This window comes from Roseovarius ramblicola (assembly GCF_042430665.1).
Classification (GTDB): Bacteria; Pseudomonadota; Alphaproteobacteria; order Rhodobacterales; family Rhodobacteraceae; genus Roseovarius; species Roseovarius ramblicola.
Window position 1 is genome coordinate 55,979 of the sequence record NZ_JBHMEC010000002.1, and the last position, 56,603, is coordinate 112,581.

48 protein-coding genes (1 of these 48 cut by a window edge) are annotated in these 56,603 nt (G+C 67.8%); 19 read left to right on the forward strand and 29 right to left on the reverse strand.

Features of this window, described 5'->3' with window-relative positions:
• Window positions 1–351 precede the first annotated feature (351 nt).
• Both ACFFU4_RS00895 and ACFFU4_RS00900 read right to left on the reverse strand, forming a co-directional pair.
• Window positions 352–3,120: a [protein-PII] uridylyltransferase gene (locus ACFFU4_RS00895; protein WP_377066092.1), complete on the reverse strand. Its 2,769-nt coding sequence runs from the start codon at window positions 3,118–3,120 to the stop codon at window positions 352–354.
• Window positions 3,121–3,137: 17 nt separating this feature from the next.
• A complete protein-coding gene (locus ACFFU4_RS00900; RefSeq protein WP_377066094.1) occupies window positions 3,138–4,307 on the reverse strand; it encodes a penicillin-binding protein activator in 1,170 nt (389 codons plus the stop codon).
• 83 nt (window positions 4,308–4,390) lie between these two features.
• On the opposite strand from ACFFU4_RS00900, the gene rsmI reads away from it, so the two are divergent.
• Genes rsmI through ACFFU4_RS00920 form a run of 4 tightly spaced genes read left to right on the forward strand, consistent with a single transcriptional unit; the run spans window position 4,391 to window position 7,613 of the window.
• Window positions 4,391–5,269 (forward strand): 16S rRNA (cytidine(1402)-2'-O)-methyltransferase, encoded by an 879-nt coding sequence (gene rsmI / locus ACFFU4_RS00905; protein ID WP_377066096.1) that lies wholly within the window; start codon window positions 4,391–4,393, stop codon window positions 5,267–5,269.
• Window positions 5,270–5,289: 20 nt separating this feature from the next.
• Complete coding sequence (locus ACFFU4_RS00910; RefSeq protein WP_377066098.1) at window positions 5,290–5,742, forward strand: YraN family protein; 453 nt, start codon at window positions 5,290–5,292, stop codon at window positions 5,740–5,742.
• Window positions 5,743–5,802: 60 nt separating this feature from the next.
• Window positions 5,803–6,738 carry a glutathione synthase gene (gene gshB, locus ACFFU4_RS00915; RefSeq protein WP_377066100.1) on the forward strand — a complete coding sequence of 312 codons (936 nt, stop codon included), beginning with the start codon at window positions 5,803–5,805 and terminating at the stop codon, window positions 6,736–6,738.
• Complete coding sequence (locus ACFFU4_RS00920) at window positions 6,735–7,613, forward strand: alpha/beta hydrolase (RefSeq protein ID WP_377066102.1); 879 nt, start codon at window positions 6,735–6,737, stop codon at window positions 7,611–7,613. The genes gshB and ACFFU4_RS00920 overlap by 4 nt, the downstream gene beginning before the upstream one ends.
• On the opposite strand, the gene ACFFU4_RS00925 is transcribed toward ACFFU4_RS00920, so the two are convergent.
• The 4 genes from ACFFU4_RS00925 to ACFFU4_RS00940 form a co-directional block, all read right to left on the reverse strand.
• The gene (locus ACFFU4_RS00925; RefSeq protein WP_377066104.1) at window positions 7,600–9,114 is read right to left on the reverse strand and encodes a YifB family Mg chelatase-like AAA ATPase; all 1,515 of its coding nucleotides are present in this window, start codon (window positions 9,112–9,114) and stop codon (window positions 7,600–7,602) included. The genes ACFFU4_RS00920 and ACFFU4_RS00925 overlap by 14 nt on opposite strands.
• 88 nt (window positions 9,115–9,202) lie before the next feature.
• On the reverse strand, window positions 9,203–10,177 hold the full coding sequence (locus ACFFU4_RS00930) for a calcium/sodium antiporter (protein ID WP_377066106.1): 975 nt from the start codon (window positions 10,175–10,177) through the stop codon (window positions 9,203–9,205).
• An 89-nt stretch (window positions 10,178–10,266) separates the two neighbouring features.
• A complete protein-coding gene (locus ACFFU4_RS00935; protein WP_377066108.1) occupies window positions 10,267–10,983 on the reverse strand; it encodes a 2-dehydro-3-deoxygalactonokinase in 717 nt (238 codons plus the stop codon).
• Window positions 10,980–11,405, reverse strand: a complete 426-nt coding sequence (locus tag ACFFU4_RS00940; RefSeq protein ID WP_377066110.1) for a protein tyrosine phosphatase family protein — start codon at window positions 11,403–11,405, stop codon at window positions 10,980–10,982. Before ACFFU4_RS00940 ends, ACFFU4_RS00935 begins: the two co-directional genes overlap by 4 nt.
• 132 nt (window positions 11,406–11,537) lie before the next feature.
• On the opposite strand from ACFFU4_RS00940, the gene dapB reads away from it, so the two are divergent.
• On the forward strand, window positions 11,538–12,356 hold the full coding sequence (dapB, locus tag ACFFU4_RS00945; protein WP_377066112.1) for a 4-hydroxy-tetrahydrodipicolinate reductase: 819 nt from the start codon (window positions 11,538–11,540) through the stop codon (window positions 12,354–12,356).
• A gap of 60 nt (window positions 12,357–12,416) precedes the next feature.
• The gene (locus ACFFU4_RS00950; RefSeq protein ID WP_377066114.1) at window positions 12,417–12,764 is read left to right on the forward strand and encodes a dihydrodipicolinate reductase; all 348 of its coding nucleotides are present in this window, start codon (window positions 12,417–12,419) and stop codon (window positions 12,762–12,764) included.
• A gap of 10 nt (window positions 12,765–12,774) precedes the next feature.
• Here the strand turns inward: ACFFU4_RS00950 and ACFFU4_RS00955 are convergent, their stop codons facing one another.
• From ACFFU4_RS00955 to ACFFU4_RS01025, 15 genes are all read right to left on the reverse strand, one after another.
• Window positions 12,775–13,470, reverse strand: coding sequence for an ABC transporter ATP-binding protein (locus ACFFU4_RS00955; RefSeq protein WP_377066116.1), 696 nt, complete (start codon window positions 13,468–13,470; stop codon window positions 12,775–12,777).
• On the reverse strand, window positions 13,454–14,179 hold the full coding sequence (locus tag ACFFU4_RS00960; RefSeq protein ID WP_377066118.1) for an ABC transporter ATP-binding protein: 726 nt from the start codon (window positions 14,177–14,179) through the stop codon (window positions 13,454–13,456). The genes ACFFU4_RS00955 and ACFFU4_RS00960 overlap by 17 nt, the downstream gene beginning before the upstream one ends.
• Window positions 14,176–15,108 (reverse strand): branched-chain amino acid ABC transporter permease, encoded by a 933-nt coding sequence (locus ACFFU4_RS00965; protein WP_377066120.1) that lies wholly within the window; start codon window positions 15,106–15,108, stop codon window positions 14,176–14,178. The genes ACFFU4_RS00960 and ACFFU4_RS00965 overlap by 4 nt, the downstream gene beginning before the upstream one ends.
• The gene (locus tag ACFFU4_RS00970) at window positions 15,105–16,031 is read right to left on the reverse strand and encodes a branched-chain amino acid ABC transporter permease (protein ID WP_377066122.1); all 927 of its coding nucleotides are present in this window, start codon (window positions 16,029–16,031) and stop codon (window positions 15,105–15,107) included. The genes ACFFU4_RS00965 and ACFFU4_RS00970 overlap by 4 nt, the downstream gene beginning before the upstream one ends.
• Window positions 16,032–16,047: 16 nt before the next feature.
• On the reverse strand, window positions 16,048–16,665 hold the full coding sequence (locus ACFFU4_RS00975) for a hypothetical protein (protein ID WP_377066124.1): 618 nt from the start codon (window positions 16,663–16,665) through the stop codon (window positions 16,048–16,050).
• Window positions 16,666–16,681: 16 nt separating this feature from the next.
• Complete coding sequence (locus ACFFU4_RS00980) at window positions 16,682–17,968, reverse strand: ABC transporter substrate-binding protein (RefSeq protein WP_377066126.1); 1,287 nt, start codon at window positions 17,966–17,968, stop codon at window positions 16,682–16,684.
• Window positions 17,969–18,061: 93 nt separating this feature from the next.
• Window positions 18,062–19,426, reverse strand: coding sequence for a hypothetical protein (locus ACFFU4_RS00985; RefSeq protein ID WP_377066128.1), 1,365 nt, complete (start codon window positions 19,424–19,426; stop codon window positions 18,062–18,064).
• A gap of 4 nt (window positions 19,427–19,430) precedes the next feature.
• On the reverse strand, window positions 19,431–20,780 hold the full coding sequence (locus ACFFU4_RS00990; RefSeq protein WP_377066130.1) for an aminotransferase class III-fold pyridoxal phosphate-dependent enzyme: 1,350 nt from the start codon (window positions 20,778–20,780) through the stop codon (window positions 19,431–19,433).
• Window positions 20,781–20,861: 81 nt separating this feature from the next.
• Entirely contained in the window at window positions 20,862–22,175 is a 1,314-nt protein-coding gene (locus tag ACFFU4_RS00995) for a M16 family metallopeptidase (protein WP_377066132.1), read from the reverse strand.
• The gene (locus ACFFU4_RS01000; protein WP_377066136.1) at window positions 22,172–23,497 is read right to left on the reverse strand and encodes a M16 family metallopeptidase; all 1,326 of its coding nucleotides are present in this window, start codon (window positions 23,495–23,497) and stop codon (window positions 22,172–22,174) included. The genes ACFFU4_RS00995 and ACFFU4_RS01000 overlap by 4 nt, the downstream gene beginning before the upstream one ends.
• A 70-nt stretch (window positions 23,498–23,567) precedes the next feature.
• Window positions 23,568–24,104: a DUF3035 domain-containing protein gene (locus tag ACFFU4_RS01005; RefSeq protein ID WP_377066138.1), complete on the reverse strand. Its 537-nt coding sequence runs from the start codon at window positions 24,102–24,104 to the stop codon at window positions 23,568–23,570.
• 50 nt (window positions 24,105–24,154) lie between these two features.
• A complete protein-coding gene (gene lspA / locus ACFFU4_RS01010) occupies window positions 24,155–24,625 on the reverse strand; it encodes a signal peptidase II (protein WP_377066140.1) in 471 nt (156 codons plus the stop codon).
• 11 nt (window positions 24,626–24,636) lie between these two features.
• On the reverse strand, window positions 24,637–26,226 hold the full coding sequence (gene purH / locus ACFFU4_RS01015; RefSeq protein WP_377066142.1) for a bifunctional phosphoribosylaminoimidazolecarboxamide formyltransferase/IMP cyclohydrolase: 1,590 nt from the start codon (window positions 26,224–26,226) through the stop codon (window positions 24,637–24,639).
• A 46-nt stretch (window positions 26,227–26,272) separates the two neighbouring features.
• Window positions 26,273–28,015: a heparinase II/III family protein gene (locus tag ACFFU4_RS01020; protein WP_377066144.1), complete on the reverse strand. Its 1,743-nt coding sequence runs from the start codon at window positions 28,013–28,015 to the stop codon at window positions 26,273–26,275.
• Window positions 28,016–28,179: 164 nt separating this feature from the next.
• A complete protein-coding gene (locus tag ACFFU4_RS01025; protein WP_377066146.1) occupies window positions 28,180–29,451 on the reverse strand; it encodes an RsmB/NOP family class I SAM-dependent RNA methyltransferase in 1,272 nt (423 codons plus the stop codon).
• Window positions 29,452–29,519: 68 nt separating this feature from the next.
• Between ACFFU4_RS01025 and ACFFU4_RS01030 the strand changes: the two genes are divergently transcribed.
• Complete coding sequence (locus tag ACFFU4_RS01030; RefSeq protein ID WP_377066148.1) at window positions 29,520–29,711, forward strand: DUF1674 domain-containing protein; 192 nt, start codon at window positions 29,520–29,522, stop codon at window positions 29,709–29,711.
• An 11-nt stretch (window positions 29,712–29,722) separates the two neighbouring features.
• Here the strand turns inward: ACFFU4_RS01030 and ACFFU4_RS01035 are convergent, their stop codons facing one another.
• Window positions 29,723–30,163 carry a GNAT family N-acetyltransferase gene (locus ACFFU4_RS01035; RefSeq protein ID WP_377066150.1) on the reverse strand — a complete coding sequence of 147 codons (441 nt, stop codon included), beginning with the start codon at window positions 30,161–30,163 and terminating at the stop codon, window positions 29,723–29,725.
• A gap of 181 nt (window positions 30,164–30,344) precedes the next feature.
• On the opposite strand from ACFFU4_RS01035, the gene ACFFU4_RS01040 reads away from it, so the two are divergent.
• The gene (locus ACFFU4_RS01040; RefSeq protein ID WP_377066152.1) at window positions 30,345–30,722 is read left to right on the forward strand and encodes a DUF4168 domain-containing protein; all 378 of its coding nucleotides are present in this window, start codon (window positions 30,345–30,347) and stop codon (window positions 30,720–30,722) included.
• Between the two features lie 28 nt (window positions 30,723–30,750).
• Here ACFFU4_RS01040 and ACFFU4_RS01045 read toward each other — a convergent pair whose 3' ends face one another.
• Window positions 30,751–32,745, reverse strand: coding sequence for a methylmalonyl-CoA mutase family protein (locus ACFFU4_RS01045; RefSeq protein ID WP_377066154.1), 1,995 nt, complete (start codon window positions 32,743–32,745; stop codon window positions 30,751–30,753).
• Window positions 32,746–32,978: 233 nt separating this feature from the next.
• Here ACFFU4_RS01045 and ACFFU4_RS01050 point away from each other — a divergent pair, with 233 nt between their 5' ends.
• Together ACFFU4_RS01050 and ccrA are read left to right on the forward strand one after the other, a co-directional pair.
• A complete protein-coding gene (locus ACFFU4_RS01050; protein WP_377066156.1) occupies window positions 32,979–34,388 on the forward strand; it encodes a 1-acyl-sn-glycerol-3-phosphate acyltransferase in 1,410 nt (469 codons plus the stop codon).
• A gap of 110 nt (window positions 34,389–34,498) precedes the next feature.
• Window positions 34,499–35,788 (forward strand): crotonyl-CoA carboxylase/reductase, encoded by a 1,290-nt coding sequence (gene ccrA / locus ACFFU4_RS01055; RefSeq protein ID WP_377066158.1) that lies wholly within the window; start codon window positions 34,499–34,501, stop codon window positions 35,786–35,788.
• A gap of 126 nt (window positions 35,789–35,914) precedes the next feature.
• On the opposite strand, the gene ACFFU4_RS01060 is transcribed toward ccrA, so the two are convergent.
• Window positions 35,915–36,835 carry a manganese-dependent inorganic pyrophosphatase gene (locus ACFFU4_RS01060; protein ID WP_377066160.1) on the reverse strand — a complete coding sequence of 307 codons (921 nt, stop codon included), beginning with the start codon at window positions 36,833–36,835 and terminating at the stop codon, window positions 35,915–35,917.
• Window positions 36,836–37,120: 285 nt separating this feature from the next.
• Between ACFFU4_RS01060 and ACFFU4_RS01065 the strand changes: the two genes are divergently transcribed.
• Window positions 37,121–38,029, forward strand: a complete 909-nt coding sequence (locus ACFFU4_RS01065) for a hypothetical protein (RefSeq protein ID WP_377066162.1) — start codon at window positions 37,121–37,123, stop codon at window positions 38,027–38,029.
• Between the two features lie 20 nt (window positions 38,030–38,049).
• Here ACFFU4_RS01065 and ACFFU4_RS01070 read toward each other — a convergent pair whose 3' ends face one another.
• On the reverse strand, window positions 38,050–38,619 hold the full coding sequence (locus ACFFU4_RS01070; protein WP_377066164.1) for an exopolysaccharide biosynthesis protein: 570 nt from the start codon (window positions 38,617–38,619) through the stop codon (window positions 38,050–38,052).
• 256 nt (window positions 38,620–38,875) lie between these two features.
• On the opposite strand from ACFFU4_RS01070, the gene groES reads away from it, so the two are divergent.
• Complete coding sequence (groES, locus tag ACFFU4_RS01075) at window positions 38,876–39,187, forward strand: co-chaperone GroES (protein WP_377066166.1); 312 nt, start codon at window positions 38,876–38,878, stop codon at window positions 39,185–39,187.
• A 52-nt stretch (window positions 39,188–39,239) separates the two neighbouring features.
• Window positions 39,240–40,886: a chaperonin GroEL gene (groL, locus tag ACFFU4_RS01080; RefSeq protein WP_377066168.1), complete on the forward strand. Its 1,647-nt coding sequence runs from the start codon at window positions 39,240–39,242 to the stop codon at window positions 40,884–40,886.
• 111 nt (window positions 40,887–40,997) lie between these two features.
• Here the strand turns inward: groL and ACFFU4_RS01085 are convergent, their stop codons facing one another.
• Complete coding sequence (locus ACFFU4_RS01085; protein WP_377066170.1) at window positions 40,998–41,852, reverse strand: SDR family oxidoreductase; 855 nt, start codon at window positions 41,850–41,852, stop codon at window positions 40,998–41,000.
• A gap of 51 nt (window positions 41,853–41,903) precedes the next feature.
• Window positions 41,904–43,961, reverse strand: coding sequence for a calcium-binding protein (locus ACFFU4_RS01090; protein ID WP_377066172.1), 2,058 nt, complete (start codon window positions 43,959–43,961; stop codon window positions 41,904–41,906).
• Between the two features lie 221 nt (window positions 43,962–44,182).
• Here ACFFU4_RS01090 and ACFFU4_RS01095 point away from each other — a divergent pair, with 221 nt between their 5' ends.
• Together ACFFU4_RS01095 and ACFFU4_RS01100 are read left to right on the forward strand one after the other, a co-directional pair.
• Entirely contained in the window at window positions 44,183–45,361 is a 1,179-nt protein-coding gene (locus ACFFU4_RS01095; RefSeq protein ID WP_377066174.1) for an aminotransferase class I/II-fold pyridoxal phosphate-dependent enzyme, read from the forward strand.
• A gap of 19 nt (window positions 45,362–45,380) precedes the next feature.
• Window positions 45,381–48,245 (forward strand): DNA translocase FtsK, encoded by a 2,865-nt coding sequence (locus tag ACFFU4_RS01100; RefSeq protein ID WP_377066176.1) that lies wholly within the window; start codon window positions 45,381–45,383, stop codon window positions 48,243–48,245.
• A gap of 838 nt (window positions 48,246–49,083) precedes the next feature.
• Here the strand turns inward: ACFFU4_RS01100 and ACFFU4_RS01105 are convergent.
• Together ACFFU4_RS01105 and ACFFU4_RS01110 are read right to left on the reverse strand one after the other, a co-directional pair.
• Window positions 49,084–50,763, reverse strand: a complete 1,680-nt coding sequence (locus ACFFU4_RS01105) for a BCCT family transporter (protein WP_377066178.1) — start codon at window positions 50,761–50,763, stop codon at window positions 49,084–49,086.
• A gap of 337 nt (window positions 50,764–51,100) precedes the next feature.
• Entirely contained in the window at window positions 51,101–52,699 is a 1,599-nt protein-coding gene (locus tag ACFFU4_RS01110; RefSeq protein ID WP_377066180.1) for a phosphoenolpyruvate carboxykinase, read from the reverse strand.
• A gap of 380 nt (window positions 52,700–53,079) precedes the next feature.
• On the opposite strand from ACFFU4_RS01110, the gene ACFFU4_RS01115 reads away from it, so the two are divergent.
• The 4 genes in view from ACFFU4_RS01115 to rapZ are tightly spaced (at most 18 nt apart) and all read left to right on the forward strand, a layout consistent with a single transcriptional unit that may run on beyond the window.
• Window positions 53,080–53,781, forward strand: coding sequence for a response regulator transcription factor (locus tag ACFFU4_RS01115; protein WP_377066182.1), 702 nt, complete (start codon window positions 53,080–53,082; stop codon window positions 53,779–53,781).
• Window positions 53,781–55,493: an ATP-binding protein gene (locus tag ACFFU4_RS01120; RefSeq protein WP_377066184.1), complete on the forward strand. Its 1,713-nt coding sequence runs from the start codon at window positions 53,781–53,783 to the stop codon at window positions 55,491–55,493. Before ACFFU4_RS01115 ends, ACFFU4_RS01120 begins: the two co-directional genes overlap by 1 nt.
• A 6-nt stretch (window positions 55,494–55,499) precedes the next feature.
• Window positions 55,500–55,961, forward strand: a complete 462-nt coding sequence (locus ACFFU4_RS01125) for an HPr kinase/phosphorylase (protein ID WP_377066186.1) — start codon at window positions 55,500–55,502, stop codon at window positions 55,959–55,961.
• 18 nt (window positions 55,962–55,979) lie between these two features.
• Window positions 55,980–56,603, forward strand: partial view of an RNase adapter RapZ gene (rapZ, locus tag ACFFU4_RS01130; RefSeq protein WP_377066188.1) — the 5' portion only. It continues 279 nt past the right edge of the window; the window shows 624 of its 903 coding nt (coding positions 1–624); it begins with the start codon at window positions 55,980–55,982; its stop codon lies beyond the right edge, outside the window.

The window sequence follows — 56,603 nt, forward strand, 5'->3', positions numbered from 1 at the left end:
CCGTTACTTCAGTAGGTTAGCCCAGACAGAACTCCAAGGCAAAACCTGAGTGGTTCTGGCACTTTGTGACTGGTCGCAAGAGCGGCCGTTCGCTGCAGCCGGACGAACCGGTAGGAAGGGCTCTCAACCGGCTCTGACTGCGTTTGGCGTGAAAGGCGGTTTTCGGGAAACGACCACAAATTTGCAAACTCCCCTCCCTGCGCAAAGCAAGCGTAGGGTGGGCACTTCTGCCCACCGTTTCGGCGGGAGGTCACTCCCTTGCCGCCGCGCCTCCAAAACCCGGTTCTCTGCCGCGAAACATCGCCGCCGCCCATGGTGGGCAATATTGCCCACCCTACGGCGCCGATCCCTTCACTCCCGCGCCCGCTCCACCCCCTCGTCGATGGCGGTGCGGAGTTTTTTCTCCAGCGCCACGCGCTTACTCTCGGTGTGAAATTTCAGGCCGAACATGTCCTTGACGTAGAAGGTATCCACCACCTGCTCGCCATAGGTCGCGATCACGGCGGAGGCGATGTAGACATTGGCGGCGGCAAGCGTTCGGGTGAGATCGTAGAGCAGGCCCGGGCGGTCGCGGGTATCGACCTCGATGATCGTGTAAATCTCTGATCCGTCATTGTCGAAGGTGATATGCGTGGGCACGCGGAAGGCGCGCTCGCGCTTGCGCAGCTTGTCGCGGGACTTGATCGCGTCGCGCGGGACGACCTCGCCCTTGAGCGTCTTCTGGATCATCTGGCGCAGGCGGGGCAGGCGGCTTTCCTCGAACGGGTGGCCGTCGGCATCCTGGATCCAGAACACGGCGGTGGCAAAGCCGTCCTTGGAGGTATAGGTGCGCGCATCGACCACGTTGGCCCCGACCAGCGCCAGCGCGCCCGCCAGCCGCGAGAAGATACCTGGGTGATCGGCCAGCGCGAAACAGGCGCGGGTGGCGTCGCGGTCCGCGTCGATGGCGAGATCAATGGCGATCTCGTCGGCATGCAGGTCGCGCAGGAGCCGGGCAAAGACCACGTGGGCGGTGACGTGCAGCCCCTGCCAGTAGGGGGCATAGTGGCGTGCGGTCTCGGCCTTGAGGTCGCGTGTGTCCCAATTGGGCAGCGCCTCGCGAAGGTTACGCTTGGCGTCGGCGCCGCGCTGTTCGCGGGTGAGCGCCTCCATCCCGTCTTCGAGCACGCGCCGCGTCTGGCGGTAGAGCGCGCGCAGCAGTGATGCCTTCCAGTTGTTCCAGGTGCCGGGGCCGACGCCGCGGATATCGCAGACGGTGAGCAAGAGCAGCAGGTCGAGCCGCTCGCGGCTCTGCACCGCCTTGGCGAAGTCGCGCACGGTGCGGGGATCGGCGATGTCGCGCTTCTGGGCTGTGTCGGACATCAGCAGGTGATGGCGCACCAGCCATTCGGCGGTATCGACCTCGCGCGCCTTGAGCCCAAGCCGGGGGGCCACCTTGCGGGTGATCCGCGCGCCCAGGATCGAGTGATCCTCGGGCCGTCCCTTGCCGATGTCATGGAGCAGCAGCGCCACGTAGAGCACGCGGCGGTTGATCCCCTCCTTGAGGATTTCGGACGAGACCGGCAGTTCCTCGATCAACTCGCGCCGCTCTATCCGGGCGAGGTGCGAGACGCATTGGATGATGTGTTCGTCCACCGTGTAGTGGTGATACATGTTGAACTGCATCATCGCCCGGACCGGCTCGAACTCGGGGATGAAGGCCGACAGCACGCCAAGCTCGTTCATCCGCCGCAGCGCGCGCTCCGGGTTGCCGTGTTTCAGCAGCAGGTCGAGAAACAGCTTCTGCGCGCGCGCGTCGTTGCGAAAGCCCTCGCCGATCAGCCCCAGGTGGTTGGTGACCAGCAGCATTGCCTCGGGGTGGATGAGAAGCCCGGTGCGCAAGCCCTCCTCGAACAGCCGCAGCAGATTGAGCGGGTCGGAGAGGAAGTCCGCCTCGTCGGCGATGGCGAGGCGGCCATTCACCCGCGCATAGCCGGGGCGCAGCTTCTTGCGGCGCTTGAGCAGGCGTTGCAACAGCGGCTCGGATTTCTGCTGCGCCGCCTCGAGCTTGGTCAGGAATATACGGGTCAGGTCGCCGACGGCGGTGGCGTGGCGGAAATAGTTCTGCATGAAGATTTCCACGCCGCGCCGCCCGCCGCGGTCGGTATAGCCCATGCGCTCGGCCACCTCGACCTGCATGTCGAAGGTGAGTTGGTCGTTGGCGCGGTTCGCGATCAGGTGCAGGTGACAGCGCACCGCCCAGAGAAAGTTCTCGGCGCGGATAAAGGTGCCAAGCTCGTCGCCGGTAAAGGTGCCCAGCGCCACAAGCTCGCCCACCTCGCGCACGTGGTGGATGTACTTGGCGATCCAGAATAGTGATTGCAGGTCGCGAAGGCCCCCCTTGCCCTCCTTGACGTTGGGCTCGACCATGTAGCGCTCGCCCTGCTTCTCGTGGCGGCTGTCCCGCTCGGCGAGCTTGGCCTCGGTGAATTCGCGTTCGGTACCGGTAAACAATTCATCGCGCAGGCGGCTGTCGAGCCGGGCGGCAAGCTCTGCGTCGCCACCGAGGAAGCGGTTTTCCAGCAGCGCGGTGCGGATGGTGAAATCCTGCGCACCGAGCCGCAGGCAATCGCGCACTGTGCGGCTTGCGTGGCCCACCTTGAGGCGCAGGTCCCACAGGATGTAGAGCATCGATTCGATCACGCTCTCGGCCCAGGGCGTGATCTTGTAAGGGGTGAGGAACAGCAGGTCCACGTCCGAGAAAGGGGCCATTTCGCCACGCCCGTAGCCGCCGACGGCGCAGACCGCGATGCGTTCGGATTCGGTGGGGTTGGCGAGCGGGTGCATCGTGTTGGTGGCAAGGTCGAGCGCGGCGAGCACCACGCAATCGGTGAGCCAGCACCATGCGCGGGTGGCCGGGCGCGCGTCGAACGGACGGGCGGCAAAGGCTGTGGCGATGGCCCGGCGGCCCTCCCTCATCGCCGTGCCGAGGATCGGCACGGCGGCACGGCGCAAGTCGGCGGCGCTCTGTGCATGCGCGGCAGCGGCGGCGAGATCGCGCGAGAGCGCGTCCGCGTCGAGTATCTCCTCTTGCGGCAGGATCAGGTCGTCGGGCCGCGCGGGGGGGTCAAGGAAGGTCATTTCGGGGATGGAGGGGCTCAGAATCCCGCACCGCCAAAGCTCTGCGCGGCGGGCGACAGGATTTGCACCTCGCCATCGGTGATTGTGGCCACGGCGAGGCTGCGCTCGTTGCTGCCATCAGGCAAGAGCCGGAACACGCCGCCCACGCCCTGAAAGCCCGCCGGCTGCGTGAGATCGCCGCGCGTGAGCCCCCGCCCTGCCTTGGAAAGCGCACCGACCGCGGCGATGCCGTCATAGGCCAGCCCCGCGATCGGGTGCGGCGGATTGCCCTGTGCGGCCTCGAACCGGCTGGCGAACTGCGCAGAGCGCCCCGGGTCGGGCAACGCGAACCAGCCGCCCTGCACCCCCGGCAAGCCCAGCGTCTGCGGCGGCGTATCCCAGCGGGTGAGCCCGATATACTGCACACGGTCGGGTCCGAGCCCCGCCTCTGGCAGCATCTGCGAGAACAGTGGCAGCGCTCCCGCGGTATTGGCGGTCAGGAAGATCGTGTCGGCGGCGCTGGTCTCGGCCAGGGAACGGATCCTGGGTACGGCCTCCACCACGCCGTCTTGTGAAAACTCGTAGGAAACGCTGCCTGCGAGCGTGGCCCCCTGTGCGCGCACCGCGCTTGCGATCGCGTCGCGCCCGAGACGTCCGGCCACGTTGGCGGAATGCACCGTCATGATCCGGCTCTTGCCCTGCCGGACCGCGTAACGCGCGAGGCGGTCTGCCGTGGTGCGAAAGGTCTGGCCCAGCACGAAGAGGTTGCCGCCCGCGATGGTGGGGTTGTTCGAAAAGGCCAGCACGTTGATGCCGCGGTCGGCGGTGGCGACGGCGACGGCATTGGCCGAAGCCGCGTGAAGGGGCCCGATGATGATGCGCGCTCCGTCGGCGGCGGCGTTGAGCGCGGCCTGTTGCGCCTGCGCGGGCTGTCCGGCGGTGCCGTATACGCGCAGGTCGATCCGGACGCCGCCGAGGTCGCTCACCGCCAGCCGCGCGGCGGCCTCGAGATCGCGCGCGAGGCGTGCTTCCTGCTCGTCCGGCGTGCCGTGCGGAACCAGGAGCGCCACCGGCACCGCACCGCCGCGGCTCACCCCCCCGCCTGGATTCGCCAGCGGCACGGGCTGGCAGGCAGCGGCGGCCACCAGCGTCATCACCGCCGCGAGGCGGGCGAACGGCTTGCGAAGTGCGGCAGGAACGGCGAACATGGCGATCTTACTCCCTGTTGTGGGCACCGGCGACATCATGTCTGTCAGCGCGATCATAGCCGTCATGTGAAAAGGGTCCAGCGATGAATTCCGAGCCGCGCAAACCGGCGGCGGGTCTCTACCTGATCGCCACGCCGATCGGGACGGCACGCGACATCACCCTGCGCGCGCTCGACCTGCTGGCGGCGGCGGACGTGCTGGTGGCCGAGGACACGCGGAGCCTTCGGCGGCTGATGGAAATCCACGGGATCGGTCTGGGTGAGCGCCCGCTCTGGGCCTATCACGACCATAACGGTGCAAAGATGCGTCCGCGTATCCTGGCGGCGCTCGCAGCCGGGCAATCGGTGGTCTACGCCGCCGAGGCGGGCACGCCGATGGTGGCCGATCCCGGCTTCGATCTGGCGCGGGCGGCGGTGGCGGAGGGATATTCGCTGGTCTCTGCACCGGGGCCGTCGGCGGCGATCACCGCGCTGACGCTGTCGGGATTGCCCACCGACAGGTTTCTCTTTGGCGGGTTTCTGCCCACGACCTCGGGACGGCGGCGAACCGCGCTGCAAGAGCTTGCAGCGGTGCCCGCGACGCTTGTTTTTTACGAATCGCCCCGGCGCGTGGCGGCGATGCTCGAGGATGCGGCCAAGGTGCTGGGTGGTGAACGGCAGGCGGCGCTCTGCCGGGAAATCACCAAGAAATTCGAGGAGACACGCCGCGATACGCTCTCGGGTCTCGCCGCCGCCTGCGTCGGCGAGACCCTCAAGGGCGAGATTGTCGTGGTGATCGATCGCGGAGATTCGTCAAATGTTAGTGAAATGGATTTAGACAGGACGTTGCACGAGGCGCTACAAGAGGGCTCGGTGCGCGACGCGGCCGATCTCGTGGCAGCACGGCTCGGGCTGCCAAGGCGCACGGTCTATCAGCGTGCGCTGCACCTGGCGGCGGATGAGCACCGGAAGCGCGACGGCTGAGCGCTTGGAGAGGATGGCGTATGCAAAGGGCACCCGGCATTGACACGCGGCAACTGGCATTCGATTTCGAGCTGGCCGCACCCACGGTGCGGTCACCCGGTCGCGCGCGCCGACAGGAGCGCGGGCTGCGCGCCTGGCTGAGCGGGCAGGCCGCCGAGGAGAGCGTGGCGCGGCATTACGAAGCGCGTGGCGTGCGGGTCCTTGCCCGGCGCTGGCGTGGCGAGAGCGGCGAGATCGATCTCGTGCTGCGTGCGCCCGACACCTATGTGTTCTGCGAGGTCAAGCGCGCGGCGAGTTTCGACCTGGCGCTGGCGCGGCTGCGACGCGGGCAACTGGACCGTATCTACCACGCGGCCTCTGAATATATCGGTCTCACGTCCGAGGGGCAGCTCGCTCCGGTGAGATTCGACGTGGCGGCGGTGGACGCGACCGGGGCCGTGCAATTGCTAGAGGCGGCATTCGGGCATTTCTGAATTGCGCCCCGGCGCGGGGTGGCCCATGTAAGGCAGGGACACGCAAGCACGGGGAGCGGGATGAAGGTTGCCTTGCAGATGGATCCGATCGCGCCGGTGGATATCGGTGCGGACAGCACCTTCCGGCTCGCGCTCGAGGCGCAGGAGCGCGGGCACGAACTGTTCTACTACACGCCTGAACGGCTCGCCTATGAAGAGGGACGGGTGACGGCGCGCGGTTGGCCGCTCTCTGTGCGCCGGGTGCAGGGGGATCATTTTACGGCCGGCCAGGACGCCCGTGTCGATCTCGGGGATTTCGACGTGGTCTGGCTGCGGCAGGATCCGCCTTTCGACATGTTCTACATCACCACCACGCACCTGTTGCAGCGGCTGTCGCCGGGCACCCTGGTGGTCAATGACCCGTTCTGGGTTCGCAACTACCCCGAGAAGCTCCTGATCCTCGATTTTCCCGACCTGATGCCGCCCACCGCCATCGCGCGCGATATCGGGACGATCCGCGATTTCCGCGCGCGCCATGGCGACGTGATCCTCAAGCCGCTTTACGGCAATGGCGGGGCGGGCGTCTTTCACCTGCCGCAATCCGACCGCAACCTCGCCAGCCTGCACGAGATGTTCACCGGCTTCTCGCGCGAGCCACTCATCGTGCAAAAATACCTCCCCGACGTGAGCCGGGGCGACAAGCGCGTGATCCTGGTGGACGGTGAGCCGATCGGTGCGATCAACCGGGTGCCCGCGCAAGGCGAGACGCGGTCCAACATGCATGTCGGCGGGCGCGCCGAGAAGGTGGAGATGACCGCGCGCGACCGCGAGATCTGTGAGCGGATCGGGCCGCTCCTGCGCGACAAGGGACAGATCTTCGTGGGCATCGACGTGATCGGCGACTACCTCACCGAGATCAACGTGACTTCGCCCACCGGGCTGCAGGAGCTGGAACGCTTTGACGGCACCAATGGTGCGGGTCTCATCTGGGACGCGATCGAGGCGCGGCGGAGATGAGCTGGCAACTGGCGCTCCTCAACCGGCATTTGCGCTGGTTCGAAAAGCCCGCGCTGGCGCGCCAGCCGGTGGATCGGCTGCGGCGGTCCTTCGAGATCAAGTCGAAAATCTATTTCCACGCTCCGCGGGGGACAGCCTTTCGACGTGACCGGCTGGCGGGCGTGCCGGTTCAGTGGGCGCAGGCCCGTGATGTCGGGGCAGGTCCGGTGATTCTCTACCTGCATGGCGGGGCCTATGTCTTTGGCTCGTCGGATACGCATCGGGCGATGCTGGCGAAGCTTTCGGCGCTGACGGGCTTGCGCGCCTGCCTGCCGGATTACCGCCTCGCCCCCGAGCATCCCTTTCCCGCACAGATCGAGGATGTGCTGGCCTGTTACCGCGCGCTCCGGTTCGAACATGAGGTCATCATCGGGGGTGACAGCGCAGGCGGGGCGCTGTCGCTCGCGCTGCTGCACGAGATACTGGCGCAGGACATCGCGCCGCCCACGGGTGTTTTTGCCATGTCGCCGCTCACCGACATGACGTTCTCGGGTGCGTCGGTCACGGAGAATGCGGAACGCGACGTGGTGCTCACGCCCGGGCGGATCGGGGAGATGAGCGAGATGTTTCTCGCAGGGCATGACCCGGACGATCCGCGCGCGTCGCCGCTGCGGGGGCAATACGACGGCGCGCCGCCGGTTTGGATGGTGGTTGGCGACACCGAAATCCTGCGCGATGACGCGGTGCGTATGCAGGCCCGGCTGGAGGCGCAGGGGGTGGCGAGCATGCTGAATGTCGCACCCGATCATCCGCATGTCTGGCCGTTGTTTCACAATGTCCTGCCCGAGGCGACGGCCACCCTGAACGACCTTGCAACCTGGATCAGGGCTCTTTGAGGGTGGTGATGCGAAAGCTTACCGCCTCGGCCACATGGGGGTGGCGCACGGTCTCGGCCCCGTCGAGATCGGCGATGGTGCGCGCCACGCGCAGCACCCGGTGATAGCCGCGCGCGGTGAGCCCGAAGCGGTCGGCCACGCGCAAAAGCAGCGACTGTCCCTCGTCATCCGGCGTGGCGATCTCTTCAAGGGCCTCGCCTTCGGCATCGGCATTCAGACGCATGTCGGGCCGGCCCTCGAAGCGCGCCCGTTGCACCGCCCGCGCCGTTGCCACCCGCCCGGCCACCTGTGCCGAAGTCGCCCCCGTGGCGGGCAGGTCCAGGTCCGAGAAGGCCACCGGCGGCACCTCGATGCGCAGGTCGAACCGGTCCATCAGCGGCCCCGAGATCCGCCCCATGTAATCCTCGCCGCAATTGGGCGCGCGCGAGCAGGCGCGGGACGGGTCGGTCAGGTGGCCGCATTTGCAAGGATTGGCCGCGGCCACCAGCAGGAAGCGGCAGGGGTAGCTGACATGGGCATTGGCGCGGGCGATCATCACCTCGCCGGTCTCGAGCGGCTGACGCAGCGTCTCGAGTACGGGGCGGGGGAATTCGGGAAACTCATCCATGAACAGCACGCCGTTATGGGCAAGGCTGATCTCGCCCGGCTTGGCGCTGCGCCCGCCGCCGGTGATGGCGGCCATCGAGGCGGTATGGTGCGGCTCGCGGAAGGGCCGGGCGCGGCTGATCCCGCCTTCCGATATCAGGCCCGCGACCGAGTGGATCATCGAGGTCTCGAGCGCCTCGGCGGCGCTGAGCGGGGGCAGGATGCCGGGCAGGCGCGCGGCCAGCATGGATTTGCCTGAGCCGGGCGGGCCGGACATCAGCAGGTGGTGGCGCCCGGCTGCGGCGATTTCCAGCGCGCGTTTGGCGCGCTCCTGCCCCTTGACGTCGCGCAGGTCACGCCCGGCGGGAGGTTCCGTCACCTCGCCCGGCGTCGCCGGGGCGAGCGGGCGCTCGCCGGTGAAGTGGCGAACCACCTCCGCCAGCGAGGCCGCGCCGATCACCTGCGCCGCGTCCACCCAGGCCGCCTCGGGACCCGAGGCGCGGGGGCAGAGCAGCATCCGGTCCTCGGCGGCGGCGGCCATCGCCGCGGGCAGCGCGCCGACCACGGGGATGAGCGAGCCGTCGAGTGACAATTCGCCCAATGCCGTTGTGCCCTCGGCGGCGTCTGCGGGAATGATTTCGAGCGCGGCGAGCAGGGCGAGCGCGATGGGCAGGTCGAAATGACTGCCCTCCTTGGGCAGGTCGGCGGGCGATAGGTTGACCGAGATGCGCCGCGATGGCAGCGCGATGGCAAGCGCAGAGAGCGCGGCGCGCACCCGCTCGCGCGCCTCGGACACGGCCTTGTCGGGCAGGCCCACGACCGAGAAGCCCGGCACACCCGGCAGCACCGCGCATTGCACCTCGACGCTACGCGCCTCGACCCCTTCGAAAGCCACCGTGTAGGCGCGTGCGACCATGTGCTCCCCGCGGATGTAGCGACAGGGTTAACGCCTAGCGCAACAAGCGTTTAGGAATGGTTAACGCCAGTCTGTGACGCAGGCTGGATCACGGCCAGAGCACCGCCAGATAGGCCACGTATCCCGCCAGCAGCACCGCGCCCTCGCGGCGCGAGACGCGCAGCCCGGTGGACGCGGCCAGCACCATCAGCACGGTCACCGCGAGCATAACCGGCGCGTCGAAACCCACGATGGTGGCGGGCATGGGAATCGGCGCGATCAGCGCCGTCATCCCGCCGATGCCGAGGATGTTGACGATGTTGGAGCCGACGATGTTGCCGAAGGCCACGTCGCCCTGCCGCCGGATCGCGGCCATCACCGAGGTGACCAGTTCGGGCATCGAGGTGCCGACGGCGACGATGGTCAGGCCTATCACCGTTTCGGGAATGGCAAAGGACTGTGCCAGCGCCACCGCCCCGCGCACCAGCGCCGCACCACCGCCAATCACCAGCGCCAATCCGCCGAGCGCGAGCAGGAGCGGGACCAGCAGGCCGCCGGGCCGCGCGGAGACCGGCGTGAGGCCTGGGTCGAGCGCCGTGGCCGCGACCTCCTTGTCGTGCAGCGCGCCTGCGGTGGCAGCGCGGTCGTTGCGGATCGTGAGAATCACATAGGCGGCGAGCGTCAGCACGAAGGCCGCGCCGACAGCGCGCGCCATTGGCACAAGGGCGGCAAGCGCGGTGAACACGGTGGCGACCGCGAGCATCACCACCGCATCGCGCCGCAGCGCGGGCGCGGTCACGACGATGGGGAAAAGTATCGCAGACACCCCCCCGATCAGCAGGATATTGGCGATGTTGGAGCCGACGATATTGCCCCAGGCGATGCCCGGCGCGCCCGACAGCGCCGCCTGCACCGAGGTGACGAGCTCGGGCATGGAGGTGCCAAAGCCCACCAGCGTGAGGCCGATCACCAGCGGCGAGATGCCGAGCCGTTCGGCCATGCGCACCGCGCCGCGCACCAGCAGGTCACCGCCGATCACGAGGAGCGTCAGGCCGCCTGCGAGAAGGAGCCATATGGCGAGCATCCAGCCGTCCTTTCTGTGATCGGGGTGGCGGTTATCTGGCCCCCCGCCGGGGCGCGTTCAATGGGCGGCGGCGGAATATTCGCCGCGGATCAGCCGGGGCTGCCGCGCCGTGCAGCGAGCGCCGCGATGGCGGCGGGCAGCAGGCTGTCGGGGTCGTGGCGCGAGACCGGCACGCCCTGTGCCACAAGTGCTGTGGCTCGCGCGCCGACTGCCGCCTGCGGGCCAATCAGCGCCACGTTCTGCCCCAGCCAATATGGCCGTGCGGCGGCCAGTTCGGCCCCCAGAAGGTGGCCGGTGAGGGCGGCGCGCGCGCCCTGCACCTCGGCCGCGCGCAGGTGCGCGGCGAGGCGTTCGGGGCGGCTCAGCGTGTCGGCGAGCGCGTCCGCATCCGCCTCTGCGGCGGCACCGAGGGCGGTTGCGAGGCGGGGGGTCAGAAAGCTGAGGCAACTCACCGCCTCGCCCGCGCTCAGATGCACCCAGTGGGCGAGGGTGGGGGTGAGCACGCAGGCGATACCGTCGTGATCCTTGAGGCCGATGAGCAGGAGCCGCGTCCAGCCGTCGAGGCAGTCGGGCGGGCTGTCCTGGATGAGGCCGGGCAGGCCGCTGCCCACGGTGTCGGGCAGCGGCGCGGCGGGCAGTACCGTTGCGGTGCCGTCGCCGATCCGCAGCACCGGGCCGGTGGCGTCGAGCGCGACGAGGGCGGTGTCGGCCGTTTCGCTGTTGGTTTCGCCAAGAATATGCCCCCCGTCGAGTGCCATCGCGCGTCCCTCCGCGCCGTCATGTCCGCAGAGCCGCCAGCGGCTCATCGGCGCGACCTGAGCTGTGCCACGAGCCCCGACATGTCGTAGCCCGCCGCCGACGTGGCGCGCAGGATCGTATCGGGGCCGAGCGTGTCGTAATTGACGAGGCTCCACATCATCGTGCAGCGCGTGCCGGTACGGCAATAGGCGAGGATCGGCTTGGGCATCTCGTCGAGCGCGGCGCGAAACGCCGCGACATCCGCCTCGGTCATGGTGGCCGAGGAGAACGGCACACAACAGGTTTCGAGCCCGGCGGCGCGTGCGGCTTCGGCCACAGTGGCCTCCTGCGGCTGGCCCGGCTCCTCCTCGTCTGGTCGGTTGCACATGATCGCGCGGAACCCGGCGGCGGCGATGGCGGGGATGTCCTCGGGCGCGATCTGCGGCGCGACGGAGAAGTCTTCGGTGATCTGGCGCGGCTCAACTGGCATTGGTCTTCCTCGTGGCTTGGGCGTGTTGCCCGGACTATGCGCGCAAGCGCGGGGCGAGATCAATGCCGCCCGCTTGCCGGGCGCAAAGGCGCGGGATATGCAAGGGCCCAACGCAGTAAAGGAGCGGGCGGCATGGGCGATCTTCCGGGTATTGTCATCAACGGCGCGTCGGGCCGCATGGGCCGGATGCTGGCCTGCGTGGTGCGCGAAAGCACGCAGGCGCACCTGATCGGCGCGCTGGAGCGGCCCGGCCACGAGTGGGTCGGGCAGGACATGGGCCGCGCCATGGGCGAGGCCGAAATGGGCGTCACGGTGAGCGACGATCCGCTGGAACTGGTGGCGCGCGCGCATGCGGTGATCGACTTCACCGCGCCCGCCGCGAGCGTCGAGATGGCGACGCTGACCGCGCAGGCGCGGGTGGTGCACGTGATCGGCACCACCGGGTTTGACGAGGCCGGTCTCAAGCGCCTCGCGGCGGCGGCGCGGCACGCGGTGATCGTGCGCGCGGGCAACATGAGCCTCGGGGTGAACCTGCTGGTTCAGATGACCAAACGGGTGGCCGCGGCGCTCGACGAGGCGTTCGACATCGAGATCGTCGAGGCCCATCACAACCAGAAGGTCGATGCCCCCTCGGGCACCGCCCTGATGCTGGGCGAGGCGGCGGCGGAGGGGCGCGGCGTGCTGCTCGACCACGTCGCCGACCGGGGCCGCGACGGCATCACCGGGCGGCGCGAGCAGGGCCATATCGGCTTTGCCGCGATCCGGGGAGGCGACGTTGTGGGCGAACATGACGTGATATTCGCCGGCGCGGGCGAGCGGGTGATCCTGCGCCACGTCGCGACCGACCGCGCGATCTTTGCGCGCGGGGCATTGAAAGCCGCGCTCTGGGGTCAGGGCCGGAAGCCGGGCGAATATGACATGATCGACGTTCTGGGCCTGCCCCGCGAGTGATCCGACCCGGCCTTTCCCGCGTATCATGACCGGGCACAGCAATGTGGAGGGTCGTGAGCGATGCGGTTGGTGCTTGTCTTGGGTCTGCTGGCCGCGCCGATAGCGGCGCAGGCGGAGTTCGCGCAGGTGACCGAGCGCGCGCGATTCGTCTCGCTGGTCGAGGGGCGCGACCTGACCCGGTTCGGCATCCGGCTGGAGGTAACGCCCGGTGGCCAGATCCAGGGCCGGGCGTTCGGTCGCGATGTGACGGGCGCGTGGCGTTGGGCGCAGGGCTATTTCTGCCGCGATCTCTACTGGGGCAGCATGGAACTGGGCGCCAACTGCCAGGCGGTGCGGCAGCGTGGCGATACCCTGCGATTCATATCGGACCAGGGAACAGGGCGTTACGCCGATCTGTACCTGCGCTGAGCGGCGCCTGTCAGACGCCGAGGTATCGGTCGGCAACCGTGCGGTCGGACCGGAGGGCATCGGCGGTCATCACCGGCCCCATGCGCCCGTTTTCGAGGAATGCCACCCGGTCGGCCACCGGAAGAACCGCATCGAGACGTTGCTCGACAAGCAGCACCGCCACGCCTTCGTCGCGCTTGGCGGCGACCACCGCGCGGATGGCGGCGATCATCGAGGGCTGCAACCCTTCCGTCGGCTCGTCGAGAAGCAGGACATCGGGGCGCAGGCACAGCGCGCGAGCCAGCGCCAGCATCTGTTGCTCGCCGCCCGACAGCGTCTCGGCCCGCTGGTTCAGCCGCGCGGCGAGCCGCGGGAACAGGCTCAGCACGCCGTCCCGGACGCGTTCGCCGCCGCCGCGTGCCATCAGCCCGATCTCCAGCGTCTCTGCCACGCTCAGCCCGGCAAAGAGCCGCCGCCCCTGCGGCACATAGCCGATCCCGGCATGGGCCACGCGGTGTGCCGGCAGGCGGTCGAGCCGTTCATTGCCCAGCGTGATCGTGCCGCCCGACAGCGGCAGCAGCCCCATGATCGCACGCAGTAGGGTGGTCTTGCCGGCGCCGTTGCGGCCCATCAGGCACAGGACCTCGCCGCTCGCCAGCGACAGGGTCACGCCGTGCAGCACGGGTGCCCGGCCATAGCCCGCGACAATCTCATCGAGCCGCAGCATCGTTCCCGTTCCCCAGATAGGCCGCCTGCACCGCGCGGCTGGCATGGATTTCCCCCGGCGTGCCCTCGGCCAGTACCCGGCCCGCATCCATCACGGTGATGCGCCCTGCCAGCGCCATGACCACGTCCATGTTGTGTTCGATCAGCAGGATCGTCGTCTCGCCGGCCAGGTCGCGAACCAGCCGCCCGAAGCCCGCGATCTCGCCCTCGGCGAGGCCCTGCGTCGGCTCGTCGAGGATGAGCAGGCGCGGGCGCTGCACGATTCCCATGGCGATCTCCAGCAGCCGCTGATGACCGTAGGCCAGATCGCCCGCCATCCCGGCCCCGCGATCCGCAAGGCCGACCCGGTCCAGCGCCGCCGCCACAGCGGACCCGACCGCAGCACCCCGTGCCCGTCGCCTTGCGGCGAGTGCCACGTTCTCAACCACGGAAAGCCCGGCAAAGACCGAGGTGATCTGGAACGTGTAGGCCATACCCAGTCGCATTCGCCGGTGCGCGGGCATATGCGTGATGTCGCGCCCGTCGAACGTCACCCGCCCGGCGGTTGGGGAGATGCGCCCCGCGATCATGCCCACCAGCGTGGTCTTGCCCGCGCCGTTGGGGCCGATGAGCGCGCGCACCTCGCCCTCGCCGATGTCGAGATCGACGCCATCCACCGCGCGCAGCCCGTCGAAATCGCGGGTCAGCCCCCGCACGCCCAAGAGGCTCATGGCAGCCCCCGCCACATCCTGCGCCGCACCTCTCCCATCAGGCCCTGCGGCGCGTAGAGCGTGAGCCCCACCAGCGCCACCCCGGCGATCAGCATGTAGGCGCTCGTCACCCCCGAGGCGAGGTCGATCAGGTAGAACATGAAAAGCGCGCCGATGAACGGCCCCAGCACCGTCCCCGCGCCGCCCAGCAGCACCCAAAGCAGCGGCAGGATGGAATACTGCACCTCGGCGAAACTCGCCCCGACATAGCCGAACAGGATCGCATAGGCCGCCCCCGCCGCGCCCGAGATCGTCCCCGACAGGATCATCGCCGCGCGCTTGTGTCCTTGCGTGTCATAGCCCAGCATCCGCGCGCGCTCCTCGTTCTCGCGGATCGCTACCAGCACCCGCCCGAACGGCGCGCGCGCCAGCGCGAGGCTGCCCAGCAGGCAGGCGGCGAACAGCGCCAGGGCCGCGAGGTAGCGCGCGTCGGGTGTGCTGAGATCGTTGCCCCAGAGCATCCGCCCCGCCTGTGGCAGCACGAACCCCTCGTCGCCGCCGGTCCAGTCGCTGAACTGCAGGATCGTGAGGAATCCTGCCTGCGCGAACATCAGCGTCACGATCATGAACGCCACGCCGCGCGTGCGCAGCGCCACCAGTGCCATCGCCGCCGAGACCATCGCCGCCGCCGCGGTCCCGGCAAGCACGGCGGTCCCCGCGCCGACGCCGCCATGCTGCACCAGCAGCCCCGCGCCATACATGCCCGCGGCAAAGAACAGCGCATGCCCGAGGCTCAGCAGCCCGGCATACCCGAACAGCAGGTTGTAGCCGATGGCGTAGCTTGCCAGCACCATCACGCGCGCGACGTTGCCGTGGTGATAGGCGGGCAGGGCGAAATGCAGCGCCAGAAGCACCGCCAGCAGGCCCAGATGCAGCGCCAGCGCCCTCATGGCGCGCGCGTCCCGAAGAGACCCTGCGGCCGGACCACGAGCACCAGCGCCACCATCAGCGTGGCGATGATCTTGGCCAGGGTCGGCGAGAAGAACACCGAGATGATCCCGTCCGACAGCCCGATCAGGACCGCTGCCAGCAGCGTGCCGGGCAGGCTGCCCAGCCCGCCGATGATGACCACGACAAAGGACAGGAGCAGCGGATCGCCGCCCATCAGGTAATGCGCCTGCCGGATTGGCACGATCAGCACGGCGGCGAGTGCCGCCAGCCCCGCGCCGAGGCCGAAGGTGAGCGCGTAGACCCGTGCAACGGGGATGCCGAATGCGGTGGCCATCTCGCGATCCGCCTGCGTGGCGCGCAGCACGAGGCCCGCGCGCGTGCGCGCCATGAACAGCCACAAGGCTCCCACCATGACCGCCGCCGCGCCGATCACCGCCAGCTTCCAGACGGTGGTGCCGAAGCCCCAGGGCCAGCCGATCTGCCAGCCCTCCGGGCCCCGCTCCGGCCAGGGCAGCGCGATGCGCGCGTCGAACGGCGCCACCACCGGGCGCGCCTCGGGGCCATAGCTCATCAGCGTGAGCTGCTGGATGATGTAGAGCAGGCCGATGGTGGCCACGATGGTACGCTCCGGGTCATGCGAGAGCCGCCGCAGCACGGTGGCATCCGCCACCACCGCCAGCGCGCTAACCAGAAGCGGGGCGGCGACGAGCGCCGCGGCGAAGCCCCAGCCGGGATGCCCGCCGATCCCTTGCGTGATCCACCACGCGATCACCGCGCCCAGCATGAAGAACTCGCCATGGGCGATATTGACCACCCGCATGACGCCGAACACGAGGCTAAGCCCCGATGCCGTGAGCGCCAGCACCGCCGCCGTCACTGCGCCCTCGATGAGCGCGAGCATCAGGTGAGGGCCGAATTCCATCAGCCGCGTGGTCCGGTCATTCCGGCACGAACTCCACCCCGCCCATCAGGATACGCTGATCGTCGGTCAGCGTCACGATCTGCCCGTGCAGACGCTCAAGCTTGCGGGCCACCACCTCGTTGCGCGGCTTCCATTTGTAGACGCGGTCCTCGCGCACCGGTATCCATGTCAGCCGCCCGCCCTTGCGCCACGGGTCGAGGATGATCCCGTCGTCATACGCGGCACCCTTGGCGCTCACGATGGCGGTGCTATGCTCCAACTGGTAGGAATTGTCGGAATTGGCCACCGCGCGATGCAGGTCGAGCGTGGCAAACCGCTCCTGCGCGAGCCGCTCCTCCATGTCATGCGCCCAGTGCCAGCACAGGCCGCGCGGCCTGGTGCCCCGGTTGACCTTGATGTTGTGGATGATCGGCGGGTCGGTGATCTCGTACTCCTGCGCCAGCCTGTAGGTATGCGAATAGGAGATTTCCGCCGCGCGGCGCGCCTCTTCGCGGTCCACGCCGGGGCCGAGCGCGGCGATGGCGGTGGCGAGGCGCGAGACCTCGTCAGGCGTGGCCGGTTGCGGCGGCCCGCCGCCGCAACCGGCCAGCAGGACCAGCCCGAGCGCCGCGATCATGCGCAGGATGCCTTTCATGACGTCCGTCCCTCCCTCAGAACGGCTGTGCCGTGTAATCGACCATATCGGGATAGAGTGTATCCTCGATCGAGGTGCGATGCACGCGAATGAGCCGTCCGCTCTCGACCCGGCTGACATTCTGGTGACCGAACACCTGATGGGTGCGCCCGTTGAAGCGCTTGGCCCCCTGCGGATGGGCGAGGCTGTCGGGCATGGTCTCCATCGCCTCGACCGCCTCGATCAGCGCGGCGCGGTCCTGTGGCCCCGCGTATCCCGCCGCCTCCATCCCCGCCTTGATGACATGCAGCGTCTCCCAGCAGCCGAACATGTGGCCATAGGTGGAGACGTCGCGCGGATCGGACAGCGCCGCGCCGCGCGCATCCACGCCCACCGCCGCGCGATAGGCGGCGGCGTGGTCGCTTTCGTCCGCTTGCGCGTGGCGGCACATGCCTTCCCAGAAATGGCTGCCCTCCAGGAATTCGAGCCCGGGACTGTCCATCGCCACCGCCTCGAGACTGTCGATGAAGCCGAAGAGCGCCGGCCCCCGCCCGCCGAAGAACTCGCCCAGCTCCTTGACGAAGGTCAGCACACCGGGGCCGACCATCACGTGATAGAGCACCTCGGTGTCGCGCGGGATGCGCGGGAAGTAGCGGGTGAACGAGGTCTCGGTCGGCGGGATCGCGATCCGCTCCAGTATCTCGCCGCCCTGTGCCTCGATCGCGGGACCGAGCGCGTCGCGGTGGTTATAGCCAAAGCCATAATCGGGAAAGATCATCGTGACCTTCTTGCCGAGCGTTTCTGTGATGAACGGGGCCATCGAGATGACCTGGCTCTTCACATCCGTGATGCCGGGCTGAAGCGTGTAGCGGTTGAGCATACCCGAGGCGACATGCGTGCCCTCCGAGACCACGAAATAGGGAAGCTTGAGCTCGCCCGCGCGGGGGGCGGAACCGATGACGACATGGCTGAACAGCGTGCCAAAGCCCACGTCCACCTTGTGCTGATTGGCGAATTTCTCAACCACCTCGGCGCCGCGCTTGGGATCGGTGCCGTCATCCTCGGCCACGATCTCGACGGGCCGCCCGTTGATGCCGCCGCCGTCGTTAATGAGCTTGACCGCCGCCTCCGTCGCGCGGCCGTACCAGCGGCCATATGCGGCGCCGATGCCGGTGCGGTGCTGCTGGAATCCGATGCGGATGGGAGCAGCGCTCTGGGCATGGGTGTAGCGTGCCCACAGAGGCAGGCTCGCCGCGGCGGCCCCGCCTGCCAGCATGCGCATGGCCCCGCGGCGGGCGATTGTGGCCTTGGTCTTGGTGGTCATGGCGGGTCTCCGCTTGGGTTCTTTGCAGGTGCGGCACGGTTGCCGCGTGCGCAACATGCGCAAGCCCGCCCCCCCTGTCCAGCCTCTTTCGGGTCACACCCCCCGCGGCGTGGCCAGGAGCCACAGGCCGAACACGGTGTAGCCCAGCATGAACAGCGCCAGCGGGACCTGTCCGAGCGTGGCGTGTCGCACGGATTGCCTGGCGCGCAACGCGGTGACATGCGCCAGCATCAGCGCGATCACGTGGCCCGCCACCACCGCCCCCGCCTGTGTCAGCCAGATCGCGCGCACCGGCCCGGGGCTGCTCAGGAATCCGGCGGTGACGTGGTGATGGCCCAGATGCAGCACCTCGGCGATCCCGGCCCATACATACTGCCCGTCGAGCAGCAGCGACGGCAGGTAATGCGCGATGTGATAGGCCAGCGCGATCGGCAGGAGTGTGGGCGCAAACCGGCAGAAGAGCGCCACCACCCCCTCGCGCGTGCCCGCCAGCCGCGCGCCTAGCCACAGCGCGCCGGTGAGCACCGCGAGCAGGGTGGCATTGGTCAGGGCGAGCCCGGCGAGGTTCGGCCCGATCACCGCCGAACGGCCGGGGAATTCCAGCGGGTTGATCGCCAGCACGTCGAGCCAGAGGAAGGTCTCGTTGAGCCCGTCGAAACTGCCGCTGCCCAGCAGCAGCAGCAGCAGCACGGCATGGCCCGGCGCGGGCGTGGGGCCATATGCGATGCGCCAGCCGGGCATGCCCAGCGCGCGCCGCCCGTGCCGCTGCCCGAGCGGGGCCACTTGCGCATAGGCCCGCATCAGGAGCGTCAGCGCCTCGCCGCGCAGCAGCCAGCGCCGACCGAAGAGCACCACGCCTGCGAGCATCGCCAGCGCGTAGCCGCCGGTGACGACCGCCAGCCGCGCCGGGTCGGCGGGGGCCGGATCGGCCAGCAGGAAGGCCGCGAAGCCGAGAAAGCCCGCGACCCCCGGCCAGTGCCCGAGCGCGCGCGGATAGCGCAGCGGGGCGCGGGTGCGGACCCGCGATAGCAGCATGGCCGCGCCCGCCCAAGGGTTGATTCGTGACCAGATGTCGCCCAGCAGCCCCTGCACGCTCACCAGCCCTATCCAGAACACCACCCAGACCGCCAGCGTCAGCGGGTTGCCCAGCGGGTCGCGCGATCCGGTCCAGCCCTGCCAGACGAGCCAGGCCAGCAGCGGCACCGCCAAGAGCCGCGTTGCCTGAGCAGGCCGCCCCGGACCGCGCGCGTGCCAAAGCGCCACGGGTCGGAACGCCGCTGCCGCCGCGCCCCCCGGCAGCACCGCCAGCAGCACCACGGTCAGCGCCACGACCACGCCGCCCGCGGCGATGTAGATATCGGTGGGCAGCAGCAGCACGAAGCCCTGCTCGGTGGCGTGCGCCCGCGCCGCCCGCGCTGTCGCGGCCCAGAGCAGGGCGGCCCCGAAGAGGAGCCTCACCCCGTCAGACCGCCGAGAACCCGGCATCCAGCGCCGCGAGGATCACGTCGATCTCGGCCTCGGAGATGACCAGCGGCGGCGACATCAGGATATTATGCGCCCCCAGCCGCACCATCGCACCCGCCTCGTACGTAGCGGCATGGATACGCTGCATGGTTGTGGCGTCCATCGGCGTCTTTGCCGCGCGATCCGACACGATCTCGATCCCGGTCATCAGCCCATGCCCGCCGCGCACGTCGCCGATGATGTCGTGCTTCTCGGCCAGCCGTCGCACGCCCTCATAGAGTTGTGTGCCGCGTGCTGCCGCGTTGGCCTTGGTATCGAGGCGCTGCGTCTCGGACAGGCAGGCCACCACTGCGGCGGCGCCAACCGGGTGGGCAGAATAGGTATAGCCCGTCCAGATCGCGCCGCTGGCATCCGCGCCCTCGAACACCTCGGCCACCGTGCCCGACACGAGCACACCGCCCACCGGGAAATAGCCCGAGGTCACGCCCTTGGCGATGGTCATCATGTCGGGCTGCACGCCCCAGTGCCGCGCGCCGGTCCAGTCGCCGGTGCGGCCGAATCCGCAGATCACCTCATCCGAGATCATCAGGATGCCGTAGCGGTCGCAGATCTCGCGCATGTGGCGCATGAAGGAGGCGTCTGGCACGATCACCCCGCCCGCGCCGAGGATCGGCTCCATGATGAAGGCGGCGATGGTCGATGGATCCTGGAACTCGATCTCGTCCACCATCGCGGCGGCGATCTTCTCGGCCAGCCGCGCCGGGTCGCTCTCGTCGAACGGGTTGCGATAGGGGTAAGGCGCGGGCAGGTGGAAACAGCCGGGCAGCAGCGGCTCGTAACCGATGCGGAACCGGTTGTTGCCGTTGACCGAGGCGCCGCCCCAATGGGTGCCGTGATAGCCCTTCTTGAGGCTGAGAAACTTGGTGCGCGTGGGCTCGCCGCGCAGGCGGTGATACTGCCGCGCCAGCCGCAGGGCGGTATCGACGCTGTCCGAGCCTCCCGAGGTAAAGAAGACCCGCTCCATCCCGTCGGGGGCGAAGAACTCGCGCACGGTGTAGGCGGCCTCGATGGCGGCGGGGTTGGTGGTGCCGGCGAAGGCCGAGTAGTAGGGCAATTCCCAGAGCTGATCCGAGATCGCCTGTTTCACCGCGTCGTTGGAGTAGCCCAGGTTGACGCACCACAGCCCGCCCACGGCATCGACCACCGAATGGCCGTCGATATCGCTCAGCCGCACGCCTTCGGCGGTCTTGATGATGCGCGGAGGGCTGTTCTGTGCCTCTCCCGGGTGGCCCATCGGCTGCCACATGTGGCGGCCGTTCATCTCGCGCAGGAAATTATCGTCCTTCATGGGGCTGTCTCCGGCAGGGAACACGTTTGATCAAACCGTGCCACCGCCGCCGGGGACTGTCCAGAGGGTGTGTCGCCGCGCTCAGTTGACCGTGCTTTCCACCCCTTCGGGCTGGCCCACCACGACGAAGGTCAGCTTGGCGGGATCGAACCATTCGCGCGCGACGCGGTTGATCTCGTCGAGCGTGATCGCCTCGACCATCGCGTTGCGTTCACTGAGATACTCCACCGGCAAGCCGTCAAGCTGCATCCCGGCGGCGATCGAGGCGATCTGCGCGTTGCCCTCGAAGCGCAGCGGATAGGCACCGGTGAGGTAGGTCTTGGCGTTTTCAAGCTCTTCCGCAGTCACCCCCTCGTCGCGCAGCCGCGTCCATTGGTCGCGGATCACCGCAATGGCCCCGGCCACGCGGTCGTTGGCCGAGGCGACCGAGCCCATCCACAGGTCGGCGGCATCCTTGTCGGCGAGGTAGGAATAGACGCCATAGGTCAGCCCGCGCTTTTCGCGCACCTCGGTCATCAGGCGGCTCTCGAAGCCGCCGCCGCCAAGGATATGGTTGAGCACGTAGGCGGTGAGGAAATCGGGGTGGTGGCGGTCGGGGCCCGGCTGTGCGAAGAGCGCGGTGGATTGCGGCGTCTCGAAATCCACGACCTTGACGCCGCCGGGCAGGGTCAGACCAGCCGCCCCGGGCAGGGGCGTGTCGGAGGTGGGCAGATCGCCCAGAAGGCGGTCGAGCAGCGTGCCCAGTTCCCCGGCGGTGATGTCGCCCACAGCGCTGACATGGACGCGATCGCGCACCAGGGCTGCGCGATGCGCGGCAACGATGTCCTCCCGGGTGAGGGCGCTTACGCTCTCGATCGTACCCTCGCCCGGGCGCGCATAGGGGTGATCACCGTAGATCATGCGCGAGGCCGCACGCCCGGCGATGGCGCGGGGATTGGTCTGGTCCGCGCGCAGACCAGACAGCACCTGCGCGCGCACGCGCTCGATGGCGTCCTCGTCGAACCGGGGCGCGATCAGGCTGTCGCGCAGCAACTCGACCGCCTCGTCGCGCCGCTCGGTCAGCATCCGGGCCGAGACGCTCACCGTGTCGTCGCCCGCGCTGTATCCGAATCGCGCGGCCAGCCCCTCGGCGGCGCGTGCGAATCCCTGCGCATCAAGCGTCTCCGCGCCTTCCTCGAGCAGGCCGGTCATCAGGTTGACGGCCCCCGCCTTGCCCTCGGGGTCGAGCGAGGTGCCGCCTCGAAAGCGCAGTTCCAGCGCGACGAAGGGGATCGAGTGATCCTCGACGAGCCATGCCTCGATGCCGCCGGGACTCGTGACCTCGTCGACCTCCACCGCGGCCCGCGCGGGCAGTGCCGCCAGTGCCACGAGCAATACAAGCGCGAAACGGATCATTGCGTCACCTCCGGGGCCATGAGGCGGCCCGTCACCGATGTTTTGCGGTCGAGCACCGCATGTGCGGCCTCCATGACGTCCTCGGCGGTGGTCTGTTGCAGGATGTCCGGCCAGGCCTCGACATCCGCGACCGTCAGCCCCTGCGTCAGCGCCTGCCCGTAGCGGCGCGCCAGCGCCGAGACGTCGTCACGCTCGTAGATTTCCTGCGCGCGCAGCCGGGTCTTGATCCGCTCAAGATGTTCGGGATCGGGGCCGGTTTGGAGGAACGCGGCCAGCACCTCGTCAAGCGCGGCCTCGGCCTCGTCCAGCGTCACGCCGGCGGCGGGAACCACGATAAAATCCAGGCTTGTGTCATCCAGCGACATGCCCGAGTACCACGCCTCCACCTGCACCGCGATTTGCTGTTCGAATTGCAGTTTTTCATTGAGTACCGATGTCTGACCGTTGCCCAGGAGCGCGGCCAGAAGCGTGAGCGCCGCCGCCTCGTCCTGCGCCCCGCTGTCGCGTTCGGGAGCGAGATAGGACCGCGCGACATAGGGCTGCGACACGCGCGCATCGCGCAGGCTCAGCCGCCGTTCTGCAAGCTGTGGCGGCTCCTGCGGGCGGGCGCGCGCGGGCAGGTCCGGGTTGGCGGGGATCGGGCCGTAATGCTTTTCGGCCAGCGCGCGCGCCTCGTCGGGGTCGGCATCGCCCGCCACAATCAGGACGGCGTTGTTGGGCGCGTAATACTGCCGGTAAAAGTCGAGCGCGGCACTGCGGTCGAGCGCCTCCATTTCGTGGCGCCAGCCGATGATCGGCACGCCGTATGGATGGTTGAGATACTGTGCCGCGCCCATCTGCTCGCGAAACAGCGCCGACGGGTTGTTGTCGACCCGTTGGTTGCGCTCCTCGAGGATGACGTTTCGCTCGGTGGCGATGTTCTGCGCGCCGAGTTGAAGGTTGACCATGCGGTCGGCCTCCATCTCCATCACGAGGTCGAGCCGATCGGCGGCGATGCGCTGGAAATAGGCAGTGTAATCATAGCTGGTAAAGGCGTTGTCGTTGCCGCCGTTGCGCGCCACGGTGGCCGAGAACTCGCCCGGTTCCAGCGTCTCGGTGCCCTTGAACATCAGATGTTCAAGGAAATGCGCCACGCCCGACACGCCCGGCCACTCGTCCGCCGACCCGGCGCGATACCACACCATCTGTGTCACCGCGGGGGCGCGGTGATCCTCGATCACCACCACCTCCATGCCGTTGTCGAGGGTAAAGTTGCTCACCGGGTTGGCCCACACCGGGCCGAACGGGATCACCATGAGCAGCGCGACGATCAGACGGCGCATGACGGGCCTCCGCGGTCTTGAAAACGATTGTTCTTTAGATACATCCGGCGTGCCGCGTTTCAAGCGGCGATCACCCGTCGCCGGCAGGCGGTGCCGCAGGGGTCTGTACGCCACGGCGGCGCAACCTCCGTTCCTCGGCATACGCGTCGAGCCAGTCGTCCTTGTAGACTTGGGTATAATCGTCCCCCGGCAGGATGCGCAGGACGTTCACCCTGCCGTACCGCTGCCGTCGTTCGCGATCCTCGGCCGCCAGCGTCTGGCGGATCGCCGGATCGCTTCTGTAGCGCGCGGCATGGTTCAATAGCCCGGCATGGGCTGCCGAGGGGGCGCCAGTCCGCTGCGCGCCGACGTTCCCGCCCAGCGCGGCGATCCCGTCGGCAACCGGGTCCTGATCCGTTCGGTTGGGGCCGCCCGGCACCGGCTGCGGCAGGGCGGATACGTCCTCGGGCATTTCCAATGGCTTGCTCGGCAGGATCGAGAATTCGTCCGGCCCGTTGCCCTTGTGCCTGATCTTTCTCAACGACACCTCGTCGTCGCCCGCGCCGCCGCAGCCGGCCACGAGCACGGCAGCCATCAGCATCAGACCGGTTTTCCGCGGCATCCGCATCGCCACACTCCTTGCGCTTTGCGGTGGTTTACCGCATCCGTTCCCCGAGGTCACGAGGGCTTTTTCCCTGTCGGCAGTAACACGAGGCCGAAGGCGCCCGCGAAGATCGCCACGTCGGCCACGTTGAATGCGAACGGATTGTCGATGCCGCAGCACGACATGTTGAGAAAATCCGCCACCGCTCCGTAGATAAGCCGGTCGATCACGTTTCCCAGTGCGCCGCCCACAAGGAGCCCGGCGGCCACCCGGTGCCATTGCCCGGGCCGCTCGGCGTGACTCCACCACAGCACAGCCGCGGAGATCGCCAGCGCCACGGCAATGAGCCCCCAGCGCATTATCGCGCCGTCATCGGCGAGAATCCCGAAATTGATTCCCGTGTTCCACGCCATCCGCAGGTTCAGATAGGGCGGCCAGATCTCGATCCAGCCCACCCGGCGCAGGTCGAGCATGTGGACCACGAGATATTTCGTGGCCTGGTCAAGCAGAAAAACCCAGAAGGACACCCAGAAGACGCCGCGCATCGCCCTCGTCCTCAGTGCCGGAAATGGCGCTGACCGGTAAGCACCATCGCCAGTCCGGCCGCGTCGGCGGCGGCGATCACCTCGTCGTCGCGCATCGAGCCGCCGGGGTGGATGACCGCCGTGGCCCCGGCCCCGGCCGCCGTCAGCAATCCGTCGGCGAAGGGAAAGAACGCGTCCGACGCCACCACGCTGCCCCCGGTCAGTGGCGCGGGCAGGCCCAGCGTCCCGGCCATGTCCTGCGCCTTGCGCGCCGCGATCCGGCAGCTATCGACGCGGCTCATCTGGCCCGCGCCCACGCCCACCGTGGCCCCGTCTTTGACATAGACGATGGCGTTGGATTTCACGTGCTTCGCCACCTTCCACGCGAACAGCATATCCGACATCTCGGCGTCGCTTGGGGCACGCCTCGTCACGACGCGCAGGTCATCCGCGCTCAGGTGTCCGGTATCCTTGTCTTGCACCAGATAGCCGCCCGAGACCTGCCGGATCATCCGCCCCGCCTCTGCCGGATCGGCGAGCCCGCCGGTCAGCAAAAGCCGAAGGTTCTTCTTCTTGGCAAAAATACTCATGGCGTCGTCATCGGCTCCGGGCGCGATCACCACCTCGGTGAAAATCCCCGCGATCTCTTCCGCCGTCGCGCCGTCGAGCGGCTGGTTCAGCGCAATGATGCCTCCGAAGGCGCTGGTGCGATCGCAGTCGAACGCCGCCTTGTAGGCGTCGAGCAGCGTGGCACCCCGCGCCGCGCCGCAGGGGTTGGCGTGTTTGATTATGGCGCAGGCGGGGCCGTCTTCGGGGGCGAATTCGCTCACCAGTTCGAAGGCGGCGTCGGTGTCGTTGATGTTGTTGTAGCTCAGTTCCTTGCCCTGCACCTGCCGCGCCGCGGCGACACCGGGCCGGTTTGAGCCATCGGTGTAAAAGGCCGCCGCCTGATGCGGGTTCTCGCCATAGCGCAGGGTCTGGGCGAGCGTCCCGGCAAAGGCGCGGCGGCGCGGGGCAGGCTCCTCGATGGCATCCGCCATCCAGGTGCTGACCGCCGCGTCATAGGCTGCCGTGCGCGCATAGGCTACCTGCGCCAGCCGTTGACGGAACGCATGGCGCGTCTGCCCGTCCTGCGAGTCCAGTTCCGCCAGCAGCGGCGCGTAATCCTCGACATCGACCACAACGTTGACAAAGGCATGGTTCTTGGCCGCCGCCCGGATCATCGCCGGGCCACCGATGTCTATATTCTCGACGCAGGCGTCATAGTCGCCACCGCGCGCCACGGTCTCCTCGAACGGGTAGAGGTTGACCACCAGAAGGTCGATGGGCGCGATTCCGTGCGCCGTCATCGCCTCCACGTGACCGGCATTGTCGCGCAGCGCCAGCAGACCGCCATGCACCATCGGGTGCAGCGTCTTGACGCGCCCGTCCATCATCTCCGGAAAGCCGGTGATCTCGGCCACGTCGCGCACGGCTAGCCCCGCATCGCGCAGGGCGCGCGCGGTGCCGCCCGTGGAGACGAGTTCCACGCCGCGCGTCGCCAGCGCGCGGCCAAGATCGACCAGACCGGTCTTGTCGGAAACGGAGAGAAGGGCGCGGGTCACGGGCGCGAGATCGGTCATCGGCTGTCGGTCCTGTCAAATTGATGCCGGGCAGGGGCCCGGCGGATCATTCATCGGTCGCCGGGTCGAGCGCCTCCTCCGTGACATCGCGGATGCCGACGGGGGTCTCCTGCGCCTTGGCCAGTGACCAGCGGATACGGGTCGCATAGTCCGTCGCGCGGCCCGAGAGAACGATCTGTCGGGCCGCCCGTGGCTTCAGGCGCGTTTTTTCAAGATAGACGCTCGGGTTCAAGGCCAAAGCGGCCACCCCGTCACTGCGAAACACCCAGATTTCGCCGCTGCGCAGCACCAGCGACACCGCCGCGCCGCCCATGTCGAGCGATGCCTCGACATCCGGGTGCAGGTGAAAGCGGATGTCATAGGGCACGCCGTGCAGTCGCGTGGCATCGAGCGCGCGGTCGAATCGCGCCTTGTGATCCTCTTCCAGCGCCAGCAGCATGTCCTCGCCCACCACCGCCCGGCCATCACCCGCCAGGTCGAGCCGACGCACATGCATGAGCCCGTGGCTTCGCAGGTATCCGTCATGACCGCCCTCGAAGCGCAGCCCGTCGGCTGCGCGTGATACCTGCACGGGAACGTCGCGCGGCGCTTCTTCCAGCCGTCCGGGATGGCGGCGGTCGTGGCCCAGCCGGGCGCTCGATCCGCCCGCCAGCACCAGCGTTGAATGCGACGGTGTCGCGCGTCCCGCCCGCCGCCATTCGGAGCCAAAGCTCGCGCCCGAACCGCAATTCACGATGAGCGGCCGCCGCCCGGATGTGAGCTCGAACGCGAGCGTCGAGGCATGGGCCTCCTCGGCGGCAGCCCCGGCGGGTGGGGGTGCGGCGTCGATGATAACGCTGGAGCGCGCCCGGGCAAGGCGTGCATAGCCCATCGCGCGCCCGCCCCGCGCCTGTCCCTTGACCCCGCTCGCCGCCAGCGCCGCGTCGAGCCGTCCGTCGAGGCCGCGCCCGCCGCCGTGAAACCGCGCCAGCCCGCCGTCGGCGTGGCGTAGCGCCCGCAGGCAGGGCGCGATCCGCTCGACCGCGCGCCAATGCGCGTCCGCCGCCGTGCGCCCGTTCTCGCTCAGGACCAGCGCCGCCCAGGTCAGCAGTGTGAAAACCTCCAGCAGCGCCTCGGGGTTGCGGCCCGGAATGCCGCCCTCTTCGTCGACGCAGGCCTCGCATTCCCGCGCCAGCGCCGCGCACGCCTCGTCCGCCAGCGGGGCCATCCCTTCCAGCGACACTCCGGCATAGACAAGCCCGGTCAGCGCCTCCAGACGCTTGAGCCCCGGCGCTGCCGCCCGCCAGCGCCACGACAGGAACCGCGCCTGACGCGCCAGCGCGCGCAGGAACGCCTCCGAGTCCTCTGCCGATTGTCCGCGCATGAGAAACAGCGCGTGGCTGATCCAGCGGATGAGGCGCCGCCCGGCGAGGTCCGGCGTCCACCCCGGCCCCCGCCCGCGCCCGAAACGCGCGATCCATTCCATGAGCCAGGCCTGCGCCCTGGCCCGGGCCACCTGATCGCCCGCCGCCGCCAGATCGTCAAGCCAGCCAAAGCCGTGCATCTCGGCGGCGAAATCCGCGTCCGGCACGGCGATGTCCCAGATCATCGTGTCGGGGGCCTCCACGAGATGGCCTGCAAAGACGAAGTTTCCGGCGCAGAGCTGCCGCCCCCGCGCGAGATAGCCGATGCTGCGCGGCTCGGGCTGTGAGATGATGGCGGTCGCGGGCCGACCGCGCCCGGCCCGCCGCGCGGCCAGCCGGTTTCTCAGGCGCGCCCAGCGCGCGGACAGGGATTCGGAGTGCGACATGTGCCTCTGCACGCTTCTTGCGGCGCTCGGCATCGACTATAGAGGGGCCGCGCGCCCAAGTCACCGCCGGAATGCGGGGTGTCCACCGTCATCCTCTGGTTTGCCCCGGGGATCCTTGCGCGGCGGGACGTTCTGGGGCCAAACCAGAGGATGACGGGCATCCCTCACGGCGCACGCCGCAGGCACGCGATGTAGAAGCCGTCCATGCCGCCGCGCTCCGGCCAGTAATCCGGGCGCAGGCGCAGCCCGTCCTCCCCGGTGATCCAGCCCGGCTCGATCCCCGGCAGGTCGAGCGCCGCTCGATCGACGGTCAGCCCGGTGTGCCGCGCCAGCGCCGCGTCGACCTGGCATTCCCCCTCGTCGGGAAGGAGTGAGCATGTGCAGAAGACCAGCCGCCCGCCGGGCTTCACAAGCGACAGCGCGTGGTCGAGCATCGCCTCCTGCACGCCGATCAGTTCGCCGATCCCGGCGCCGTCGCGGGCGTGCGGCAGGTCGGGGTGCCGCCGTATCGTGCCGGTGGCCGAGCAGGGGGCGTCCAGCAACACTGAATCGTATTGCCCCTCATGCGCCAGTGCGTCGCCCACCACGCAGGTCGCATTCAGCCCGGTGCGCGCGAGGTTCTCGGCCACCCGCTCCATCCGCCGCTCCGAGATGTCGAGCGCGGTGACCGCCGCGCCGCCCGCCGCCAGTTGCAGCGTCTTTCCGCCAGGCGCGGCGCACATGTCGAGCACCGCTTCGCCGGGGTGCGGGGCGAGCACCCGAACCGCCAGCGCCGCGCCTGCGTCCTGCACCCACCATGCGCCCGCGTCATAGCCCGGCAACGCCGTGACCTGTCTCGCCTCGCGCAGCCGCACCGATCCCGTCGGCAGCACCTCGCCGCCCAGCCGTGCGGCCCAGCCGTCGGCATCGTCCTTCACGGTCAGGTCGAGCGGTGCGCCCGCGAGATGCGCGCGCTCCATCGCCGCCACCGCGCCCTTGCCCCAGGCGTCCACCAGCGGCCCGCGCAGCCAGTCGGGCAGGCGCGGCACGCGCAGGTCGTCCCAGACCAGGGGCGCCTCTTCGGCGAGCTTGCGCAGCACCGCGTTGACCATGCCCGACAGCCGCTTGTGCCGGGCGCTCGCCGCCACCGTGCCCACCGCCTCGCTCACCACGCCATGCGCATCGCCGCCCTGCGCCAGTTCGGTCACCGCCAGCCGCAGCACGTTGCGCACCGGCAGGGGCGGGACCTTGCGCGTGTGTCGCGCAATCAGCCGATCGGCACGCTCCAGCCCCCTGAGCGCCGCCAGCGCCAGCCGCTGCGCGCGCGCCCGGTCGGCGGGCGGCAGCGCGTCGAGCGTGCCCTTTGCCAGCGCCTCGGACATCAGCCGCCCCTCGCCCGTCACCTCGTCGAGCAGGCGCGCGGCGGCGGCGCGGGCAGAGCAGGGGGCGGGGGGCATGGTCAGATCCTTGGCCTTTGGCAGGTAGCGCGATATATCAACCCTGTCTCAGTTGGGAAAGGCCGAGCATGAGCACCGACGACACAGCCCGAAGCGACCTGCCCCCCGCCGCGCAGCGCGCGCTGGCCGAGGCCGAGGAACGCCGCCGCAAGGCCGCAGGTGATCCCGACCGGCCGCCCGAGCTTGGCGGGCGGCACGAAGGACTGGACCCCGTGCGATATGGCGACTGGGAGAAGAAGGGCCTTGCCATCGACTTCTGAGTGCGCGCCCCTCAGCGGCTGTACTTGATGAACGGTGTGAGCCGTCCGATCCGGTCGTAGAGTTGCCGCGCCTGCGTGTTGAAATCCTGGGTAAGCCAATAGACCGAGGGGCAGCCGTCGGCGTCGGCGCGCGCATAGACCGCCTCGATCAGCGCCCGGCCGATTCCGCGCCCGCGCGCTGCCGGCGCGGCATAGAGGTCCTGAAGGTAGCAGACCTTTTCCACCCGCCAGTTGTGCGGGTGATAGATGAAATGCACCAGCCCCACCGCGTGCCCGTCCTCCAGTGCGATCAGGCCGTTCTGGTCGGGATGGTCGGACGAGGTGAGCCGCGCAAAGGTCACGCCATAGACGGCATCGGGCAGGGCGGTCTCGTAAAAATCGAGATAGGCCCGCCAGAGCGGCACCCATGCCGGCTTATCGCCGGTTTCCAGAGGGCGGATCGTCAGGGTCATTGCGGGTCCTTGCGCGCCTGCTCCCATCCTGCACCGCCCGCCCGCGCCATACCAGCCGGAAATCGCCGCTTCGCGCGGCATTTTTTGCCCAACGGGTTGTCGCGCGGAGGATGAGCGTCCACGTCACGCACGGTGTCACCCGTGCACGGGTGGCGATCCCGATAACAGACAGGAGACGATGTTGACCCTCAAAACACAGATAGCCGGCATTCTTGGCGCAACCGCGCTCGCCCTCGCCACGCCGCTCGCGGCGCAACAGACACCGCCGCCGCAGATCGCCGCCGAAGACGTGACCGACGCGCAGGTCGTGGCCTTTGTCGATGCGATCCTGGCGGTGGATGCGGTGCGCACCGAATACGGCACGCAGATCGAGGGGGCCGATGACGAGGCGGCGAAGCAGGCCCTCGTCGAGGAAGCCAACGCCGCCGCTGCTGATGCGGTGGACGAGGTCGAGAATATCACCATCGACAGCTATGTGGCTATCGCTAACGCTGCGGGCGAGAGCGATGCTCTCAACCAGCGGATCGTTGCGCGCATCAGCGAGGTTCGCGAGCAATAACGGGGGATTAACCCCTTGGGGCGGCGGATCATTCCGCCGCCACCGCCTTCGGGTCTGCGAGCGTCACGATATCCATCATGATGGTGTTGAGTTCGAAATCCTTGGGTGTATAGACTCGCGCCACCCCCAACTCGCGCAGGCGCGCCGCGTCGTCCTCGGGGATGATGCCGCCGACGATCACCGGCACATGGCCCAGGCCCGCGCTGCGCATCCGCTCCATCAGCTCTTCCATCAACGGCATGTGGCTGCCCGACAGGATCGACAGGCCCACCACATGCGCCTCGTCCTCCAGCGCGGCGGCCACGATCTGCTCGGGTGTGAGCCGGATACCCTCGTAGCCGATATCCATGCCGCAATCGCGCGCGCGGCAGGCGATCTGCTCGGCCCCGTTAGAGTGACCGTCGAGCCCCGGCTTGCCCATCAAAAAGCGCAGCCGCCGCCCGAGCCGTCCCGACACGGCCTCAACCGCCTCGCGCAGGTCGTCGAGCCCCTCGGTGCGGTTTGACGGGCTGGGCGAGACGCCGGTAGGGCCGCGATACTCGCCATGTACGGCGCGCATCTCTTCGGCCCATTCGCCGGTGGTCACGCCGGCGCGGGCACAGGCGATCGAGGCGGGCATGATGTTGCGTCCCTCGCGCGCCGCTGCGCGCAGATCGGCCAGTGCGCTTTGGACGGCCTGCGCGTCGCGGTCTGCGCGCCAGGCCTCCAGCCGGGCGATCTGGTCGGCCTCGACGCCCGGATCGACCACCATGATGCCGCCATCCTCGGCTTGCAGCGGCGAGGGTTCGCCCTCCTGCCAGCGGTTGACGCCGACCACCACCGTCTCGCCGGCCTCGATACGGCCCAGCCGGTCGGCGTTGCTCTCCACCAGTCGCGATTTCATGTACTCGATGGCCGACACCGCGCCGCCCATGCCGTCGATATTCGCCAGCTCGTGCCGTGCACCTTCCTTGAGTGCCTCGACCCTGGCATCGACCGCCGGGTTGCCGTCGAAGAGGTCGTCGAATTCCAGCAGGTCCGTCTCGTAGGCGAGGATCTGCTGCATCCGCATCGACCATTGCTGGTCCCACGGACGGGGCAGGCCAAGCGCCTCGTTCCAGGCGGGCAGTTGCACGGCGCGCGCGCGCGCTTTTTTCGACAGCGTCACCGCCAGCATCTCGATCAGGATACGGTAGACGTTGTTCTCGGGCTGCTGCTCGGTCAGGCCAAGGGAATTGACCTGCACGCCGTAGCGGAAGCGGCGGTATTTCGGGTCCTCGACGCCGTAGCGCTCCTGCAAAATCTCGTCCCACAGATCGACGAAGGCGCGCATCTTGCACATCTCGGTGACAAAGCGGATGCCCGCATTGACGAAGAAGGAAATCCGCCCGGCCAGCACCGGGAAATCCTCCGCCGGGACACGGGGCCTCAGCTCGTCGAGCACGGCGGTGGCCGTGGCCAGCGCAAAGGCCAGCTCCTGCTCGGGCGTCGCGCCCGCCTCCTGAAGGTGATAGGAACACACGTTCATCGGGTTCCACTTCGGGATGTGCTTGTAGCAGTATTCGGCCACGTCGCCGATCATCCGCAGGCTCGGAGCGGGCGGGCAGATATAGGTGCCGCGGCTGAGGTATTCCTTGATCAGATCGTTCTGCACAGTGCCTTGCAGCGCGGTTGTATCCACGCCCTGCCGCTCGGCCACGGCGATGTAGAGCGCGAGCAGCCACGGGGCTGTGGCGTTGATCGTCATCGAGGTGTTCATCCGGTCGAGCGGGATCCGGTCGAATAGCGTCTCCATGTCGCCCAGATGGCAGACGGGCACGCCCACCTTGCCAACCTCGCCTCGGCTCAGGACGTGATCGCTGTCATAGCCGGTCTGGGTGGGCAGGTCGAACGCGACCGACAGGCCGGTCTGCCCCCGCGCGAGATTGGAGCGGTAAAGCGCGTTCGAGGCCTGTGCCGTCGAATGGCCGGCATAGGTGCGGATAAGCCAGGGCTTGTCCTTCCTCGGCGAATCCCCTTTCGGGTTTTGCTGCGTCTGCGACATGTGCGGGCCTCATGAATCGAATTGCGCAATTTTCTTACGTCCGGCGCAAGGTAACGGCAACAAAGTGGCGCTGTCAATTCGCTGCGTTGCGGCATGCGCGCCGCGTCCCCGTCACCCACGGAATTGATCCCGGGGTCTGGGGGGCAATAGATCCTCGGGTCCGGCCAGAGGATGACAGGAGAACGACCGGTGGGGCCATTTACCACACCCGCGTTCCCTGCTTATCTGGCCCAATGGCGCAAACGGTCGAAATGCCCCTCTGGGCGCTCATCCTGCTGGTGGCCTTTGCCGCCGTCACCTTCGCGTCGCATTTCCTGTTCCCGTCGGTCCGCTGGTTCTTTCGCCGACGAATGGAGCGCGCGGTGGCGCGGCTCAACGAGCGGCTGGAGCGGCCCATCGAGCCGTTCAAGCTCGCCCGCCGCCATGACATGATCCAGCGGTTGATCTACGATCCCGAGGTCAGTCGCGCGATTGCCGCCCATGCAAGCAAGCAAGGCGTCCCCGAGAATGTCGCCTTCGAGCGCGCCCGCGGCTATGCCCGCGAGATTGTCCCGAGCTTCAGCGCGAGCCTCTATTTCGGTTTCGCCATCCGCGTGGCGCGGATGCTCAGCCGGGCGCTCTACCGGGTGCGGTTGGGGCATTTCGACGACAGGCTCGGTGGAATCGACCGCGATGCCACCGTGGTCTTCGTGATGAACCACCGCTCCAACATGGACTACGTTCTGGTGACATGGCTCGCCGCCGAACGCTCGGCGCTCAGCTATGCCGTGGGCGAATGGGCGCGGGTCTGGCCGCTGTCGCGCATGATCCGGGCGATGGGGGCGTATTTCATCCGCCGCCGCGCGCGCGGGGCGCTCTATCGCCGCGTGCTGGCGCGCTATGTCGGGCTCGCCACCGATGGCGGGGTGACGCAGGCGGTGTTTCCCGAAGGCGGCTTGAGCCTGACCGGGGCCCTGCAGCCGCCGAAGATGGGCCTGCTCAAATATCTCGTGGAAGAGCGTGTGCCGGGCGGACGCGACGTGGTGTTCGTGCCGGTGGCGCTCAATTACGATCGCGTGCTGGAAGACCGCCTGCTGGTGGCCGCCGACGCTGCGGGCGGGCGGCGCTTTCCGGCGCGAATCTCGGTCATCGCGCGCTTCGTTCTGCGGCAGGTCTGGCTGCGGCTTCGGGGGCGCTATCACCGGCATGGCCGTGCGGCCGTCAGTTTTGGTGCGCCGCTGTCGCTCAAGGCATTTGAGCACGACCGTCCGGGTGCCGGGATCGAGGCGCTCGCCGAGGCGCTGATGGCACGTATCGGGGCGGAGGTGCCGCTGCTGCCGGTGCCGCTGGTGGCGCGGGCGCTTGTCTGCGCCGGGGGCGCGCTGAACCGCGCCACGCTTGACCGCGCGGTGACGGACATGATGGAGCAGGCGCCACAGGCGGTGCCTGACCCGGAACAAGACAGCGACGACGACGCGGCGGCTCTGGCGCGCTTCGGGGTCGAAGCGCTCGCGGGGCGTGGCATGGTATCGCTGGCAGGCGACCGCGTCGAAATCGTCCCCGAAGAGCGCGCGATGGTCAACTATTACGCGGCCTCCATCGCCCATCACTTTCGCGCTTGCAGCGAGGAAGGGCGTGATTTTTCTGCATCCGCAGGGTCATAAAATTACAAAAACAAGCATTGCCACTATTGCAATATTACCCATCGGAAAGTATCCCGTCCCCAGACCGCCGCGATTCTGCATCGCGGCATCCGCGAACAGGAGATCAGGTGATGGCCTTGGACACGCATACCGGTATCGCGCCCTACGAGGCGCCCGAAAAGGACCTCTACGAGATCGGCGAAATGCCCCCGCTGGGGCATGTCCCGAAGCAGATGTACGCCTGGGCGATTCGCCGCGAGCGTCACGGCGAGCCGGAGACCTCGTTTCAGCAGGAGGTGGTCGACACATGGGAGATCGACAGCCACGAGGTGCTGGTTCTGGTGATGGCGGCAGGCGTCAATTACAACGGGGTCTGGGCCGGTCTCGGCCAGCCGATCAGCCCCTTTGATGGCCACGGCGCCGAGTATCATATCGCGGGTTCCGACGCCTCGGGGATCGTGTGGAAGGTGGGCGACAAGGTCAAGCGCTGGAAGGTCGGAGACGAGGTTGTTATCCATTGTAATCAAGACGATGGCGACGACGAGGACTGCAACGGGGGCGATCCGATGTTCTCGCCCACGCAGCGCATCTGGGGCTATGAGACGCCCGACGGCTCTTTCGCGCAGTTTGCGCGGGTGCAGGCGCAGCAGCTCATGGCGCGCCCGGGCCACCTGACATGGGAGGAAAGTGCGTGCTACACGCTGACGCTGGCCACCGCCTACCGGATGCTGTTCGGCCACGCGCCGCATGACCTCAAGCCGGGGCAGAACGTGCTGGTCTGGGGCGCCTCGGGCGGTCTGGGATCTTACGCGATCCAGCTTGCAAACACCGCCGGGGCCAATGCGATCGGGGTCATCTCGGACGAGAGCAAGCGGCAGTTCGTGCTGGATCAGGGGGCCAAGGGCGTCATCAACCGAAAGGAGTTCGATTGCTGGGGTCAACTGCCCAAGGTCAACACCCCCGAATACAACGCCTGGCTCAAGGAAGCGCGGAAATTTGGCAAAGCTATCTGGGACATAACCGGTAAAGGGGTCAGCGTGGACATGGTGTTCGAACATCCCGGCGAGGCCACCTTTCCGGTGTCGAGCCTGGTGTGCAAGAAGGGCGGCATGGTGGTGATCTGCGCGGGCACCTCCGGCTTCAACTGCACCTTCGACGTGCGCTATATGTGGATGCACCAGAAACGCTTGCAGGGCAGCCATTTCGCCCATCTCAAGCAGGCGTCGGCGGCCAACAAGCTGATGGTCGAGCGGCGGCTGGACCCTTGCATGTCAGAGGTTTTTCCCTGGGCCGATATCCCGAGGGCGCATACCAAGATGCTCAACAACGAGCACAAGCCGGGCAACATGGCGGTGCTGGTTCAGGCGCCGCGCACCGGGCTTCGGACGGTCGAGGACGTGATCGAGGCCGGGCGCGGCTGAGCCGCCGCCCCGGACATGACAAGGCCCGCGGACTGTGTCCCCCGCGGGCCTTTTTTCGTGTCGGTACCGTGTCGGTATCGCGTCGGTATTCCGGCGGTGCGAATCCGGTGCGAATCCGGTGCGATTTCAGACCGTGAGGTTGGGGATGATCTGCTTCTTGCGGCTCATCACGCCGGGCAGGACCACCACGTCGCCCGAGACGGTGGCACCAAAGCTCTTCTCGGCGACGGTCTTGACCAGATCGTTCGGGACCAGAAGCGTCGCCTCTTCGTTGAGGATGTCCACCACGAAGAGGAGCACCTGATCGACGCCATCCTCGGCGGCGACGGTGGTCATGCTGTCCATCAGGCTGGCCTTGCGGTCGAGCACGGTGGTCGGCGCGGTCGTCTCCAGCACGCTGACGCGGAATGCCTTGCCGCCGACTTCGTATTCCTTGGAATCCATCCGCAGCAGTTCTGCATCGGAGAAGGCCGACACGTCGGACTTGGCGGCGAACATCTCGGCGGCGTAGTCGGGGATATTGATGCCGAGATCGGCGGCGAGGCGCTCGGCCACCGCCTTGTCATGGTCAGTCGTGGTGGGCGAGCGGAATTCGAGCGTATCTGACAGGATGCAGGTCAGCGCCGCGCCCTTCATCGCCTCGGGCATTTTCGCGGCGTCGTCGCCCATGAGATCGACCATGATCGTCGCGGTGCAGGCCAGCGGGCGCACCGTGATGTCGATGGGCCCTTTCGTTTCCAGCCCGCCGACGAGCTTGTGGTGGTCGATGATCGCGCGCAGGTCGGCGTCGTTGATCGCGTCGGGCAACTCGGCGGGGTTGTTGGTGTCCACCACGACACAGGGCTGACCGGCCTCTAGGCCGTCGATGATGCGCGGCTTGGGCAGGTTCCAGCGGTCGAGCATGAAGGCGGCCTCGGTGTTGGGCTCGCCGAGGAGCACGGGCTCGGCATCGCCGCCCTGCACCTCGTTGAGATACCACGCCCAGAGGAGGGGCGAGCCGGTGGAATCGGTATCGGGGGATTTGTGGCCGAAGACGAGTGTGGTCATGGGTCTGTCCTGAATGCTGCGGGTGTTTCGCGCGCCTTATAGGGGTGTCGGGGGGGATTGTCACCCGGGAATGCTGCGCTGCGGCGAAAGCGGCGCGGGGCTGCTGCTTGGGCGCCACCTGGCATGAGACGCCGAGTGGATGCAGGGTCTTGGGCAGAGGTCCAGCAGCATTGGGCGAAACGGTTAGGCGACGGCTGGGAGCCCCCTCGGACCTTCCCTATGGGCAATCCGCCCTGTTAATTCTAAGATGTAGCCGTCTTGGTCGATTAACTCTGGGCCGAATAAATGCAAGAGGATAGCAAGCCTACGAAGGCTGGCCGGCTGCGGCGGACGATTGATCCATTTGGCGATCTCTACGTTGCCATTTCTAGGGCCGTCATAGAGCACGAACGACTTATCGCTCCCGACATAGAACTGCGGCAAACCTACGCTTACACCTTCGCACATCCGATGCTTGCAACATCCCCCCCAATACATGAGCGCGCTCACCATCCCGCGCCTTTGCATGCGGTTAGCACGCCGGGGGTGATTGAAGAAGCAACTGTCGAAATGGTTCTTCGAAGACAGAGCGAGAGCAACGTTGACCGACTGATTCAGTCCCAAAATATTGTTTCGCTCATTCGGCTAGTTGCTGGCTCGCCCGTCCGAGCTCCGATTTGCTCGAACATCCCCTTTTCAAAAATGTCGGAAATTAAGGACGTTACCGTTATGCAACTAGAACCGCCGATGGACTGGCCGATCCATCCGGTGCCGCTCAACGATAACCTCCTCACAGCGATCGAGAAACTACTTGATCCTATGCAGGTGTTGCTACACTGCGACCAGTTCAACTCTGCCTTTAATCTTGCAAACAGTGTGTGGTGGCTTCCATCTTTTAACGCACAGATGATCGCCATATGGGCTGCCGCAGAAGCACTAATGCGCCCAGGCCGACAAGACATGACAAAACAACTAGCCCGATCTATACGAGCTTACTCTGGAACATCCAGTGGGCAAGGTGACAAACTTTATCAAAGGGTTATTCATCTTTGCAAAGCACGCGGCGAGGCGGCACATGCCGGTCATCAGCCAAAGCCAGAGGATGTGCAGGAGTCATTCTTTATTCTCCGCAGTATCCTACTAAGGGCGTTAAGTGAGGGTGCCGCTCCTGGCCCAATCGAGACCATAACGCCCCTCTGGAACTCAAGCTACTGATTTGATATACCTTTTTTCACTCAGCCCGCCACCGCCTGCACCGCCCCTGTCACCAGCACCACGCCGCCCGAGACGAGGCCATAGCCCACAAGCACCAACAGCCCGTCGCGGGCGAACATGCCGGTGGCGAAGAGTGCGATGGCCCCGGCGAGGATCGAGGTGAGGAAGGGCACGAACTCGATCAGCGGCATGAAGAACGAGACGGTGGCGCAGATCGCCAGCGCGGGGATGTTGCCGGGCTTGTCGGTGAGCCATGTCAGCCGTTCGTTTATCAGCGGGTCGATCCACGCGACCGGGCCGCGCAGCGCGCGCAGGACGCGGGCGAAACGATCCGCGTCGAGCGCGCGGTCGAGCAGCACGCGCGGCAGCCAGATCCGATCGTGCCCCAGCAGCATCTGCAACGCCACCAGCCCCACGAGCGCCGACAGCAGGCTGGGAACGCCGGGGATGGCCGAGGCGGGCGAGACCAGCACGAGGCTTGGCACCAGCAGCATCGGCGTGAAGGCGCGCGGGCCGAGGATGGCCAGCACCTCGCGCACCGACACCGCGCCGTCGCCGGTCTCGGCCTCGATCCGGTCGAGCAGGCGCATGAGGTTGTCATGCGAAGGCGCGGATTCGGTGCACATGGGGGCGGCTTTGTCGTCGGGGTGGAGCATGTCTTGCAGATAGCCGCTTGCGGCTGCGATATCCAGCGGCCGCCCGCCATGCGTTTTTGTCGAAGGAGGGAGTTGACAGATGTCACGGCGCTGCCTACTTCTGCGCCGTTAGCACTCGGATGGAGTGAGTGCTAATGACCCCCACCGGGGGTCATTCAATAGGGAAACCTTGAGCCAAGGAGCCTCGAAGATGGCATTCAAACCGCTGCATGACCGCGTGCTCGTCCGCCGCGTGGAGAGCGAAGAAAAAACCGCCGGGGGCCTGATCATCCCCGAGACCGCAAAAGAAAAACCGCAACAGGGCGAGATCGTCGCCGTGGGCGACGGCGCGCGCAAGGACAATGGCGAACTGATCGAGATGGCCGTGAAGGCCGGTGACACGGTGCTGTTCGGCAAGTGGTCGGGCACCGAGGTCACGATCGACGGTGAAGAGCTGCTGATCATGAAGGAAAGCGACATTCTGGGCATCATCGACGCCGACAAGGCCGCGAAAGCCGCCTGAAGGCCGCGCTTCGTCTGACCCGGAAACAACAAGATATCAGGAGTATCCGAACATGGCTGCTAAAGACGTACGATTCGATACCGACGCCCGCAACCGCATGGTCAAGGGCGTCAACACCCTGGCCGACGCGGTCAAGGTGACGCTTGGCCCCAAGGGCCGCAACGTGGTGCTGGAAAAGAGCTTTGGCTCGCCGCGCATCACCAAGGACGGTGTCTCTGTCGCCAAGGAAATCGAGCTGGAAGACAAGTTCGAGAACATGGGCGCGCAGATGGTGAAAGAAGTCGCCAGCCGCACCAATGACGAGGCCGGCGACGGCACCACCACCGCGACCGTGCTGGCCCAGGCCATCGTGAAAGAGGGCGTCAAGGCCGTCTCCGCGGGCATGAACCCGATGGATCTCAAGCGCGGCATCGACCTTGCGACCACCAAGGTCGTCGCACACATCAAGGCCGCCGCCCGCAAGGTCGAGAACTCGGAAGAAGTGGCACAGGTCGGCACCGTGTCGGCCAACGGCGAAGCCGAGATCGGCCAGATGATCGCCGACGCGATGCAGAAGGTCGGCAACGAGGGTGTCATCACCGTCGAGGAAGCCAAGGGCCTCGAGACCGAGACCGAGGTGGTCGAGGGGATGCAGTTCGACCGTGGCTACCTGTCGCCCTACTTCGTGACCAACTCCGACAAGATGATCGCGGAGCTCGATGACTGCCTCATCCTGCTGCACGAGAAGAAGCTGTCGAGCCTCCAGCCGATGGTGCCGCTCCTTGAGCAGGTGATCCAGAGCCAGAAGCCGCTCCTGATCATCGCCGAGGATGTCGAGGGCGAAGCGCTCGCGACCCTCGTCGTGAACAAGCTGCGCGGCGGCCTCAAGATCGCTGCCGTCAAGGCACCGGGCTTTGGCGACCGCCGCAAGGCCATGCTCCAGGATATCGCGATCCTGACCGGCGGCCAGGTCATCTCCGAAGACCTCGGCATGAAGCTCGAGAGCGTGACCATGGACATGCTCGGCTCGGCCAAGACCGTGAACATCACCAAGGACGAGACCACCATCGTCGACGGTCACGGCAGCAAGGACGAGATCGAGGCGCGCGTTGCCCAGATCCGCACCCAGATCGAGGACACCACCTCGGATTATGACCGCGAGAAGCTCCAGGAGCGCGTGGCCAAGCTCGCCGGTGGCGTTGCCGTGATCCGCGTCGGCGGCATGACCGAGACCGAGGTGAAGGAACGCAAGGACCGCGTCGATGACGCGCTCAACGCGACCCGTGCCGCGGTGCAGGAAGGCATCGTCGTCGGCGGCGGCGTGAGCCTCGTGCAGGGGGCCAAGTCGCTCGACGGTCTGACCGGGGCCAACACCGATCAGAACGCGGGCATCGCCATCGTGCGCAAGGCGCTCGAGTGGCCGCTGCGCCAGATCGCAGAGAATGCGGGCGTGGACGGCTCGGTCGTCGCGGGCAAGATCCGCGAGAGCGATGACCTCAAGTTCGGCTACAACGCGCAGACCGACGAATATGGCGACATGTTCAAGTTCGGCGTGATCGACCCGGCCAAGGTGGTCCGCACCGCGCTCGAGGATGCCTCCTCGATCGCCGGCCTGCTGATCACCACCGAGGCGATGGTGGCCGACAAGCCGCAGAAAGAAGGCGCCGGCGGTGGCGGCGGCGGCATGCCCGACATGGGCGGCATGGGCGGCATGATGTAAGTCAGCCCCCGGCCTTTGAAGCCAAGGGAAAGGGTCGCGCGGTGCGCGGCCCTTTTTCGTTCGGGAACTCAGTTGCCACTTGGATATTTATGGCAAGATGAAGTGGCGGGCTCAGCCCTCTTCGGCCAGCAGCGCGCGCAGCCCGCTGCGGTAGTCGGGATGGAGGAGGTGCACGCCCAGCTCGTCCTTGATGCGCCGGTTCGAGACGCGTTTCGATTCGGCGTAGAAGGAGCGGGCCATCGGGCTCATATCGGCGTCGTCGAAGGGCACTTCGGGCGGCACCGGCAGGCCGAGCAATTCGGCGGCGTGGGCGATCACGTCCTCGGGCGGGGCCGGGTCGTCATCGCACAGGTTGTAGACCGCGCCGGGGCGGGGGCGGTCGATGGAGGCGGCGAGCACCTGCGCGATATCGTCGACATGGGTGCGGCTGAACACCTGCCCCGGCTTGACGATGCGCCGCGCCGTGCCCTGCCGCACCTTTTCGAACGGGCCGCGGCCGGGGCCGTAGATCCCCGCGAGCCGGAAGATGTGCAGCGGCAGGCCGGGGATGGCCTGCCAGTCCGCCTCGGCGGCGACGCGGCGCCTGCCCCGTTCGGTGGAGGGGGTGAGCGGCGTGTCCTCGTCCACCCATCCGCCCTGATGGTCACCGTAGACCCCGGTGGTGGAGAGGTAGCCCGCCCAGTCGAGCCGGGGTGCCGCGGCGGCGATGGCGTCGCGGTGGCGCGCCAGCACCGGGTCGCCCGCCTCGGTGGGCCCGGCGGAGCTGAGCAGGTGGGTGGCCTCGGCGAGCGCGTCCGCGATGTCATCGCCGTCCCACAGCAGCGGCGTGACCCCTTCGGCGCGCAAGGTTTCGGCGCGCTCGGGGCTGCGCGTGGTGCCGTAGATGCGCCAGCCGCGCGGCGCGAGGTGCCGTGCCAGCGCGCGGGCCGAATAGCCGTGACCGAAGGAGAAAAGCACCTTGCCCATGGCCCCTGTCATCGCGCGGCGGGGCGGGATTGGCAAGGGGGCGTGCCGGTCCTACCGTGCGCCGCGGATCAGATCGGCGAGGGCAATGGCCGCGCCCGGTGTGCCGCTGAACGCAACCGATTCGATGGCAACCAGCGTGACCGTGCCGCCGCGCGCGGTCAGGATCACGCGCGCGCCCTCACGCGCGGCGGCGTAATCGGCGCGCCGCCCCGGCAGCACCGCGGTATCCGCGCCCGCGCCGCCATGCAGCCGGTCATCGCCGCCATGCCCGGTGAGCACGTCGTCGCCCGGCCCGCCGATCAGGATGTCGGCCTTGGCCGTCCCCGCGAGCGCCGCGGCCCCGTCGCCCGCGCGCCGCAGCACCCCGTGCAGGAAGGTGCCGGGCGGGCGCGGGTCGTCCCAGTGCGGCGGCATCGCGTTGGCGCGCATCAGTGCCTGCCAGCGGGGCGTGTCGTCGCCAAGATGGCGCAGCGCGCCCCAGCTCCCCCACCGCGAGGCCGGGGCCACGTCGACGAAGGCGTTGAACAGCGTTCCGCCCGCCGCGCGCCATCCGGCGAGCAGCTCCTCGTAGAGCGTGCCCATCCGCGCCGAGTGGTTGAAGGAGGTGAAGAACCCGGTGAGCGCGGCGTTGTCCGCGACCGCGCCCCGGCCCGCCACATGGCTGCCGCCCTCGTACATCACGAGGTCCAGCCCGTGCCGCGCCGCCACCTCCGCGTGGTAGGGGAGGGTTTCGGTCAGAAGCGTGTCCAGCGAGCCCTGCCGGATCGCCTGCGCCGCGAGGTCGAAGGCGAGGTCGTGGCCCCGCGCCGCGACCGCCGCCGCCGGGTCGGTGCCGATCTCGACGGCGCGGGCGCGGGCCACGGCGCGGCTGGCGGTGATCCAGCGTGTCACCGTGGCGGCCATGTCCTCGGTCCCGAGTTCCTGGCCGAAATAGCCGGAGACGGCGTAGGCGTCGAAGCGGGTGGCGGGGGCCGCGCCGATCTGCCCGCCCGCCTGGGCGAGCGGGGCGGTGAGCATCGGTGTCTCCATCCCCGGCCAGTCGGTGGGCACGCCCGCCACCACCGACAGCCGCCCCGGTGTATCGTCAAACACCGCGCGCCAGATACCGGCCATCTGCGCCGCGCGCATGCCCGCGAATTGCAGCCAGCCGTCGTCGCCCGCGTCCGCACCCCAGAGCGCGGTGGCGGCCTGTTGCGCACGGATCGCCTGCGGGAAGGCGACGTTCCACATCTCGTTGGAATACTCCACATGCACCTTGAGCCCGGGGTCGAGATGGTCGTGCATGTGGCGCGCGAAGGCGCGCATATAGGCGTCGTCGGCGGCGTCGGGCATGTTGACCCACGGGTCGGCCCCGATCCGGTTGGCGAGCGCCGTCATCACCTCGACCGGCACGCCGCGCCAGCCGTAGGTGGCGTCCTGCGGCGTGGGGCGGTCCGCCCATGTCACCTGCTCCGAGCCGTTGGTGAGCTGCCAGTCGGTAAAGCGCAGCAGGCGAAGGTCTGCGATGCGGTCGATCCAGAGCGGGTTGAACACCGCCCCCGCCGCGTGCAGCGCAAGGTGATCCTCGTGCACGATGGTGATGTCGCGCAGCGGGTTGCCGGCATCGGTGCTGCGCAGGCGCAGCAGGACGGACCCCTCGCCGGGGGTGTAATCGAAGCGGATCTCGCGGGTGTCGTAATTGTAGCGGACGTTGTCGGCGCGCCCGGTGACGCGCAGCACGCCCTCGCCGGTGTAGCGCAGCAGGTAGCGCCCGCCGAGATATGTGGCCGCCTCGGGCTGATCGGTCAGCACCAGGCTCTCGAGCGCCCGCGCCCCGTCGGGCAGGGCGGTGGGCCAGCCGGTCGCGTCGAGATAGCCGCCCGCGCGCAGGCCGGCGGTGGGGACGGCACCGCGCGCGCCGCGGCCGGTCCACGGACGGGCGGTCTTCATCACGTCGATGAACGGCTGCTGGGTGCTGGTGTCCGCGATGCCGCTCAGTCCGATCGCGAGGCCGGGCGCGGCAAGGCCGGTGCCGGGCGGGGCGGTCTCGGGCCGGGCGGGGCCGGGCGCGAGGGCCAGCCCGAGGCACAGCGCCAGACCCGTCAGGCCGGAGCGGAAGGCGGCACGCATGGTGAATCGTTCTCCTTGCCCCCGTGGGTCGTGATCCGGGGGCAGTATAGGCGGCGGCCCGCGGTGTGGCCATCGCCGGATGCGGTGCGGGCCGTGCCGAAATGTCACAATTCGCCTGTCAAGTCCTTGGTTTTTCTGGACCTGAACCCGCCGACTGGAGTAGATTCATTGAAAATGGGGCGAAAAATGCCCCGCATTCGAGGCAGCAAAGCAGATATCCGATGTTTCCCGAGCGGTTTTCGAACCTACCGGCCTATGCGTTCCCGCGCCTGCGGGCGCTTCTCGACGCGCATGCGCCGGGCGGCGAGGTCGTGCACATGACCATTGGCGAGCCTAAACACGCCTTTCCCGACTGGATCACCGACGAGATCGCGGCCAACGCCGCGGGCTTCGGGCAATACCCGGTGAACGAGGGGATGCCCGCGCTGCTGGAGGCTGCCGCCGGGTGGCTGGAGCGGCGTTATGGCGTGGCGCTCGATCCCGAAACGCGGCTGATGGCGCTGAACGGTACGCGCGAGGGGCTTTACAACGCGATGATGGCGCTCTGCCCCGAGGCAAAGCGGGGCAAGCGGCCCGCGGTGCTGGTGCCGAACCCGTTCTATCAGGTCTACATGGTCGCCGCCCTCAGCGTCGGGGCGGAGCCGGTGTTTCTCAACGCCACCGGGGCCACGGGCCATCTGCCGGATTTCGCGTCGGTGGCGCCGGAGGTGCTCGACCGGGTGACGGTGGCCTATCTGTGCTCGCCGTCGAACCCGCAGGGGGCGGTGGCCTCGCGCGCGTATTGGGCCGAGGTGATCTGGCTGGCCGAAAAGCACGATTTCCGCATCTTCGCCGATGAATGCTATTCCGAGATCTACCGCGACGGCCCGCCTGTGGGCGTGCTGGAGGTGGCGCATGAGATGGGGGCCGATCCCGAGCGGATCGTCGCCTTTCACAGCCTGTCGAAGCGGTCGAACGTGCCGGGGCTGCGCTCGGGCTTTGTGGCCGCCGGACCCGAGAGCATCCGCCACATGCGGCAGTTGCGCAATTACGCGGGGTCGCCCCTGCCGATGCCGTTGCAGCACGCCGCCGCCCGGCTCTGGGCGGACGAGGCGCATGTGGTGGAGAACCGCCGCCTCTACGCGCGCAAATACGCCCGCGCCGACGGGATCATGGCGGGGGTGCCCGGCTACTGCCCGCCGGAGGCCGGGTTCTTCCTGTGGCTGCCGGTCGCGGATGGCGAGGAGGCGGCGCTGCGGCTGTGGCGCGAGACGGGGGTGCGGGTGCTGCCCGGGGCCTATCTGGCGCAGGATGCGGACGGGGTGAATCCGGGCAAGGAATTCGTGCGGGTGGCGATGGTGGCCCCCGAGGAAGAGATGGCGCACGGGCTGAGCCGCCTATGCGGCTGTCTCTACGGATGAGCGGAGACGAGGAACGCAGATGGCATATCAGACACGCGGGCGCGAGCCGCTGATCGACAGCACCCTGGCGCGGGCGCTGGGCAGGCGCGGCAAGGAACTGATCGGCCTGATCCTGCTGGGCGTGGCGGTGGTGGCGGGGGCGACGCTGTGGTCCTACGCGCCCACCGACCCGAGCTGGATGGCGGCGACCGACGCGCCGGTGAAGAACCTGCTGGGCGTGACCGGGGCGTCGGTGGCGGCCCCGCTCTACATGATCATCGGCTTCGGTGGCTGGGGGCTGGCGGTGCTGCCGCTGGTCTGGGGCGCGCGGCTGGTGGCGCACGCGGGCGGCGAGCGCGCGCCCGGGCGGCTCATCTTTGCGCCGGTCTGGGTGGCGGTGCTGTCGCTCTACTGCGCCACGCTGGCCCCGCCCGATACATGGGCGGCGCATCACAGCTTTGGCCTTGGCGGTCTCTTTGGCGACACGGTGCTGGGCACGCTGCTGGGGCTCATGCCGGTCGAGCCGGGGCTGGGGCTGCGCCTCTCGACGCTGGTGCTGGGTGCGCTGGTGCTGGTCAGCGGGGCGTTTGTGCTGGGTCTTGACGGGGCGGAACTGCGGCGCCTCCTGCGGTTCCTGATCGTCGGGCTGGTGATGAGCTATGCGGTGCTGCGGGCGGTGCTGGCGCGCGGCATCAACGGCCTTGCCGGGGCAGGGCGGGCGATGCGCGGGCGCGGGGCCGCGGATGAGGCGCCGCATCAGGACGCGGCGGACACGGGGCCGCAGGACGCGGCGGCCCGCGTGCGCCGCGCCGAGCCGGTGCTGGCCGCGCCGGCGGGCACCGGCGAGGCGGCGGAGAAGCCCGGCGGGCTGCTGGCGCGGATGCCGGGCCTGTTGCGCAAGCCCGAGGCGATGCCCGAGCCGGAACTGGTCGAGACCGACGCTGACGCTGACGCCGCCGACGCCCCGCCGGAGGATCGCATCCGCGCGCGCATTTCGGACGTAATCCGCGCCCGCGTGCGGCAGGCCCCTGCGATGCGGCCCGACCCGGCCGCGCCGCTGACCGGGGGACGGGGCCGCGGGCCGGATCCGCTGATCCTGAACGACGGCCCGCGCGCGTCGCTGCCGCCCGAGCCGCCGCTGACCGGGCCGGGCGCGCCCGGCCTGTCGGTGCCGCCCGCGCCCGGTGACGATGACATGCGTGTCGAGCCGGAGCCGGAGATGGACATGGGCGCGGCAGAGCCCGCGCCGGGCGCGACGGGGCGACCGCGCATCCCGGTCCCCGAGCCGCGCAAGGTGGTGCAGCACCCGCCGCGAAAACCCGCACAGCCCTCGGCCCGCGCGATGGAAGAGGCGCAGCCCGCGCTGCCCTTTGCCGCCGAGGAGGCAGCTTATGACCTGCCGCCGCTGTCGCTGCTGACCGACCCGGCGACCGTGCAGCGCCACCACCTGAGCGACGAGGCGCTGGAGCAGAACGCGCGGATGCTGGAGAATGTGCTCGACGATTACGGCGTCCGGGGCGAGATCGTCAGCGTCCGCCCCGGCCCGGTGGTGACGATGTACGAGCTGGAGCCTGCACCGGGGCTCAAGGCGTCCCGCGTGATCGGGCTCGCCGACGATATCGCGCGGTCGATGGCGGCGCTGTCGGCGCGGGTCTCGACCGTGCCGGGGCGCTCGGTGATCGGGATCGAATTGCCCAATGACAACCGCGAGATGGTCAATTTCCGCGAGATCCTGTCGAGCCGCGCCTATGGCGACGGCCATCAGAAGCTGCCGCTGGCGCTGGGCAAGGATATCGGCGGCGATCCGATGGTCGCCAACCTCTCCAAGATGCCGCATCTGCTGATCGCAGGGACCACCGGCTCGGGCAAGTCGGTGGCGATCAACACCATGATCCTGAGCCTGCTCTACAAGCTTGCCCCCGATGAGTGCCGTCTCATCATGATCGACCCCAAGATGCTGGAACTGTCGGTCTATGACGGCATCCCGCACCTCCTGAGCCCCGTGGTGACCGACCCCAAGAAGGCGGTGGTGGCGCTCAAGTGGGTGGTGGCCGAGATGGAGGACCGCTATCGCAAGATGTCCAAGATGGGCGTGCGCAACATCGACGGCTACAACGCCCGCGTGGACGAGGCGCTGCGCAAGGGCGAGATGTTCAGCCGCACGGTGCAGACGGGCTTTGACGACGAGACCGGTGAGCCGGTGTTCGAGACCGAGGAATTCGCGCCCGAGAAGATGCCCTTCATCGTTGTCATCGTCGACGAGATGGCCGATCTGATGATGGTCGCGGGCAAGGAAATCGAGGCCTGCATCCAACGTCTGGCGCAGATGGCGCGGGCGTCGGGCATCCATCTCATCATGGCCACGCAGCGCCCCTCGGTCGATGTCATCACCGGCACGATCAAGGCCAATTTCCCGACGCGGATCAGCTTTCAGGTGACCTCCAAGATCGACAGCCGCACCATCCTGGGCGAGCAGGGGGCCGAGCAGCTATTGGGGATGGGCGACATGCTCTACATGGCCGGGGGCGGGCGGATCACCCGCTGTCACGCGCCGTTTGTCAGCGACGAGGAGGTGGAGGAGGTGGTCAGTCACCTCAAGGCCTATGGCCCGCCCGAATACGTGGGCAGCGTGCTGCAGGGCCCCGATGACGAGACCGCCGATTCCATTGATGCCAAGCTGGGGCTGTCGACCGGCGGCAATACCGAGGGCGAGGACGCGCTTTATGATCAGGCGGTGGCGATTGTGGCGCGGGACCGAAAATGCTCGACCTCCTATATTCAGCGCAAGCTGGCGATCGGCTACAACAAGGCCGCGCGGCTGGTGGAGCAGATGGAGGACGAGGGCGTGGTGAGCTCGGCGAACCATGTCGGCAAGCGCGAGGTGCTGGTGCCCGAGCCGCAATAGGTCCCTGTGAAATCCGGCAACCCACTGAAAGACAGAATGTTTTTCGGAGAGGGCCTTTCCCGTCCGCTCCCCCCAAGGGGGTGTCAGCCGCGCGCGTCGCTCCGGGGGCGTCGGGACGGCGCTGGCCCCGGTGGGCCCGGTGGTGCGGGTCCGGGTGGTCCTGATGGCGGGGGGGACGACGCCCTGACGTGGGCGCGAACCGCACGGCTCAGTGGACGAACCGCAAGGTTCGGGAGGGGCACCGTGACGGTGCCCGTTGGGGCGGCCCGAATGGCCCCGGCGCGACACCCTGTCGCGCGCCCTCCGTTCGGCAGGAGAGGGGCGGGGGATGCCCGGGGCTGGGCGTGGGACGGCTATCCCTGAAAGAAACAGTCGGATGAGGGGGCGGGAACGGGCGTGGCGGTTGCCCGTGGGTCAGATGCTGCGGGTGCGAATAGCAGTTGTCAGCCCGAAGCGGACCCACTTGCCTTGGCCCGAAACTGCGATAGTCGACCTTCGCCGCGCAGGTCTCGAACTCACACAATGCGGGACAAAGCCGACTGATGCCGATGCCGCGAAACGCACCTGCAGCCTGACGCCTTTAGCGCCCTGCAAGAGCGTGCCCGCGTTCATTCGCATTCATGCGACACGCTCCAACTCCTTGATTCCGCATGTTCAAGGAGCTAAAAACCGGTTCCCACTTTTGAGCAACATGCTCTAAGAACGTACAAAAGGGATTGGCATCGGTGGTATTACTCGGGCCGCGAGGAGAGCGCCTAGCGAGGGGCAACTGCAAGCAATGCTCTTTCACCCTTGAGAAGACCACAAAGAGCGAACAATCACCGGCGCCGTCGGATTTTCAATTACTGACGCTGTCCTCCTCGGAACTGGGTAAGGCTGTCCCGTCAGAGTCTTCGGGAACTGTTGGATGAACTTCGGCCTCGGCTTGTGCAGCCATGTCGCGTTCGGCTTCCCGCAACAGCAGGCGCTCGATCCGCCGTTCGAGAAGCTGCGCTTTCTCATCGCGGGTTGCGATCTCCTTCGAAAGATCGCTGTAAAGCGAGACCGCGAGCAGGATCATCAGAAGCATGAACGGAAAGGCCGCGATGATCGAAACGGTACGCAGGCTCTCGAGACCGCCGGCCAGAAGCAGCACCACGACCATCACCATCTGCAAGGAGCCCCAGAGCACCCGAACCGCGCGTGTCGGGTTGAGCACGCCCTTCGATGTGAACATGCCAAGCACGAAAGTGGCAGAGTCGGCCGAGGTCACGAGGAACATGCCGACAAGCGCGATGGATGCGAAGGTCAGCACCTCGCTGGCAGGCAATTGGTCGAGCAGTGCGTAGAGCCCGGCCGGAACCTCGGCCGCAACGGCGTCGGCGATACCGGCATTCTCGAAGATCTCGAACTGGATGGCCGCCCCGCCGAAGGTTGAAAACCACAGCATGCTCAGTGCCACCGGCACGATCATTACGCCCAGGACAAATTCGCGGATGGTTCGCCCGCGCGAGATCCGGGCGATGAAACTTCCGACAAACGGCGCCCAGCTCAGCCCCCAAGCCCAGTAGAACATGGTCCATTGCTCAACCCACGCGCCATTCGAATAGGGCGAGGTGACAAGGCTCATCTGGATCACGTTGCCCAGATACTCGCCCAGGGTTTGGGTAAAGACCCCAAAGATGAAGGAGGTTGGCCCAAAGAGCAGCACCGCGCCAATAAGCGCCGCCGCGAGCATCATATTGGCATTGCTCAATAGCTTTACGCCACGGTCGAGGGGGGTCATCGCCGAGAGCGTGAAGAGCATACCGACAACAGCGAGGATCACCAGTTGCGCCGGGAAGCCGTAGGGGATACCGGTCAACTGTGAGACTCCGCTGTTGATCTGCAGCGCCCCAAGCCCCAGCGTCGTGGCCACGCCGAATACCGTCGAGACGACCGTCAGCACGTCAATGGCCTTACCCCAGCCGCCATCCACGCGGGTTCCCAAAAGCGGGCGGAAGGTTTCGCTTATCAAGCCATGGCTTTCGTGGCGAAACCGGACATAGGCGAGGGCGAGCCCCACCAGCGCAAAAGTCGCCCACTGGTGCAGTCCCCAGTGGAAGAAGGCATAGAGCATGCCGGTCTGTGCCGCCTCGGCCGTGCGCGGAAGCCCGGTGCCGAGTGGAGGGGCGTTGAAGTGCATCATCGGCTCGGCCACGCCCCAAAACACGAGGCCAACGCCCATGCCGCCCGAAAAGATCATCGCGAGCCAGCTTTGAAATGAGAATTCGGGCCGCTCGTCCTGGGCCCCCAATCTTATGGTCCCTATCCGCGACAGGCCAAGGAACAGCACGAAAAAGACAAATCCTGTCATGACCAACAGGTACATCCAGCCGACGTTCACCGCTGTCGCGTGCAGCACTGCCCGCGCCGCAGTCTCCATCGCTGCGGGCGCGATAGCAGCGGTCAGTACGAAGATCACAATGATCGCAACCGACACGCGAAAAACGGCACCGACTTCACCAAGCATCGTCGTCGAACTAACAGGCTGGGCCATCCGTTCCTCCCTGTCCGATTGGCAACCTAAACGGCGTCCCGATGGCTGTCGCACTCTCAAGGGCTAAGCCAAGCTCCACCCCGGCACAAAACGGGTCATTTGGGCTCTCACCCGGCATTCGCTGCATCCAGCTTGAAGGTCCGCTGTTGGGAAACTGCCCAAACTTTGCAAAGCCCGCTCACTGCGCAAAGCCGCCGGGCGGGTCAGGTCATGTCGCCATATATTTGAAGCGGCCACAAGAGGCACCCGGGCGTTGCTGCGCGGTTTGCCTTCTCGCGGGCGATCCGGGGCGCAGGTGCGGGGGGCGGTGGCGACAGGACGCCCCCGCCCGCCGCTCTCACCCGATGGCCGCTGCCTTCACGTCGTCGTCGATGAAGGGGACATACTGGGCGAAATTGTCGGCGAACATCTGGACCAGCCGGGCCGCCTGTGCGTCGTAGGCGTCGGCGTCGTCCCAGGTGCGGCGGGGGTCGAGCAGGACCTCGGCGACGCCGGGCACCTCGACCGGCACCTCGAAGCCGAAATTATCGTCCTTGCGGAACTCCACCTCGCCGAGCGAGCCGTCGAGGGCGGCGGTGAGCAGCGCGCGGGTGGCCTTGATCGGCATGCGCGAGCCCACGCCATAGGCGCCGCCGGTCCAGCCGGTGTTGACCAGCCAGCAGGTGGCACCGTGCTTGGCGATCTTTTCGCGCAGCAGGTTGCCGTAGACCTCGGGGCGGCGCGGCATGAACGGCGCGCCGAAACAGGTGGAGAAGGTCGGCTCCGGCTCGGTGACGCCGCGCTCGGTGCCCGCGACCTTGGCGGTGAAGCCCGACAGGAAGTGGTACATCGCCTGCGCCGGCGTCAGCCGCGCGATCGGCGGCAGCACGCCGAAGGCGTCGCAGGTCAGCATGATGACGTTCTTGGGGTGCCCGCCCAGCGCCGTCTCGGAGGCGTTGGAAATGTAGTGCAGCGGGTAGGCGCAGCGCATGTTGGCGGTCAGTGAATCGTCCTCGAAGTCGAGCTCCAGCGTTTCCGGGTCGAACACCATGTTCTCGACCACGGTGCCGAATTTCGAGGTGGTGGCGTAGATCTCGGGCTCGGCATCGGGGTCGAGATTGATGGTCTTGGCATAGCAGCCGCCCTCGAAATTGAAGGTGCCGCGCTCGGACCAGCCATGCTCGTCATCGCCGATGAGGGTGCGCGCGGGATCGGCCGAAAGGGTGGTCTTGCCGGTGCCCGATAGGCCGAAGAAGACGGCGGCATCGACCGGGTTGTCGGGCGCGTGGTTGGCCGAGCAGTGCATCGGCATCACGCCCTGCTCGGGGAGCAGGTAGTTGAGCAGGGTGAAGATGGATTTCTTGTTCTCGCCGGCGTATTCGGTGTTGGCGACGAGGATCAGCTTGCGGTCGAAATTCATCGCGATCACGGTGTCGGAGCGGCAGCCGTGGCGGGCCGGGTCGGCCTTGAAGCCGGGGCAGTTGATCAACGTGAAATCGGCGGTAAAATGATCGAGCGCGTCGCGTTCGGGGCGGCGCAGCATGGTGCGGTTGAACAGGCTTTGCCAGGCCAGTTCGGTGATCATGCGCACGTTGATGGCGAGCGCCGGGTCGGCCCCGCCCACCAGATCCTCGACATAGACGTCGCGTCCGGCGAGGTGGGCGATCATGTCGTCATAGAGCGCGTCGAACTTCGCGGGCTCCATGGCGCCGTTGTTGTCCCACCAGATGGTGTCTTCGGTGGTGGCGGAGCGGACGACGAACTTGTCCCTGGGCGAGCGGCCGGTGAACTTGCCGGTCGAGACGAGGAACGCGCCGCCGCGGCCGAGCGTGCCTTCACCGTTTTTCAGCGCCGCCTCGATCAGCGCCGGCTCGATGAGGTTGTAGTGGACCGTGCCCAGCCCCGTGATGCCCTGATCCTCCAGCCGGAAATTCGGGTTCACCCGTCCGAGTGTCATGTCTGCTTAGCTCCTGTTCACCAAATGCGTCTGCCCGGGCAAGAGCCGGGGCGGATCAAGTGGGGCGCCGAGATGCGGCGTCGGTCGGGCGTCGTGCCCGGCTGTGCGCGTCTTAACACGACGCTTTCGGGAAATAACAGCCGGGTTTGCGGCAGTTAGCGCAACCATCGTCAAGTTAGCGCAATCACCCCGGTGTTAGCGGAACCACGCGCCGCCGCATGCGGCAAAAGTGAGTCAATTCAGCCATTCTCAAGGAAATTCCGCTCCAATCGGGGCGGGCAACCCGGCTGATTCGCAGATTTGGATTGATCCGCAGCGCGCAAAAGGCGCATAATGACAAAAAAAATCAGAAACTCAGAGCAGTATGGGGAAAATGAGCAATGTCGAGGATCGCCCTTGTGGACGATGACAGGAATATCCTGACATCGGTGTCCATGACGCTCGAGGCCGAGGGCTTCGAGGTCGAAACCTACAATGACGGCCAGCAGGCCTTTGACGCCTTCAGCAAGCGACTGCCGGACATGGCGGTGCTCGACATCAAGATGCCGCGCATGGACGGCATGGACCTGTTGCAGCGGCTGCGCCAGAAATCGCGGATGCCGGTGATTTTCCTGACCTCCAAGGATGACGAGATCGACGAGGTGCTCGGCCTGCGCATGGGGGCCGACGATTATGTGAAAAAGCCGTTTTCCCAGCGGCTTCTGGTCGAACGCATCCGGGCGCTTCTGCGGCGGCAGGAGGTGGTGGCCGGCGGCGCGCTCACCGAGAGCGAGGAAAACAAGGTGATCGAGCGCGGCGAGCTTCGCATGGACCCGGCCCGCCACGCGGTGACCTGGAAGGGGCAGGACGTGTCGCTTACCGTGACCGAATTCCTGCTGTTGCAGGCGCTCGCGCAGCGGCCCGGCTTCGTCAAGAGCCGCGATCAGCTCATGGACGTGGCCTATGACGATCAGGTCTATGTGGACGATCGCACCATCGACAGCCACATCAAGCGCCTGCGCAAGAAACTGCGGATGGTCGATCCCGAATTCTCGGCCATCGAAACGCTCTACGGGATCGGGTACCGTTACAACGAGGAATGATGACCCTGGCCGAGGGGATGAACGTGGGTGATGCGCGCGCGCGCAGGGACGGCGACCTCGTCCTTGGGGACGATTTCGTCGCGCCGGACCGTATCGAGGAGGCGGAGCTGACCGAGCGGCGGGCGCGGCGCGGCTGGCTGTCGTTGCGGCGTTCGGCGCTGACCCGCAAGATCGTGTCCTTCAACCTGATCGCGCTCAACGTGCTGGTCATCGGTATCCTGTATCTCAACGGCACGCAGGACACGCTGGTGCGCCAGCATGTCGAGAGCCTGCGCGACCGTGCCGCGCTTACCGCCGATGTGGTCGCCGCGCGGCTGCCGCAGACCGCGCCGGTGAACCTCGCCACCGGCGACGGCCTCGATGTCGGGGACACGCTGGCGCGGCTCGATCTGCGGCCGGACCTTGAGGCGTTCCTGTTTGACCGCACCGGGCTGCTGCTGGGGCAGACGGCGGGCGCGCCGGCGGATTCGGCGGTCACCGGCAATATGCCGCCCACGCCGCTGACGGATGTCCTGGGCCGGATCTGGGATGTCATCTCGGTGCCGTTCTCGACGCACGGGGCGCAGGACCCGGCCCCCGACGCGATGGCATCGCTGCGCGACCTGGTCGATGCGGCGGTCTCCGGGGGGGCGCAGGTGCGCGCCTCGGAGAGCGGCGACGACACGGTGCTGCGCGCCGCCGCGCCGGTGATGCGCGGCACCACGCCGGTGGCCGCGGTGGTGCTGGTGGACAGCTCGGGCGACGTTGCCCGCATCTCGGCGGCCGAGCGCGAGCGGGTGTTGCAGATGTTCCTCATCGCCACGCTCATCTCCATCGGCCTGAGCCTGGTGCTGGCCTCGACCATCGCCAACCCGCTGGCCGATCTCGCCGCCGCCGCCGAGATCGGGCGCGAGCGCAACCGCGGGCGGCGTGGCGGCGGGCGCATCCGCATCCCCGACCTGACCGCGCGGCCCGACGAGATCGGGCGGCTGTCGGGTGCGCTGCGCGGCATGGTCGGCGCGCTCTACAGCCGGATCGAGACCAACGAGCAATTCGCCGCCGACGTGGCCCACGAGATCAAGAACCCGCTGGCGAGCCTGCGCTCGGCGGTGGGGACGATGCGCATCGCCAAGCGCGAGGATCAGCGCGAGCGGCTGCTGGAGGTGATCGAGCACGACGTGCGCCGGCTCGACCGGCTGGTGAGCGACATTTCCAACGCCTCGCGCCTCGATTCCGAGCTGGTCAAGGAGGCGCAGGAAGGGTTCGACCTGGTGGCGCTGTTGCAGAACCTGGCGCAGTATCTCAGCGAGGAGGCGGGCAAGAAGGGGGTCGAGTTCATCACCGATTTCCCCGGCACTCCGATCGTCGTGACCGGGCTGGAGGCACGGCTGGCGCAGGTGTTTGTCAACCTCATCACCAACGCCATCAGCTTTTGCGAGGAGGGCGACGCGATCCGCATCTGGGCGCGCCGCCGCGCCAACCGCGTGCTGATCGTGGTCGAGGATACCGGACCCGGCATCCCGGAGGAGGCGCTCGACAAGGTCTTTCAGCGCTTCTACTCGGAGCGGCCCGAGGGCGAGTTCGGCAACAATTCGGGGCTGGGGCTGGCGATTTCCAAGCAGATCGTGGAGGCGCATGACGGCGTGATCTGGGCCGAGAACATCCGCCCCACCCATGCCGACGCGACGTCCGAGCCGCTGGGCGCGCGGTTCGTCGTCGGCCTGCCGGTCTGAGCCGGGATGGCCCGCGCGGCAGAGGCCGGGGACGATGCCGGGGACGATGCCGGGGGGCTGACCGTCCATGCGAGCTGTGTCGCGCAGGCCGGGCGGGCCGCGCTCATTCGCGGGGCGGCGGGCAGCGGCAAGTCGGGGCTGGCGCTGCGGCTGATCGCGCTGGGCGCGGATCTGGTGGCCGACGACCGCACGCGGCTCTGGCGCGCGGGGGCGCAGGTGATGGCCGACGCGCCCGCCACGATCCGCGGGCGGATCGAGGCGCGCGGCGTGGGGCTGTTGCGCCTGCCCGCCGCGGGCCCGTGCCCGCTGGCGCTGGCGATCGACCTCGACCGCGAGGAGACCGGGCGCCTGCCGCCGCTGCGCGAGACGCGGGTCGCGGGGGCGGCGCTGCCGCTGGTTCACGGATCGGGGCACGCGCATTTTCCGGCGGCGATCCTGCTCTATCTGAAGTTTGGAGTGCTGGAATAGCAACGAAGGTCGCCGATCATGCCCTCGCCCCTTGCCGAAGCCGAAAATCCCCGCAGGCTGGTCCTTGTCACCGGTCCGTCCGGGGCGGGGCGCAGCACCGCCATCCACGTTCTGGAGGATATCGGCTTCGAGGCGATCGACAACCTGCCGCTGTCGCTGCTGCCGCGGCTCTTTGCCGGGCCGGGGCTCGACACGTCGCTGGCGCTGGGGATCGATGTGCGCAACCGCGATTTCTCGACCTGCGCGCTGCTGGAGGTGATCGACGGCGATGCGGCACGGGCGCCGGGCGAGATGGAGGTGCTCTATCTCGATTGCCGCCCCGATATCCTGGTGCGGCGGTTTTCCGAGACGCGGCGGCGGCACCCGCTCTCGCCCGAGGGCAGCCCCGAGGACGGCATCGCGCGCGAGCGCGACCTGCTCGGCCCGGTGCGGGCGCGCTCGGATATCCTGGTGGATACCTCCGACATGTCGCCGCATGACCTGCGCGCCGAGCTCGAACGATGGTTTGCGCCGGCGGGCGCGAAACGGCTGTCGGTGTCGGTGCAGTCGTTTTCCTACAAGCGCGGGCTGCCGCGCGGGCTCGACATGGTGTTCGACTGCCGGTTCCTCGACAACCCGCACTGGCAGCCGGACCTGCGCGCC

Bases quoted from the DNA above. Each gene is read 5' to 3' on its own strand.
- dapB (WP_377066112.1), top strand. From the start codon at position 11,538: ATGGGCGATCTTCCGGGTATTGTCATCAACGGCGCGTCGGGCCGCATG.
- ACFFU4_RS01105 (WP_377066178.1), bottom strand. From the start codon at position 50,763: ATGGCCCAGCCTGTTAGTTCGACGACGATGCTTGGTGAAGTCGGTGCC.
- ACFFU4_RS01030 (WP_377066148.1), top strand. From the start codon at position 29,520: ATGAGCACCGACGACACAGCCCGAAGCGACCTGCCCCCCGCCGCGCAG.
- ACFFU4_RS00895 (WP_377066092.1), bottom strand. From the start codon at position 3,120: ATGACCTTCCTTGACCCCCCCGCGCGGCCCGACGACCTGATCCTGCCG.
- gshB (WP_377066100.1), top strand. From the start codon at position 5,803: ATGAAGGTTGCCTTGCAGATGGATCCGATCGCGCCGGTGGATATCGGT.
- ACFFU4_RS01070 (WP_377066164.1), bottom strand. From the start codon at position 38,619: ATGCGCCTGCTCGACCGGATCGAGGCCGAGACCGGCGACGGCGCGGTG.
- ACFFU4_RS01100 (WP_377066176.1), top strand. From the start codon at position 45,381: ATGGCATATCAGACACGCGGGCGCGAGCCGCTGATCGACAGCACCCTG.
- ACFFU4_RS01005 (WP_377066138.1), bottom strand. From the start codon at position 24,104: ATGCGGATGCCGCGGAAAACCGGTCTGATGCTGATGGCTGCCGTGCTC.
- ACFFU4_RS01095 (WP_377066174.1), top strand. From the start codon at position 44,183: ATGTTTCCCGAGCGGTTTTCGAACCTACCGGCCTATGCGTTCCCGCGC.
- ACFFU4_RS01115 (WP_377066182.1), top strand. From the start codon at position 53,080: ATGTCGAGGATCGCCCTTGTGGACGATGACAGGAATATCCTGACATCG.
- ccrA (WP_377066158.1), top strand. From the start codon at position 34,499: ATGGCCTTGGACACGCATACCGGTATCGCGCCCTACGAGGCGCCCGAA.
- ACFFU4_RS00935 (WP_377066108.1), bottom strand. From the start codon at position 10,983: ATGAGCCGCTGGCGGCTCTGCGGACATGACGGCGCGGAGGGACGCGCG.
- ACFFU4_RS00980 (WP_377066126.1), bottom strand. From the start codon at position 17,968: ATGACCACCAAGACCAAGGCCACAATCGCCCGCCGCGGGGCCATGCGC.
- ACFFU4_RS00925 (WP_377066104.1), bottom strand. From the start codon at position 9,114: ATGGTCGCACGCGCCTACACGGTGGCTTTCGAAGGGGTCGAGGCGCGT.
- ACFFU4_RS01060 (WP_377066160.1), bottom strand. From the start codon at position 36,835: ATGACCACACTCGTCTTCGGCCACAAATCCCCCGATACCGATTCCACC.
- ACFFU4_RS00930 (WP_377066106.1), bottom strand. From the start codon at position 10,177: ATGCTCGCCATATGGCTCCTTCTCGCAGGCGGCCTGACGCTCCTCGTG.
- ACFFU4_RS00965 (WP_377066120.1), bottom strand. From the start codon at position 15,108: ATGAGGGCGCTGGCGCTGCATCTGGGCCTGCTGGCGGTGCTTCTGGCG.
- groES (WP_377066166.1), top strand. From the start codon at position 38,876: ATGGCATTCAAACCGCTGCATGACCGCGTGCTCGTCCGCCGCGTGGAG.
- lspA (WP_377066140.1), bottom strand. From the start codon at position 24,625: ATGCGCGGCGTCTTCTGGGTGTCCTTCTGGGTTTTTCTGCTTGACCAG.
- rsmI (WP_377066096.1), top strand. From the start codon at position 4,391: ATGAATTCCGAGCCGCGCAAACCGGCGGCGGGTCTCTACCTGATCGCC.
- ACFFU4_RS01125 (WP_377066186.1), top strand. From the start codon at position 55,500: ATGGCCCGCGCGGCAGAGGCCGGGGACGATGCCGGGGACGATGCCGGG.
- purH (WP_377066142.1), bottom strand. From the start codon at position 26,226: ATGACCGATCTCGCGCCCGTGACCCGCGCCCTTCTCTCCGTTTCCGAC.
- ACFFU4_RS00970 (WP_377066122.1), bottom strand. From the start codon at position 16,031: ATGGAATTCGGCCCTCACCTGATGCTCGCGCTCATCGAGGGCGCAGTG.
- ACFFU4_RS00950 (WP_377066114.1), top strand. From the start codon at position 12,417: ATGCGGTTGGTGCTTGTCTTGGGTCTGCTGGCCGCGCCGATAGCGGCG.
- ACFFU4_RS01050 (WP_377066156.1), top strand. From the start codon at position 32,979: ATGGCGCAAACGGTCGAAATGCCCCTCTGGGCGCTCATCCTGCTGGTG.
- ACFFU4_RS00920 (WP_377066102.1), top strand. From the start codon at position 6,735: ATGAGCTGGCAACTGGCGCTCCTCAACCGGCATTTGCGCTGGTTCGAA.
- groL (WP_377066168.1), top strand. From the start codon at position 39,240: ATGGCTGCTAAAGACGTACGATTCGATACCGACGCCCGCAACCGCATG.
- ACFFU4_RS00975 (WP_377066124.1), bottom strand. From the start codon at position 16,665: ATGAAAGGCATCCTGCGCATGATCGCGGCGCTCGGGCTGGTCCTGCTG.
- ACFFU4_RS01025 (WP_377066146.1), bottom strand. From the start codon at position 29,451: ATGCCCCCCGCCCCCTGCTCTGCCCGCGCCGCCGCCGCGCGCCTGCTC.
- ACFFU4_RS00955 (WP_377066116.1), bottom strand. From the start codon at position 13,470: ATGCTGCGGCTCGATGAGATTGTCGCGGGCTATGGCCGGGCACCCGTG.
- ACFFU4_RS00995 (WP_377066132.1), bottom strand. From the start codon at position 22,175: ATGATCCGTTTCGCGCTTGTATTGCTCGTGGCACTGGCGGCACTGCCC.
- ACFFU4_RS00940 (WP_377066110.1), bottom strand. From the start codon at position 11,405: ATGCCAGTTGAGCCGCGCCAGATCACCGAAGACTTCTCCGTCGCGCCG.
- ACFFU4_RS01000 (WP_377066136.1), bottom strand. From the start codon at position 23,497: ATGCGCCGTCTGATCGTCGCGCTGCTCATGGTGATCCCGTTCGGCCCG.
- ACFFU4_RS00910 (WP_377066098.1), top strand. From the start codon at position 5,290: ATGCAAAGGGCACCCGGCATTGACACGCGGCAACTGGCATTCGATTTC.
- ACFFU4_RS01020 (WP_377066144.1), bottom strand. From the start codon at position 28,015: ATGTCGCACTCCGAATCCCTGTCCGCGCGCTGGGCGCGCCTGAGAAAC.
- ACFFU4_RS01065 (WP_377066162.1), top strand. From the start codon at position 37,121: ATGCAAGAGGATAGCAAGCCTACGAAGGCTGGCCGGCTGCGGCGGACG.
- ACFFU4_RS00900 (WP_377066094.1), bottom strand. From the start codon at position 4,307: ATGTTCGCCGTTCCTGCCGCACTTCGCAAGCCGTTCGCCCGCCTCGCG.
- ACFFU4_RS01045 (WP_377066154.1), bottom strand. From the start codon at position 32,745: ATGTCGCAGACGCAGCAAAACCCGAAAGGGGATTCGCCGAGGAAGGAC.
- ACFFU4_RS00990 (WP_377066130.1), bottom strand. From the start codon at position 20,780: ATGAAGGACGATAATTTCCTGCGCGAGATGAACGGCCGCCACATGTGG.
- ACFFU4_RS01085 (WP_377066170.1), bottom strand. From the start codon at position 41,852: ATGGGCAAGGTGCTTTTCTCCTTCGGTCACGGCTATTCGGCCCGCGCG.
- ACFFU4_RS01090 (WP_377066172.1), bottom strand. From the start codon at position 43,961: ATGCGTGCCGCCTTCCGCTCCGGCCTGACGGGTCTGGCGCTGTGCCTC.
- ACFFU4_RS01120 (WP_377066184.1), top strand. From the start codon at position 53,781: ATGACCCTGGCCGAGGGGATGAACGTGGGTGATGCGCGCGCGCGCAGG.
- ACFFU4_RS01035 (WP_377066150.1), bottom strand. From the start codon at position 30,163: ATGACCCTGACGATCCGCCCTCTGGAAACCGGCGATAAGCCGGCATGG.
- ACFFU4_RS01110 (WP_377066180.1), bottom strand. From the start codon at position 52,699: ATGACACTCGGACGGGTGAACCCGAATTTCCGGCTGGAGGATCAGGGC.
- ACFFU4_RS00960 (WP_377066118.1), bottom strand. From the start codon at position 14,179: ATGAGCCTCTTGGGCGTGCGGGGGCTGACCCGCGATTTCGACGGGCTG.